The organism is Methylobacterium sp. E-005 (genome assembly GCF_022829725.1).
In the GTDB taxonomy this organism is placed as follows: domain Bacteria; phylum Pseudomonadota; class Alphaproteobacteria; order Rhizobiales; family Beijerinckiaceae; genus Methylobacterium.
The window spans coordinates 1-57671 of the sequence record NZ_JAKSYG010000231.1; the positions used below are offsets into that span (position 1 = coordinate 1).

The 57671-nt window shown below is 69.3% G+C and carries 49 protein-coding genes (1 of these 49 running past the window's edge); 31 read left to right on the forward strand and 18 right to left on the reverse strand.

The annotated features are described in order from the left end of the window. Window positions 1-357: 357 nt before the first annotated feature. Window positions 358-588, reverse strand: a complete 231-nt coding sequence (locus MKK88_RS28035) for a helix-turn-helix domain-containing protein (protein WP_244005681.1) — start codon at window positions 586-588, stop codon at window positions 358-360. A 116-nt stretch (window positions 589-704) separates the two neighbouring features. Here MKK88_RS28035 and MKK88_RS28040 point away from each other — a divergent pair, with 116 nt between their 5' ends. From MKK88_RS28040 to MKK88_RS28065, 6 genes are all read left to right on the forward strand, one after another. After that, complete coding sequence (locus MKK88_RS28040) at window positions 705-1568, forward strand: hypothetical protein (RefSeq protein ID WP_244005684.1); 864 nt, start codon at window positions 705-707, stop codon at window positions 1566-1568. Between the two features lie 115 nt (window positions 1569-1683). Next, window positions 1684-2583, forward strand: coding sequence for a 3'-5' exonuclease (locus MKK88_RS28045; protein WP_244005686.1), 900 nt, complete (start codon window positions 1684-1686; stop codon window positions 2581-2583). A 1301-nt stretch (window positions 2584-3884) separates the two neighbouring features. Beyond that, the gene (locus MKK88_RS28050) at window positions 3885-4643 is read left to right on the forward strand and encodes a hypothetical protein (protein WP_244005688.1); all 759 of its coding nucleotides are present in this window, start codon (window positions 3885-3887) and stop codon (window positions 4641-4643) included. Beyond that, window positions 4643-6907: a hypothetical protein gene (locus tag MKK88_RS28055; RefSeq protein WP_244005689.1), complete on the forward strand. Its 2265-nt coding sequence runs from the start codon at window positions 4643-4645 to the stop codon at window positions 6905-6907. Before MKK88_RS28050 ends, MKK88_RS28055 begins: the two co-directional genes overlap by 1 nt. Window positions 6908-6977: 70 nt before the next feature. Next, window positions 6978-8108, forward strand: coding sequence for an ATP-binding protein (locus MKK88_RS28060; protein ID WP_244005691.1), 1131 nt, complete (start codon window positions 6978-6980; stop codon window positions 8106-8108). Beyond that, window positions 8105-9937 (forward strand): TniQ family protein, encoded by a 1833-nt coding sequence (locus MKK88_RS28065; RefSeq protein ID WP_244005693.1) that lies wholly within the window; start codon window positions 8105-8107, stop codon window positions 9935-9937. Before MKK88_RS28060 ends, MKK88_RS28065 begins: the two co-directional genes overlap by 4 nt. Before the next feature lie 772 nt (window positions 9938-10709). Here the strand turns inward: MKK88_RS28065 and MKK88_RS28070 are convergent. From MKK88_RS28070 to MKK88_RS28080, 3 genes are all read right to left on the reverse strand, one after another. Continuing rightward, window positions 10710-12548, reverse strand: a complete 1839-nt coding sequence (locus MKK88_RS28070) for an NADPH-dependent assimilatory sulfite reductase hemoprotein subunit (RefSeq protein ID WP_244005695.1) — start codon at window positions 12546-12548, stop codon at window positions 10710-10712. A 277-nt stretch (window positions 12549-12825) separates the two neighbouring features. Next, window positions 12826-14595, reverse strand: coding sequence for a sulfite reductase flavoprotein subunit alpha (locus MKK88_RS28075; RefSeq protein ID WP_244005697.1), 1770 nt, complete (start codon window positions 14593-14595; stop codon window positions 12826-12828). 111 nt (window positions 14596-14706) lie between these two features. Next, window positions 14707-15222, reverse strand: a complete 516-nt coding sequence (locus tag MKK88_RS28080; protein WP_091716811.1) for an Lrp/AsnC family transcriptional regulator — start codon at window positions 15220-15222, stop codon at window positions 14707-14709. Between the two features lie 265 nt (window positions 15223-15487). Here MKK88_RS28080 and MKK88_RS28085 point away from each other — a divergent pair, with 265 nt between their 5' ends. The 3 genes from MKK88_RS28085 to cysN are packed head-to-tail and all read left to right on the forward strand — an operon-like array spanning window position 15488 to window position 18671. Further along, window positions 15488-16324 carry a phosphoadenylyl-sulfate reductase gene (locus MKK88_RS28085; protein ID WP_244005699.1) on the forward strand — a complete coding sequence of 279 codons (837 nt, stop codon included), beginning with the start codon at window positions 15488-15490 and terminating at the stop codon, window positions 16322-16324. Next, entirely contained in the window at window positions 16321-17265 is a 945-nt protein-coding gene (gene cysD / locus MKK88_RS28090) for a sulfate adenylyltransferase subunit CysD (RefSeq protein ID WP_244005701.1), read from the forward strand. Before MKK88_RS28085 ends, cysD begins: the two co-directional genes overlap by 4 nt. Continuing rightward, on the forward strand, window positions 17265-18671 hold the full coding sequence (gene cysN, locus MKK88_RS28095; protein ID WP_244005702.1) for a sulfate adenylyltransferase subunit CysN: 1407 nt from the start codon (window positions 17265-17267) through the stop codon (window positions 18669-18671). The genes cysD and cysN overlap by 1 nt, the downstream gene beginning before the upstream one ends. Window positions 18672-18835: 164 nt before the next feature. Here cysN and MKK88_RS28100 read toward each other — a convergent pair whose 3' ends face one another. From MKK88_RS28100 to MKK88_RS28110, 3 genes are all read right to left on the reverse strand, one after another. Further along, on the reverse strand, window positions 18836-19861 hold the full coding sequence (locus MKK88_RS28100) for an LLM class flavin-dependent oxidoreductase (RefSeq protein WP_244005704.1): 1026 nt from the start codon (window positions 19859-19861) through the stop codon (window positions 18836-18838). A 74-nt stretch (window positions 19862-19935) separates the two neighbouring features. Then, a complete protein-coding gene (locus tag MKK88_RS28105; protein ID WP_244005829.1) occupies window positions 19936-20226 on the reverse strand; it encodes a type II toxin-antitoxin system RelE/ParE family toxin in 291 nt (96 codons plus the stop codon). A 31-nt stretch (window positions 20227-20257) separates the two neighbouring features. Then, window positions 20258-20545 carry a type II toxin-antitoxin system ParD family antitoxin gene (locus tag MKK88_RS28110; RefSeq protein ID WP_244005706.1) on the reverse strand — a complete coding sequence of 96 codons (288 nt, stop codon included), beginning with the start codon at window positions 20543-20545 and terminating at the stop codon, window positions 20258-20260. A 166-nt stretch (window positions 20546-20711) separates the two neighbouring features. On the opposite strand from MKK88_RS28110, the gene MKK88_RS28115 reads away from it, so the two are divergent. Beyond that, window positions 20712-21914 (forward strand): pyridoxal phosphate-dependent aminotransferase, encoded by a 1203-nt coding sequence (locus MKK88_RS28115; protein WP_244005708.1) that lies wholly within the window; start codon window positions 20712-20714, stop codon window positions 21912-21914. Between the two features lie 79 nt (window positions 21915-21993). On the opposite strand, the gene MKK88_RS28120 is transcribed toward MKK88_RS28115, so the two are convergent. Further along, the gene (locus MKK88_RS28120; RefSeq protein ID WP_244005709.1) at window positions 21994-22320 is read right to left on the reverse strand and encodes a type II toxin-antitoxin system PemK/MazF family toxin; all 327 of its coding nucleotides are present in this window, start codon (window positions 22318-22320) and stop codon (window positions 21994-21996) included. Beyond that, window positions 22317-22538 carry an antitoxin MazE-like protein gene (locus MKK88_RS28125; protein ID WP_244005711.1) on the reverse strand — a complete coding sequence of 74 codons (222 nt, stop codon included), beginning with the start codon at window positions 22536-22538 and terminating at the stop codon, window positions 22317-22319. The genes MKK88_RS28120 and MKK88_RS28125 overlap by 4 nt, the downstream gene beginning before the upstream one ends. Before the next feature lie 88 nt (window positions 22539-22626). On the opposite strand from MKK88_RS28125, the gene MKK88_RS28130 reads away from it, so the two are divergent. The 3 genes from MKK88_RS28130 to MKK88_RS28140 all read left to right on the forward strand — a co-directional run bounded on the left by MKK88_RS28130 (window position 22627) and on the right by MKK88_RS28140 (window position 25346). Next, complete coding sequence (locus MKK88_RS28130) at window positions 22627-23469, forward strand: NAD(P)-dependent oxidoreductase (protein ID WP_244005713.1); 843 nt, start codon at window positions 22627-22629, stop codon at window positions 23467-23469. 413 nt (window positions 23470-23882) lie between these two features. Next, window positions 23883-24251 carry a hypothetical protein gene (locus MKK88_RS28135; RefSeq protein ID WP_244005715.1) on the forward strand — a complete coding sequence of 123 codons (369 nt, stop codon included), beginning with the start codon at window positions 23883-23885 and terminating at the stop codon, window positions 24249-24251. Window positions 24252-24398: 147 nt separating this feature from the next. Further along, the gene (locus tag MKK88_RS28140; RefSeq protein WP_244005717.1) at window positions 24399-25346 is read left to right on the forward strand and encodes a DMT family transporter; all 948 of its coding nucleotides are present in this window, start codon (window positions 24399-24401) and stop codon (window positions 25344-25346) included. An 18-nt stretch (window positions 25347-25364) separates the two neighbouring features. Here the strand turns inward: MKK88_RS28140 and MKK88_RS28145 are convergent, their stop codons facing one another. Next, the gene (locus MKK88_RS28145; RefSeq protein ID WP_244005719.1) at window positions 25365-25634 is read right to left on the reverse strand and encodes a hypothetical protein; all 270 of its coding nucleotides are present in this window, start codon (window positions 25632-25634) and stop codon (window positions 25365-25367) included. A 330-nt stretch (window positions 25635-25964) separates the two neighbouring features. Here MKK88_RS28145 and ileS point away from each other — a divergent pair, with 330 nt between their 5' ends. From ileS to MKK88_RS28185, 10 genes are all read left to right on the forward strand, one after another. After that, window positions 25965-28931: an isoleucine--tRNA ligase gene (gene ileS, locus MKK88_RS28150; RefSeq protein WP_244005721.1), complete on the forward strand. Its 2967-nt coding sequence runs from the start codon at window positions 25965-25967 to the stop codon at window positions 28929-28931. A 125-nt stretch (window positions 28932-29056) separates the two neighbouring features. Continuing rightward, on the forward strand, window positions 29057-29191 hold the full coding sequence (locus MKK88_RS33970) for a hypothetical protein (protein WP_279602575.1): 135 nt from the start codon (window positions 29057-29059) through the stop codon (window positions 29189-29191). Then, the gene (gene lspA, locus MKK88_RS28155) at window positions 29188-29700 is read left to right on the forward strand and encodes a signal peptidase II (protein ID WP_244005723.1); all 513 of its coding nucleotides are present in this window, start codon (window positions 29188-29190) and stop codon (window positions 29698-29700) included. Before MKK88_RS33970 ends, lspA begins: the two co-directional genes overlap by 4 nt. Before the next feature lie 160 nt (window positions 29701-29860). Further along, on the forward strand, window positions 29861-30523 hold the full coding sequence (locus tag MKK88_RS28160) for a hypothetical protein (RefSeq protein ID WP_244005724.1): 663 nt from the start codon (window positions 29861-29863) through the stop codon (window positions 30521-30523). A 158-nt stretch (window positions 30524-30681) separates the two neighbouring features. Then, window positions 30682-32091 (forward strand): M16 family metallopeptidase, encoded by a 1410-nt coding sequence (locus MKK88_RS28165; RefSeq protein ID WP_244005726.1) that lies wholly within the window; start codon window positions 30682-30684, stop codon window positions 32089-32091. Window positions 32092-32190: 99 nt separating this feature from the next. After that, complete coding sequence (locus MKK88_RS28170) at window positions 32191-33483, forward strand: M16 family metallopeptidase (protein WP_244005728.1); 1293 nt, start codon at window positions 32191-32193, stop codon at window positions 33481-33483. Between the two features lie 70 nt (window positions 33484-33553). Next, window positions 33554-33757: a hypothetical protein gene (locus tag MKK88_RS28175; RefSeq protein WP_409566721.1), complete on the forward strand. Its 204-nt coding sequence runs from the start codon at window positions 33554-33556 to the stop codon at window positions 33755-33757. Window positions 33758-33920: 163 nt separating this feature from the next. Continuing rightward, window positions 33921-34046, forward strand: coding sequence for a hypothetical protein (locus MKK88_RS33975; protein ID WP_279602576.1), 126 nt, complete (start codon window positions 33921-33923; stop codon window positions 34044-34046). 146 nt (window positions 34047-34192) lie between these two features. Further along, window positions 34193-35143, forward strand: a complete 951-nt coding sequence (locus MKK88_RS28180) for a ring-cleaving dioxygenase (RefSeq protein ID WP_244005732.1) — start codon at window positions 34193-34195, stop codon at window positions 35141-35143. A gap of 274 nt (window positions 35144-35417) precedes the next feature. Further along, window positions 35418-36191 (forward strand): ferredoxin--NADP reductase, encoded by a 774-nt coding sequence (locus tag MKK88_RS28185; RefSeq protein ID WP_244005734.1) that lies wholly within the window; start codon window positions 35418-35420, stop codon window positions 36189-36191. A gap of 96 nt (window positions 36192-36287) precedes the next feature. Here MKK88_RS28185 and MKK88_RS28190 read toward each other — a convergent pair whose 3' ends face one another. Then, entirely contained in the window at window positions 36288-39734 is a 3447-nt protein-coding gene (locus MKK88_RS28190; RefSeq protein ID WP_279602577.1) for a DUF3971 domain-containing protein, read from the reverse strand. Window positions 39735-39918: 184 nt separating this feature from the next. Here MKK88_RS28190 and MKK88_RS28195 point away from each other — a divergent pair, with 184 nt between their 5' ends. The 6 genes from MKK88_RS28195 (at window position 39919) to MKK88_RS28220 (ending at window position 45647) form a co-directional block, all read left to right on the forward strand. Beyond that, on the forward strand, window positions 39919-40386 hold the full coding sequence (locus MKK88_RS28195; protein WP_244005738.1) for a peroxiredoxin: 468 nt from the start codon (window positions 39919-39921) through the stop codon (window positions 40384-40386). An 85-nt stretch (window positions 40387-40471) separates the two neighbouring features. Next, on the forward strand, window positions 40472-41647 hold the full coding sequence (locus MKK88_RS28200; protein WP_244005740.1) for a M23 family metallopeptidase: 1176 nt from the start codon (window positions 40472-40474) through the stop codon (window positions 41645-41647). Between the two features lie 57 nt (window positions 41648-41704). After that, window positions 41705-42268 carry a Uma2 family endonuclease gene (locus MKK88_RS28205; RefSeq protein ID WP_244005742.1) on the forward strand — a complete coding sequence of 188 codons (564 nt, stop codon included), beginning with the start codon at window positions 41705-41707 and terminating at the stop codon, window positions 42266-42268. Between the two features lie 57 nt (window positions 42269-42325). After that, the gene (locus tag MKK88_RS28210; protein ID WP_244005743.1) at window positions 42326-42667 is read left to right on the forward strand and encodes a hypothetical protein; all 342 of its coding nucleotides are present in this window, start codon (window positions 42326-42328) and stop codon (window positions 42665-42667) included. Between the two features lie 92 nt (window positions 42668-42759). Next, the gene (locus tag MKK88_RS28215) at window positions 42760-43611 is read left to right on the forward strand and encodes a DUF1206 domain-containing protein (RefSeq protein ID WP_244005745.1); all 852 of its coding nucleotides are present in this window, start codon (window positions 42760-42762) and stop codon (window positions 43609-43611) included. Between the two features lie 77 nt (window positions 43612-43688). Further along, window positions 43689-45647, forward strand: a complete 1959-nt coding sequence (locus MKK88_RS28220; protein WP_244005747.1) for an SDR family NAD(P)-dependent oxidoreductase — start codon at window positions 43689-43691, stop codon at window positions 45645-45647. Between the two features lie 128 nt (window positions 45648-45775). On the opposite strand, the gene MKK88_RS28225 is transcribed toward MKK88_RS28220, so the two are convergent. The 5 genes from MKK88_RS28225 to MKK88_RS28245 all read right to left on the reverse strand — a co-directional run bounded on the left by MKK88_RS28225 (window position 45776) and on the right by MKK88_RS28245 (window position 54158). Continuing rightward, complete coding sequence (locus MKK88_RS28225) at window positions 45776-46696, reverse strand: NAD-dependent epimerase/dehydratase family protein (protein WP_244005749.1); 921 nt, start codon at window positions 46694-46696, stop codon at window positions 45776-45778. Continuing rightward, window positions 46693-47727, reverse strand: coding sequence for a glycosyl transferase (locus tag MKK88_RS28230; protein WP_244005751.1), 1035 nt, complete (start codon window positions 47725-47727; stop codon window positions 46693-46695). Before MKK88_RS28230 ends, MKK88_RS28225 begins: the two co-directional genes overlap by 4 nt. A 47-nt stretch (window positions 47728-47774) precedes the next feature. Further along, window positions 47775-49454, reverse strand: coding sequence for a methyl-accepting chemotaxis protein (locus MKK88_RS28235; RefSeq protein WP_244005753.1), 1680 nt, complete (start codon window positions 49452-49454; stop codon window positions 47775-47777). 291 nt (window positions 49455-49745) lie between these two features. Further along, complete coding sequence (locus tag MKK88_RS28240; protein ID WP_244005755.1) at window positions 49746-51806, reverse strand: methyl-accepting chemotaxis protein; 2061 nt, start codon at window positions 51804-51806, stop codon at window positions 49746-49748. Window positions 51807-52127: 321 nt separating this feature from the next. Continuing rightward, window positions 52128-54158: a protein meaA gene (locus MKK88_RS28245; protein ID WP_409566722.1), complete on the reverse strand. Its 2031-nt coding sequence runs from the start codon at window positions 54156-54158 to the stop codon at window positions 52128-52130. 463 nt (window positions 54159-54621) lie between these two features. Here MKK88_RS28245 and ccrA point away from each other — a divergent pair, with 463 nt between their 5' ends. Continuing rightward, window positions 54622-55908 (forward strand): crotonyl-CoA carboxylase/reductase, encoded by a 1287-nt coding sequence (gene ccrA, locus MKK88_RS28250; RefSeq protein ID WP_244005758.1) that lies wholly within the window; start codon window positions 54622-54624, stop codon window positions 55906-55908. Window positions 55909-56083: 175 nt separating this feature from the next. Then, the gene (locus tag MKK88_RS28255; RefSeq protein ID WP_244005831.1) at window positions 56084-56383 is read left to right on the forward strand and encodes an alkylphosphonate utilization protein; all 300 of its coding nucleotides are present in this window, start codon (window positions 56084-56086) and stop codon (window positions 56381-56383) included. 216 nt (window positions 56384-56599) lie between these two features. Here the strand turns inward: MKK88_RS28255 and MKK88_RS28260 are convergent, their stop codons facing one another. Then, window positions 56600-56800 (reverse strand): hypothetical protein, encoded by a 201-nt coding sequence (locus MKK88_RS28260; protein WP_244005760.1) that lies wholly within the window; start codon window positions 56798-56800, stop codon window positions 56600-56602. 68 nt (window positions 56801-56868) lie between these two features. Further along, a protein-coding gene (locus MKK88_RS28265) for an MFS transporter (RefSeq protein WP_244005762.1) crosses the window boundary here: on the reverse strand, window positions 56869-57671 show its 3' portion. It continues 517 nt past the right edge of the window; the window shows 803 of its 1320 coding nt (coding positions 518-1320); its start codon lies beyond the right edge, outside the window — the gene reads right to left on this strand; it ends in the stop codon at window positions 56869-56871.

Below are 57671 nucleotides of genomic sequence, written 5' to 3' on the forward strand. Positions count from 1 at the left end.
CCAGCCACCCGCGCCGGAGGTCGTCCTCTGGCCAACCGAACCGAGCGGATCAGTGCCGTCCGCGCGCCCTGCCATCGTCAGCCGACCGACGATGCACTAACTTCGAACTCGGGCCACCGAATGGGGGCAGGCCAGACCGCGCAGTCTGAAAGCTCGATACCTCTGAATATATTCTTATTACATGCATTATAACATTTGAGAAATACAACCATCAGTTATGTGTGCGATATTGAACAAATCTTCGGATGTGCCCGACGCGCATAAAACTCGGACATGAAAGCGATAGATGTGGATAAATCGATCGCTTTTGCGGCCTTCAAAGAGTAGCCAACTGATTGCGAATGCCCTTCGGATTGTCTAACGAGCCGTCTCTATTTTCACGCCCATCCAGTCCGGGTCGGATATAAAGACGATTCCTCTGTTCGAGAAGATTCCCTCGATCGCAGTCATAGCCGCACTCCGCAATGCGTGCTCGCCCCTTTCGAATCCCTGCACCGAGCGTAAGCTGATACGGGCCGCCTCAGCCAGCTGTCGCTGCGAGAGATTTAGCAGTGCTCGGGCGGCGCGGCACTGCGCCGGGCTAATCATTGATTCCTCAGATGGGACGACTTGCCGAGTTGCGCAAAATGCGCAAATACGCGCATTTTGCGCAAGTTCCAGGGCCTGTCCGAGTGTTGGACGCCCGCAGATCTTGAGGTGACCGGATGCTGTTCCATCCGTCGGATCATTCCGTCCATGATGTGTTACTGAAAGCGGCCCGCGATGCAGTCGCTGCGGCGGTCAGCACAAAATTCCCGCTCGATGAACTCCTCGGCGCAGAACTCAGTCGCCTCATCAGCGTCTCGTCCTCTGTGGTCAAGCGCCATGGCATCCTCCTCGAGAAGGCGTTCGTCGAGGCTCTGCAATCCAGCGGCCGCTTCGAGGTCCTGCACAATCCGGTCATCCCGATCACCGCAGCCGCCGACGGCCTCTTGGGTTCCAACACGGCCGAGAACTTGGCGCGGCTCAACCTGCGCTATGATCAGCCCGCCGTGCGCTCCGTCAATCAGGATATCGTCGTTATTGACGTCGCCTGCGGTTGGGCCGGCGCGTACAGCATCAAGCGCGGAGGTGGGGATATGGGCCCGCGCCTGCGCAAGCCCCTGGAACGCGACGTGGCGTCGGTGCGGCTGTTGCTACGGTCCTACCTGCGCGATCAAGGCTACTCGACCATCGATGTGACAACGAGCGCGTGTATCGATTGGTTCGGCGCGGCCGGCCTGCCCCCTCACCTCACCGTGCAGGGATCGGACGTCGACGCGCATTTCGGCGTCCCGGTGATCCCGACGGTCGAGCGGATGACACGCCACCTCCGCGACGAGTTGCATCGCGCGATTCCAGAGTTGCTCCTGCCGCTCATTCAACGGTTCGAGACCCTGCCGCCCGTCCGGCCCGTGCCAGCCCAGGATAGCCCCGAAACTGTTTTCCAGCCGCAGGACGACGCTTCGGTCAAGCGGCTGGTCGAGACGATCTTCCCGATCGGGCCCGACGCGATCCGCCTGCCGGTGCGCACGCGCAACGCGCGCTGAGCGCCGGCACAAACCCTTCCCCCTCGCAGACGTCGATCCCCCTGCCCTCCCGCGGGATCGATGTCGCGTGCCCTGGCCGTTGCCGATCGGCACAAACCCCATCTGGAGCTTGGACATGGATCTCTTCGAGGCTGAACTCCACGCCATCGCCCTACGCTGCTCGACTGAGTTTCGCGTTCTGCGCAGGCTCGCCCGTCGCGACTACTGCGAGAAGCCGCTCGGACCCCGCACGAAGATCGGCCTGATCGTCGATGTCGAGACCACGGGTCTTGATACCGGGCCCGACGGCGATGAGATCATCGAACTGGGCATGATCAAATTCGCCTACACGGCCGGTGGCGTCGTTCTCGGCGTTCTCAGTCAACACACGAGCTTTCATGAGCCGAGCCAGCCGATCCCGGCGCTCGTCAAGCGCCTGACCGGAATTACCGACGACATGGTCCGCGGCAAGCGCCTCGACGTCGCCGCGATCGAGGCATTCGCCGCCGACGCCGACCTCGTCATCGCGCATAATGCGGGCTTCGATCGGCGCTTCCTGGAGCGGGCCTGCCCGGTGTTCGAGACGCTGCCGTGGGCCTGCTCGCAAACCCAGGTGAAGTGGTTCGAGGAGGGCATCGAGGGGACCAAGCTCTACTATATCGCGTACCACAACCGGTTTTACTACGACGGCCACCGCGCCATCGACGATTGCTTCGCGCTCCTGGAGATCCTGGAGCACCCGCTGCCGGAGTCCGGGCAGACGCCCCTGGCACAGCTGCTGGACGCCGTCCGGAGAACGAACCTGCGGGTGTACGCCTTGGGACTCCCCTTCGATCTCAAAGACCGGGTCCGCGCCCGCGGCTACCGGTGGTCGAACGGCGCGGACGGGCGGCCACGGGCTTGGCACCGCGACGTCACCGGTCAGGAGGTCGAGGCCGAACTCAGGTTCCTCGACGATCTCGATCGCGCGGACGTGCTCGAGCCGTTGGTGATCGAACTCGATGCCTACCTGCGCTTTTCGGACCGGCAGGCGTGACGGCGATGAACGTTTCCGCATCCGTCACGACAGCAGGCGTGGCCGCGCGCCTTGCCCGACTACGAGACGCTGGGTTCGCCGACCGACAGGCGGCGGCCGTCGGTGACGTGGTCGATGCTGCAACCGCGGAGGCTCGCGACGCCATGCGCGAGGAGTTCGCGCGCTGGCACGTCTATCTCGCCTTGTACCTGCTCGCGCAAATCGGTGTTGCGCTGCTGGTGGCCCTCCTGATGCAGAACGCGGGCACGCCCATACGCCGATCGATGGCATTCCCTGACACAGATCCAAGACACGCCGCCTCCCGCCACCGGAACGACTTTCAGGTCATGGTTCGGCCGTCGACATCAGATGCCGTCGACGTCGAAGATGCTGTGACGGCCTGCGGGCAGGATCGTTTCTCGTTTATCGCTCAAGGCGAGAACGAGGGACGCGCGAGTCTACAATCTTGGCGAACCAGTGTTTACCAAGATTCAACCGATCGTGGGGCGGCGCGGGATTGCGACTCGACTCTGATGAGCCGAGCTCATACGTCTAAAAGGGCAGCCACGAGCGAGCGCCACTTTGCGCCGAAGTTGGACTGCGACCGGCGACGGTTCGAGAGTGAGTGTGCTTATCCGCCCTCTCTGCCGCCGTCGGTCTTCCGCCATCAGCGCATAATTGCGCGCGGCGAGATCTTACCCCTTCCCGAACTGCCAAGTTGGCGGCAACCGCAAGGTTTCCCCAGACGAGAGCCTATGGACGCGAGAGGTGCGCACGACAGTATGGCGGTACGACACGTGCGAGCGGATTACATGGATAGAGGGGATATTTGCAGACTATCGACAGCGCGATGGTGTGGCTGATCGGTGCCGAGAAACGCTAGTTCGGATAATCTCTAGAGAGGACTATGATAATGCCACGATCTGACACTGCGACGAACCACCATTACTGGAAAGGAGAAAAACTATGAGGGCACTGGGTACATCCGACTGCCATCGGATGTACCCGTAGCGACACCTTGATTGCCGGCACCCAAGACCCAGGGAACGTGCCGGCGATCCGCCTTGGCGGATGATGTGACGAGCGAGCGCGTCGTAACGCGCCGGCAGGCACGGGTTGAGGAATCGCATGTCTTCATGCGTTCCGCAAGGGCGTGCGCCTGTATTGCCGGGGATAATCCCCCCGTCGCGGCTCGACATCCTCTCCGTCACCCGAAGCGAATGCCGTCGAACCGCGCTGCTCCGCGCAGATCGACGACGGCCGTCCGCTTCGATTGCCGCATCACCGCCCGGTGATGCGATCGCAGATCGATGAGGATACTCATGTTCAACGACGCAAACCCCACCGCCGTACACGACGTTGTGCCGTCCAGAGGCGACGACCGCGATTCGATCGCTCGGGATCGACAGCCCTATACGCCGCCGCTGCCGTCGATGGCGTCGCGCAAGATCAGCTTGCGGTCCAAAGGTTCTCTACGGGGCAGCTTCGTCTCCGTCCGTGAAATCCGCCAGATCGACGTCGAGAGCCATATCGAGAAAAGCGTCCTGCTCTGGCTGTCTACGCACTCGGACATCGATCGGATCCAAGAGCAGCCGCCCGCGGTCCCGTATATCGACCGCGACGGCGTGCTGCGCCAGCACACCTTCGACATCCTCGTCCACTTCGCGGACGGTCGACGGATCTTCTATGCCGTCAAGGATGAGCGCCATGCGCGCAAGCACGACGTCTCGGGCTTCCTGCGCCACATCGCGCCGCAGATCCCACGGACGATCGCCGACGGCGTCGCGCTGTTTACCGAGCGGACGCTCTCGCCCGCGATGATCTCCAACGCGCGGCTCATCCACGCCGTGCGCCGGGATCCGCCCCACCCCGCCGATCGGGCGGTGCTCGACCTCCTAGCGGAGATTAAGGGCACGGTGCTGATCGCGGACCTCGTGACGGCCAGCACCCACGGGGCTGCCGCGTTCCGGGCGATCGTCCGGCTCATCGCCATGCGCGTCCTCCTGCTCACGGCCGACGAGCTCATCGACTACGGATCCCGCGTCACCGTCGTGGCCTCGCGCATCGGGGAGGTCGCGTAATGGTCCCCGCCATCCACTCCGTTGGTGCGCCCCTGCGCATCGGCCCCTACGACGCCGTCACCATCGACGGCCTCCCCTACCGCAAGGTCGGCGACAGTCTCGACGGCCACGTCTTTCAGAATGCCGTCACCGGCCTGCACGAGGGCTTCGAACACGCACGTCTCACCGAGCTGTCGCGCCTCGGGCGCTTGGAGTTTCGGGCCAACGCCTACGGCGCAGTCACAGCGCGCACGCAGATGATGGCCGGGGCGACCTCGTTTGCGGACCTTCCGCTGGATCATCAGAAGAAGATCGGGTGGTACCTCGAATGGATCACCGAGTTCCTCAAGTTGGAGGCCGCTTGGTATGCCGAGAACGCCGACAAGCCGCGCCGCAAGCGCTCGGGGCCGGAGCCTCGATCGAACGCCGGCATCACGAAAGCTCTGGGGGAGATCGGCCAAACGATCCAGGCCCGGGCCGACGCACGAGTCCGACCGCCGAGCGCTGACGGCACGCCGGCGCGGCCGCGCAAGCCCCGGGCCGGAAGCCCGGCGGCGGGCTACAACGGCCCCAGCGTCGAGACGTTCAAGAACCACCTGGAAGACTACGAGGCGGCCGGCCGTAACGCCCTAGCGCTGCGGCCCAAGACCCATCGCTGTGGCAACCGCACACCCCGCTTCCATCCGGAAGTCGAGCGGATCCTGCAGGACTACGCGGCCCGTTACGCGTCTGAGCACAACCGATCGAAGGCAGCTTGCCACCGGAACATGCGGGCGGCGCTCAACGCCCTGAATGAGGCCCGGGTCGCGGACGGTCTCGAACCCTACCCCGTGCCCTCGGACCGCACCCTCTCCCGGCGGATCGACGCGCTCGACATGTTCTTGGTCGAGGCCAAGAGGATCGGCGTCGATCGCGCCACGCGCAAGCACCGCTTCATCGTCGGTCAGGCCGAGGCCATCCGCCCCGGCCAGCGGGTGGAGATGGATGAATGGAAGATCGACCTGTTCTTCCTGTTGTCTCAGACCGACTTGCTCGCGGGTCTGTCGGACAAACAACTCGCAGACCTGAAAAAACGGAGGTGGTTCCTGTGCGTGGCGATCGACGTCGCCACACGCTGCATCCTCGGACTGCGCGTCGATCAGACCGCTTCGGTCCGCAACACACTGTCGACCTTGGAGATGGCCGTCTCCGACAAGGGCCACCTCGCCGCGGCCGCCGGAGCGTTTTCGTCCTGGCAGCACATGGCGTGCCGCTTGGAGGACGTGTTCACGGACAGCGGCGGAAGTTTCATCGACGAGACGTTCCACCTCGCGATCATCGGCCTCGGGAGCGGACACGACGTCCCGCCCGCCGGTATGCCGCACCTGCGCGGCACCATCGAGCGCTTGTTCAAAACGCTGAGCTTACAACTCATCCGCGAGTTCACCGGCCAGACGTTTTCCAACAAGGTCGAGCGCGGTGATTATCCCGCGATGGCGCGCGCCAGCATCACGGTCGAGGAGTTCGTCCTCCTCGTCGTCCGATACGCGCTCGACGTCTACCACAACACCCGACACGCTGGGCTCGGCGGCGAAACACCAGCCAATGCTTGGACCCGGCTCACGGGCTATTACGGCATTCTGCCTGTGCCCGGCCGCAACGAGCGGCGCTCGATCTTCGGCCTGCGCCTGAACCGGATCCTGGGCCGTCACGGACTTCGGATCATGGGTTTGGACTACCGGGCCGACGTCCTGCAGGAACTCTACCTGAAGCGCGGCAAGATCCCGCTCGACATCCGGCTCGACCCCTTGGATATCGGGGCGATCTCGGTCGCGATCGACGGAACCTGGTACGAGGCCCGCGCGGCGACCACGGGCTTCGACGGGGTCCGCCTCGCCGATCACCAGGCCCTGTGCGCGGTGCTCGCCAAGCGCTTCGCCGACCAAGCCACGCTCACGCAACCCATCGTGGACGAGGCGCTGCGCACGATCCAGGCGCGTTCGACAGCCGCGGAAAAAGCCGCGACGTTCCTCACGCGGTTCAACGAACCCGAAGACATCGCCCTGGCCGAGCGCAGCCTGCGCGACTTCGCGATTCCGACCGACGCGGATTTTGCCGACCGGGCCGCGGCCAGCCCCCTCGACGGCGTAATCCCGACCGGTGGCGCGCCGTTCGTGGCCTCGATGGACACCACGCGTCCCGTCGTACCCGAGCGCGAACCGCGCGTGTCACGTCCCCGATCGGCCCGGCCCGATGCCCAGGTCGCGCCGCCGAGGAAACCGCCAGTGATCGATATCGAAGACTGACGCCCCACCGGCGGCCCGCACGACGCCGTGCAGGCCGCCGCCCGCATGTTCCAAACCATCGAGACGCCTCATGACCGAGCCAACCGACCACGACGCCACCGACCCATCCCTCAACATCCGCAGCTTCCTCAGCGTCCCGGGGCATCAGACCCTGCAGACCATCGAGACGATCCGGGGGAAGTACATCACCTCGCCGGGCGATGCCGTGTGTATGACAGCGCTGACCCGCCTCATCCTGAATGCCGGTCTGCGCGCCAACACCCGCAAGCCCCACTCCCGGACCAATCGGCGCGAGGGACGGATCCTCGTCATCACCGGAGAGAGTGGTGCCGGCAAGTCGCACCGCCTGATGCGCACCCTGCGTCGCCACCCGGCGCTCCAGGCACAAGACCCCGAAGGCCCGCACAGCCCCGTCGTCATCGTTAACGTCCCCTCACCCTGCACGCTAAAGCTGCTCGGGCGGGAGACGCTGGCCGCGACTGGTTACCCCCTCGAGCGCGACCTCCGCGAGAACCTGACCTGGGACCAGGTTCGCCGTCGGCTCGACAAGGGCGACAAACTCATTGTCGTCTACGATGAGATGCAACACATCACCCAAACGCCGAACCCCACCGAGCGTGAAAAGGTCGCCAACACGATCAAGGATCTGATGATTAACCGCCGCTGGCGCGTGTCGGTGATCGTCTGCGGCTTGCCGTCGGTCGCGGACTTCATCCGCAACGACATCCAGCTCAAGCGCCGCGCGCGCTTCATCCATCTCGCCTCGCTGAAGATGCCCGATGACAACGACACCATCGCGGCCATGGTCACGGCGCTCGCCCGGGCCGCGGATCTGAACGTGGAGGCGGACATCCAAACCGACCTCGCACCGCGCCTGATCCACGCTGCCGGATATCAATGGGGGATCGCCATCGAACTCACCCATGAGGCGATCGAGACGGCGCTCCGGCCCGATTATCTCAAGCTCTGTCCGCACGAGGACGAGATCGATATCGGCGGTCCACAACAGGTCGAGCCCGATGGCACGCTCACGCGCCGGCACTTCGCTCAAGCGTTCACCGACTTGATCGGCTGCGCGGACGACGACAACCCGTTCGTCAGCACCGATTGGACAACGGTCCGGATTGCCGAACCCACGCTCATTCTGGAGAAATCCAGAGCCCGCGCCGCCGGGAAGCAGACGGAGGCGGTGGCCGCATGACGCCGACCCTCGCACTGCGCTGCGACATCCAGCGCGACGAAACCGTTCCCAGCTGGGTGTCCCGGTTGGCTGTGCTCAACAGCGCCGAGACAGCCCGGGCGTTCTGTCTCGACATGGGTCTGACGTTCCGTGCCTGCGTCGCCGGCAGGCCTTCTGCCCTGGTCAAGCTCAGCGCGTTGACCGGGGTCGCGCTACCCGTGCTCGAACGGGCGTGCTTCCGAAGCGAGAGCCCGTACTTCATCCTGCGCGGTGAGCGCTTCGCACAGAACACGTTGCGTCGCACGCAAGTCTGCATCTGTCCGCAGTGCATTCACGATGACTGGCAGGCTTCCGGTGCGAATCCGTCCGAGCCCTATGGTCGCATAGCCTGGCAGATATCCGGCATTCGCACGTGCCCGCATCATCGCTGCGCGTTGTCGGTGATCGCCGCAAACACGGGCCGCAGCACGGACGATTTCGCGTTTCAACTCGACGGCCGACGCCGCCAAATCGAGCAGCTCGCGAAAAGCGCCGCCCCGCGACAACCTTCGGCACTGGAAATCTACGTGGCCGATCGGTTGGACCAAAGGCCCACCGGTGCCGCTTGGCTCGACGGCCTCGAAATGCAGGTCGCGATCACGTCGTGCGAGTTGCTCGGCACGCTCATCACCCGCGGTGCGGATGCGCGACCGATGACCCTATCTGACGATGACCTGCATTGCGCCGGCGACGCGGGCTTCCGGATCGCGTCCGGAGGCGAGCCCGCGATCCGACAGGCGCTCGATCGCGTCGCCCGCCTGCATCCGTACACCCGCTCGGGGCGGCAAGGTCCAGGGGCGGTGTATGGTCAGTTTTACAGGTCCCTCGTCGTCAACAAGAGGAGCGTCGCGTACGAACCGGTTCGCGACGTTCTGCGTCGACACATCATCGAAACCACGCCCGTCGGACCAGGCGACGTCGTGATCCACCAGACGATCGATAAACGGGTCGTGCACTCCATTACGACAGCCGCGCATGAAACAGGACGTAATCCCGTGCGCCTGCGCAAGATGCTCGCAGCAGCAGGCTTGATCCCTGCAGACCACAAAAAATTCTCGAACCATCACGTAACGTTCAAGGTCGAAGGCGCGGAACGCTTTCTCGCCTCCTATAAGGACGGACTCACGCTAAAGGACGTCGCCGCTTATCTCGACATCAGCCGCGACCAAGTCCGGTCACTCGCGGCGAACGGATACATCCGGCCCCGTGCTGAGCACCGCGGTCAGCGGAACGACCGATTGCCCACCTACGCACGCGACGATCTCGATGATTTCTTGGCGCGCCTGCTCGACAAGGCGAAGCCGATCCAGAACCCGCAGGATCCCTGCTACACAATCGCCGCAGCTGCCAGACACCTCCGTTGTTCAACTGCGGAAATCATCCGTTTTATCGTAGGCGGCCAGCTCGCATGGGTCGGGAAGGACGTTGCGTGCCAAAGCTACAACTCCGTCATCGTCGATACATCGGAAGTTCGCAATCTTTTGAGGGGGCCGAAAACACGTGACGTCGTTGTCGGTCGCGCCAAGACACTCCTCAGCACAACAAAATATGTCGTCGACGCGCTCATTCGCGAAGCCTACCTAACGCGGAGAACCGCCATGGATCCAGTTAGAAACCAGTGGGTGGAGCTGATCAAAGCCGAGGATATCGATCGTTTTAATAAGACTTATATATCGGTATATCAATTATCTAAACTGAAGGGCGTTCATAGCTTTCACGTCATCCGCGCATTGGCAAATGTTGAGCCGGCGATCGATAAGGGCCGCGTCGGAGCAACATTCTATAGGAGGGATTCGCTCCCTGAATTTTAGGTAAGATCGTTGTAGTGACGATATTTTCTAAGCTCCGGCGCTGGCCGGGGCTTTTTTTATTTGTAGTTCGAACTGCCCGGCGTTGCGTGTCGGATGATACGTTTCGACGTCCGTTTGGTTCGGTTTCCAGCTTGATATGTGGCGGAATTGGCTGACGTATGCGGCGGACGTGAGGATCGGGCGATGGAATATCAATGACTTAGCCGGAAGAGTACAGAATACTATGGTTCCCGCTACACCGGTAGCCGATCACCGGGCCGCCCGCCCGCTCGACCGCGGGGCCGTTTCCGGTGACGCTCAGTTCCGAGAGGGTGACGTCCTCGGCCGCGCTGCTGTCTTCCGCATTGACCAGGGTCGTCGAGACCACAAGCAATGATGTCGTCAGTGCAGTATAGAGGATTAGACTGTGGCTGCGCGCGTTCGAAATGCTGGAAAGGCTGCGGCCCCCGTGCCCCGACATCGTTTATAATCGCTCTCAAGAAGATCCGCACCGCCAGGGCACACGGATCCTTGAGGGGAAGGGCTCTGCTTTTTCAATGCGCGCGCACAAAGCACCGCCCAGATTCGGTTGGAACTTCCCGAACGTGGCGGTGTGGTCACATGATCACATTGGAATAATTTAATGTTTCCGGGGGCCGGCGGCCGGAAAGTGCAGCAATGCTGGAGATCTACACCTACAACGTGCCGACCCGTGCTCAACCGTCAGGATCGTCCGACGACGGCGACGCGTTACCTGCACGGGCGGCGCGATGTGCCGCCCGTGCAGACCGAATTAACTTTGCGCGGCGGGCTTGAGGGCGCCGGTGCGCGCGTGGAAATCCGGGCCGTTGGTGGTCCGCGCCACGTGCCCGGCCCGGATCAGGTAGTCGCCGAAATGCTCGCCCGGCTGCCGGCCCTTCGCGTAGTCGGCGAAGAGCGGGTCGAGGGTGTTGCGGATCTCGGAGGCCGCCACGTCTTCCTTGTAGAGCTTGCTGAGCCGCGAGCCGTCATGGGCGGCGCCGAGATAGAGGTGGTAGCGCTCGGGGCCGCGGCCCACGAGGCCGATCTCGGAGATGAACGGCCGGGCGCAGCCGTTCGGGCAGCCGGTGGAGCGGATCGTGATCGGCTCCTCGGCCAGCCCGTGGGACGCGAGGCTCTCCTCCAGCTCGGTCATCAGGTCCGGCAGGTAGCGCTCGCTCTCGGCGAGCGCGAGGCCGCAGGTCGGCAGCGCCACGCAGGCCAGCGAATTGCGCCGCAGCGCGCTCGCGCCCCGGGTCAGGCCGTATTCGTCGACCAGCGCGTCGATCTCGGCGCGCTTCTCGGCCGGGACGTTGGCGATGATGACGTTCTGGTTGCCGGTGAGGCGGAAATCGCCCTGGTGCACCTCGGCGATGCGGCGCAGGCCCGTGAGGAATTGCGGGCCGTCCGCGATGTCCTTGATCCGGCCGGACGGCACGTAGAGGGTGAGGTGATAACGCCCGTCATCGCCCGCGACCCAGCCGTAGCGGTCGCCGTTGTCGGTGAACGCGAAGGGTTTCGGCGCGCCGAGCGGCTTGCCGATCCGCTTCTCCACCTCGGCCCGGAAGGCATCGAGGCCGTAGCGCTCGATCGTGTACTTGAGCCGGGCGTTCTTGCGGTTCTTGCGGTTGCCCCAGTCGCGCTGGACGGTCATCACCGCCTCCGCGACCCTGATGGCGTCCTCGGGGGCCACGAAGCCCATCACGTCGGCGGTGCGCGGGAAGGTGTCGGGTTCGCCATGGGTCATGCCCATGCCGCCGCCCACCGTGACGTTCCAGCCGGTGACCTGGTTCTGCTTGTCGAGGATCGCGATGAAGCCGAGATCGTGGGCGAAGATGTCGACCTCGTTGGAGGGCGGCACCGCGATGACGGTCTTGAACTTCCGCGGCAGGTAGGTCCGGCCGTAGACCGGCTCGACCTCGGCCTCCTCCTCGCCGCCGACCACGCGCTCGCCGTCGAGCCAGATCTCGCGCCACGCGCTGGTCTTGGGCAGCAGGGAATCGGAGATGTTTTTGGCGAGCTGGTAGGCGGCCTTGTGGGCGCCGGCCTGAGCCGGATTCGTCGCCGCCATGACGTTGCGGTTGACGTCGCCGCAGGCCGCGATCGTGTCGAGGAGGGTAGCGTCGATCGCCGCCATCGTGCGCTTGAGGTTCGCCTTGATCACGCCGTGGTACTGGAAGGTCTGGCGCGTGGTCGCCCGCAGGGCGCTGCCCGCATAGGTCACCGCGATATGATCCAGGGCCAGCCACTGCTTCGGGGTGATGACGCCGCCGGCGATGCGCAGGCGGATCATGAAGCTGTAGGCCTTGTCGAGCTTCTTCTTGGTCCGCTCGGGGCGCAGGTCGCGGTCGTCCTGCATGTACATCCCGTGGAATTTCACGAGCTGCCCGTCATCCTCCGAGATCGCCCCGGTGGCGTGCTTCAGGAGCCCGTCCGCCAGCGTGCCGCGGAGATAGCCGCTGGCGATCTTGATGTGCTCGTTGGCGGCGAGCTGGGCCGCGCGGGCGGCCTCCGCGTCGGTGATCGGCCGCTCGGTGGGCGGGGTCTCGTAGACGCGCTTGGCCGGAGCGGTGGCCTGGGTCTCGGCGGTGTCGCGGGGGCTGTGGTCGTCCATGGGGTGAATCCGTCTGTCTGAACGCGTCTCCCACCCCTCGCGTCAGGGATGGGTGCCGAGCGGATCGCGTGTCGGTCCACGAAAATGGGCAGGATCCGCGGCGGTCCCCCTCTCCCGTGCGGGAGAGGTCTGCTTTCGCAGAAAGCCGGGTGAGGGATGCGCCCTCACCGGAAAGACCTGATCCCTCACCCTGTCCCCCCTCCCGCACGGGAGAGGGACCCGCGCCCGATCCGGCTCCGTAAAAGTCTGGCGTCCCCCGCACCCGCGGGGGGCTGCCCTAGTAAACGTCCTGCTGGTAGCGGTGGCTGCGCTCCAAGGCCGCGACCTGCGCCTCGGCCTCGGCCGGACTCAAGGCTTTGACGGTCTCGTAGGCCTTCACCACCGCGGCCCGCACGTCCTTGGCCATGTTCTTGGCATCGCCGCACACGTAGAAATGGGCGCCGCCGTCCAGCCAGGAGACCAGCTCCTTGGCGTTCTGGACGATCCGATCCTGCACGTAGATCTTCTCCGGCTGATCCCGCGAGAAGGCCACGTCAATCTTGGTGAGCGACCGGTCCTCCAGGGCGTCCTGCCATTCGAGCTGGTACAGGAAGTCGTGGAGGAAGTGCCGGTCGCCGAAGAACAGCCACGACCGGCCGGGCGCCTCGATCGCCCGGCGCTCCTGCACGAAGGCGCGGAACGGCGCCACGCCGGTGCCGGGCCCGACCATGATGATGTCGGTGGCCGGATCCTGCGGCAGGCGGAAATGCCGGTTCGGCTTCAGCCGCACCCGCAGCTTGGCGCCGTCGCGGATCCGGTCGGCCACGTGGACCGAGGCGACCCCCGCGCGGGCGCGACCGTGGGCCTCGTAGCGCACCGCCACGATGGCGAGGTGGACCTCGTCGCCCACCTCCTTGCGCGAGGAGGCGATCGAATAGGCCCGCGGCGGCAGCGGCCGGGTGATCGTGGTCACGTGCTCGGGCGTGAGCTCGGCCGGGTAGGCCGCCAGCAGGTCGATCAGGTGCCGGCCCTCGATCCAGGCCTTGGCCTCGCCGCTGTCGATCAGCTTCTGCGCCTCCGTGTGGCCGGTGGCCTTCACGAAGCGCTCGATCGTGGCGGCCGAGAGCGTGGTGATGTCCCGCTCGGCGAGCAGGGCCTTGCGCAGGGCCTCGTCGCCCGTGAGACCGGCGGCGTTCAGGATCTCGTCCACGAGCTGCGGATCGTTCTCGGGGAAGATCTCGAGCGAATCGCCCGGCTCGTAGGCCGGCGCGCCGTCCTCGAAGGCGAGCGCGAGGTGAATCGTCTCCTTGTCCGAGCGCGAGGAGTTGAGGTTCACGTGCTCGACGACCTCGACCACCAGGGGTTCGCGGCTCGGCTCGACGTCGTCGTCCTCGCCCGGGGCGGCGCGGGCGAAATCCACCGCCACGACGTTGTCGGACGCGTCCGCCGGGGCCAGCGCCTTGAGCGTGCCCTTGATCCAGTCGGCGGCGGGCTTCTCGAAATCGAGGTCGAGGTCGGCGCGCTCGGCGGCGCGCTTGCCGCCCAGCGCCTCGAAGCGCGCGTCGAGCGCCTTCCCGATGGCGCAGAACTCCGCGTAGGAGGTGTCGCCGAGCGACAGGACCGCGAACTCGACGCCGTCGAGGCGCGGGGCACCCTCCCCCATCAGCTCGCCATAGGCCCGCACGGCCCGGGCCGGCGGCTCGCCCTCGCCCCAGGTCGCCGCGATGGCGATCAGCTTGCCGGCCTTGGGCAGGGTCGCGAGGTCGAGGTCGGCGAAATCCACAACCTTCGGCTTGAAGCCCTGCTTGCGCGCGAGCTTCGCGACGTTGCCGGCCAGCGCCTCGGAATTCCCCGATTCGCTGGCGTAGATCACGGTGAGCGGCGCGGCGGCCTTGGGCGGGGCGGCTGGGACGGCGGCCGGCTGGCCGCCCGCGGCGTCGAGGCCGGCCAGGAAGCCGGCGAGCCACGCGCGCTGCGTGGGGCTGGCAGTGCCGAGCACCGCGTCGAGGCTGGCGCGCTCGCCATCCCCGAACGGGGCGGTGCGCGGGAGGAGATTCTGGCGGGACATTACGGGACCATGTCGGGGCCTGAAGGGCCTGTGTCAATCGAAAGACGTTCGTTTTGTAGAACGGACGAATTTTGGAACATCACGTTCGCTGCGTCGCGAAGAAAGAGAAGATCATTCTCCGACCACGGCGAGGACCGGTCCTGTCCCGGGCAGGTGGCGCCCGTTCTTGGGCGGCGCCGGCAGGGGCAGGGCGGTGGTGGATTTCACCTTCTCCATGGCGAAGCGCGACGTGACGTTCTTCAAGGGCAGCACCGCGATCAGATGCTTGTAGAAGCTGTCATAGGCCTGCATGTCGGCGACCACGACGCGCAGCATGTAATCCACGTCGCCGGCCATCCGGTAGAATTCCAGCACCTCCGGCATGGCCGAGACGGTTGCGGCGAAGCGCTGCAGCCACTCCTGGGAGTGGTCGGCCGTCTCGATGGAGACGAAGACCGTCAGCCCAAGGCCGAGCTTCACCGGATCGAGCACGGCCACGCGCCGGTCGATGACCCCGTCGGCCTCCAGTTTCTGGATGCGCTTCCAGCACGGCGTCTGGGACAGGCCCACGCGCTCGCCGATCGCCGCGATGGACAGCGTCGCGTCGGTTTGCAGGAGGGCGAGAATCTTGAGATCGATCGCGTCCAAGACTGTCTCCGTAGGGTCCGTCCGCGCGGTATCGCCCGCGTCCGGTATAGGGTCTCTCGGGGAGCGTTAAGAAGATTCTTTCATCCGGACGCCGTCGGATCAGGCGGGGCGCTGTGTGCAACCGCACGCCGAACCCCCCAGGCAGAGCCGACAGGCGCACCGCAGCGCCTTGACTTCGTTCGGTATAGCGAACATCTCGACCGTTCCACAACAGGGTCCGGCACGCGCCGGCCCAGGATCCACGTTCAAACCCGGGACCGTCGCGATGACCCGTCCGGACCGACAGACGGCCGAAGCCCTCGCGGAGCAGCTGTCCGGGCTCGACCTGACCAGCCGCCTCCACCTGATCGCCGCCGAGATCCCCGGCCGGCTCGTGTTCACCACGAGCCTGGGTGTCGAGGATCAGGCGCTGACCCACGCCCTGGCGATGGCCAAGCTTGCTCAAGGGCAGGCCAAGGGGCAGGCCAAGGGCCGCGTCGAGATCGTCACCCTCGATACCGGCCGCCTGTTCGCCGAAACCTACGACACCTGGGCCGAAACCGAATCGGCTTACGGGATCCGCATCGCCGCCTACGCGCCGGAGCGCGCGGCCGCGGAGAAATTCGTGCGCAACGAGGGCATCAACGGCTTCCGGCGCTCGGTCGCCGCCCGTCAGGCCTGCTGCGGCTTCCGCAAGGTCGAGCCGCTGGGCCGCGCCCTGGCGGGGGCGAGCGGCTGGCTCACCGGGCTGCGGGCCGGCCAATCGGCCAACCGCGCCGAGACGCCCCTCGCCGAGTTCGACGCCGCGCGTGGCCTGATCAAGCTGAACCCCCTGGCCGACTGGACCCGGGCGCAGGTCGACAGCTTCGTGCGCGACAACTTCGTGCCCTACAACGTCCTGCACGATCGCGGCTTCCCGTCGATCGGCTGCGCCCCCTGCACCCGCGCGGTGAAGCTCGGCGAGCCCGAGCGCGCCGGCCGCTGGTGGTGGGAGCAGGAAGACAAGAAGGAATGCGGCCTGCATGTCGGACGTCCCGGGGCGTCGGTGCAGCCGGGTCAGGAGCCCGCCGCGTTCGAGACCATCCAGACCGACACCCATCGCCAGCCGGAGTTCGCCCGATGAGCGCCGCCCTCGCCGCCGCCGTGCAGCCGAGCGCCCCCGCCGACCGCCTCAGCCACCTCAAGCGGCTGGAGGCCGAGGCCATCCACATCTTCCGGGAGACGGTCGCCGAGACCGAAAATCCGGTGATGCTCTACTCGATCGGCAAGGATTCCTCGGTCCTGCTGCATCTGGCGCTGAAGGCCTTCGCCCCCGGGCGGCTGCCGTTCCCGCTGCTCCACGTCGACACCACGTGGAAATTCCGCGAGATGATCGCCTTCCGCGACGCCCGCGCCAAGGAACTCGGCCTCGATCTCCTGATCCACACCAACCCGGACGGGCTCGCCCGCGGCGTCGGCCCGGTGAGCCACGGCTCCGAGGTCCACACCGACGTGATGAAGACGCAAGCCCTGCGGCAGGCGCTCGACAAGCACAAGTTCGACGCGGCCTTCGGCGGCGCCCGCCGCGACGAGGAGGCGAGCCGCGCCAAGGAGCGGATCATCTCGTTGCGCACCGCGCAGCACCGCTGGGACCCGAAGCGCCAGCGTGCCGAGCCCTGGCATCTCTACAATCTCAAGAAGAAGCGCGGCGAGTCCCTGCGGGTCTTCCCGCTGTCGAACTGGACCGAGCTGGATATCTGGCTCTACATCGAGCAGGAAAACATTCCGATCGTCCCGCTCTACTTCGCCCAGGAGCGGCCGGTGGTGGAGCGGGACGGCCAGCTCATCATGGTCGATGACGAGCGGCTGCCGCTCGCCCCCGGCGAGACGCCGCAGCAGCGCCTCGTCCGCTTCCGGACGCTCGGCTGCTACCCGCTGACCGGCGCGGTGGAGAGCGATGCCGCCACCTTGCCCGAGATCATCGGCGAGACGCTGGCGGCGCGCACCTCGGAGCGCCAGGGCCGGGTGATCGACAAGGACGGCGCGGGCGCCATGGAGCGCAAGAAGCAGGAAGGTTACTTCTGATGACGGTGCATCAGGCCCCCAACGCCTTCGGTGAGCGCGCGGCCGGCTATGCGGCCTTCCTCACCGCCCACCGCAACAAGGCGGTGCTGCGCTTCATCGCCTGCGGCTCCGTGGATGACGGCAAGTCGACCCTGATCGGGCGGCTCCTGCACGACACCAAGCAGATCTTCGACGACCAGATCTCGGCGCTCCAGCGGGATTCCCGCAAGCACGGGACGCAGGGCGCGGAGGTGGATCTCGCGCTGCTGGTGGACGGCCTCCAGGCCGAGCGCGAGCAGGGCATCACCATCGACGTCGCCTACCGGTTCTTCTCCACCGACAAGCGCTCCTTCATCGTGGCCGACACGCCCGGCCACGAGCAGTACACCCGCAACATGGCCACCGGTGCCTCCACGGCCGACGTGGCGGTGATCCTCGTGGACGCCCGCCAGGGCCTGACCCGCCAGACACGGCGCCACGCGCTGCTCGTCTCGAATCTCGGAATCCGCCGCGTCGTGCTGGCGGTGAACAAGATGGATCTCGCCGGCTGGGCGCAGGGCACCTTCGACGGCATCGTGGCGGGCTTCTCGGACTTCGCCCGGGGGCTGAATTTCTCCGAGGTCAAGGCGATCCCGCTCTCGGCCAAGAACGGCGACAACGTCGTCGAGCCGGGTATCGCGGCGCCCTGGTATACGGGCGGCCCGCTGCTCACCTACCTGGAGACCGTGCCGGTCCGCGCCGAGGCGTTGAACGCGCCGTTCCGGATGGCGGTGCAGTGGGTCAACCGGCCGAATTCCGAGTTCCGCGGCTATAGCGGCCGGATCGCCAGCGGCCGGGTGCGCCCGGGCGATTCGGTGACGGTCCAGCCCTCCGGCCGGACCTCCATGGTGGCGCGGATCTACACCGCCGACGGCGACCTACCCGAGGCCGGCGAGGACGAGTCGGTCACCCTGGTGCTGGCCGACCAGATCGACGCCTCCCGCGGGCAGGTGATCATGGCCACCGACGCGCCGATGCGGGTCACCGAGACCCTCGACGCCCGCCTGTTCTGGGCGGCCGAGACCGATCTGAGCCCGGGCGCGAGCCTGTTCGCCAAGATCGGCACCGCCACGGTCACCGCGACGGTGGAGCGGATCGTCTCGCGCATCGACCCGGAGACCGGCAAGCCCGGCCCGGCCGAGCGCCTGTCGGCCAACGACATCGCGGACGTGGCGCTCCGCCTCGACCGGGCGGTGGCGGTGGACGCCTATGCCGAGAACCGCGAGACCGGCAGCCTGATCCTGATCGACCGCGAGACCACCGACACGGCGGCGCTCGGGCTTGTCCTGGCGCCGAAGGCGGAAGCGGCCAAGCCGGCGACGCCCGACGAGAAGCCGGCGGACGGGGGCGGCTTCCTCGCCCGGCTCGGTCGGCTGTTCGGGCGCTGAAGTCCGGGTTTCAAAAGGTCCGGGACCTTTTGCGGGTGCAGGGCAGAGCCCTGCTGTACGGATCCTGCTCCCCCGTGAGGGGGACCAGGATCCGTAGGCCGGGGTTTCACCCCGACACCCCACCAAAGGGCTCAGCCCTTTGGGAACCTTGACGTTTGTCGGTGTCAGGCCGCCTGCGACGTGGCGCTGAGGCCCCAGGTCTGCGCCAGCAACGTATAGGATGCCTGCCGCGCCGCCTGATCGGGGATCGCCGAGACGATCATCAACTCGTCGGCCTGCGTTCGCTGGACCATGTCGGCCAAGTGCGTCCGCAGGGTTTCTGGACTGCCGACATGCAGCCGGTCGCGACTGCGCGCGATCTGCATCCGCTCCGCCTCGGAATACGGATAGGCCAGCGCCTCGGCGAGGCTCGGCAGCGGCCGGTACTCGCCCCGCTCCCGCCGCAGGGTCGCCAAGCGGGCGCTGGCCGCCAAGCGCTCGGCCTCCGCATCCGTGGCGGCGCAGATCGCCGCCACCGCCAGGATCGCGTGGGGTCGCGTGCCGAGCCGCGTCGGCTGGAACCGGTTCCGGTAGTCGAGCATCGGCGCCTCGGCGGGCATGCCGGAGAAGTGCTGCGCGAAGCCGAAGCCGCAGCCGATCTCGGCGGCGAGCCGCGCACTGTAATCGGAGGAGCCGAGCAGGAAGATCGGCGGCAGCGGCACCCCCGCGGGACTCGCCTCGATCCGCGCGAACGGGTGCCCCTCCGGGAAGCCACCGTCCCAGAACAGCAGCTCCTGCAGGCGGTCGAGGAAGTCGTCCCCGCCGCCCTCCCCCGGGGCCTCACGGCGGCGCAGCGCCCGTGCGGTGAGGCCGTCCGTGCCGGGTGCCCGGCCGAGGCCGAGATCGATCCGGCCCGGAAACAGGGCCTCCAGCACCCGGAAGCGCTCCGCCACCATCAGTGGCGCGTGGTTCGGCAGCATGATCCCGCCCGAGCCGACCCGCAGGTTGCGGGTCGCGGCAGCGATCTGGCCGATCATGATCTCGGGGGCGGGGCTCGCGACGTTGGGGAGCGCGTGATGCTCGGCCAGCCAGTAGCGCCGGTAGCCGAGGCCGTCGACGTGCCGGGCGAGCGCCAGGGTGTCGTGCAGCGCCTGCGCCGGGGTCGAGTCGGCGCTGACGAAGGAGAGGTCGAGGACGGAGAGCGGTGTCATGCCGGGAGAGATGGGGGTGTGAGCCGGCCGGCGCGAGGGCATGATGGTTCGCGATCCGTAACGGGCCAAGCGGATCACGGTGTCGGTTCGCCGTCAGGCGATGCAGTCCGATACAGCGCCTCGAAATCCTGCCCGCCGTAGAAGACGTTGGTGATCGTCACCAACTCGGCTTCGACGCGATAGGCGATGACGGCAGATCGCTCGAACGGCACGGTTCTCAGACCGGGCTCAAGATCACCGCGCGGACGCCCGCCAAGGGGCGCATCGCCGATGCGCTCACAACGGCTGAGGAGCCTGTCCAGAAACCGGTCGGCTACGTTCGGATCCCGGCTCGCGTCGTAAACCCACCGGTAGATCTGCAGCAGATTGGTTTCGGGTTCCGCTCCGAAAACGACCTCAAAGCGTCTCCTCCCGGTGAACCTTCACGGTCTCGGCATGCAGAGCATCGATACGCGCTCTGACCTCCTCAAGACTCCGTGGTGGCCGCGGATCGTCCAACGATCGCCGGATGCGCGCGCGGATGTCATCGAGCCGCTCGGCATTCTCCCGGCGCTGGCGCTGCAGGGCGTGCACGGCCTCGTCGAGCAGGGCGTCCACCGAGGCGTACGCGCCGGCCTCGACGCTTTCGCGCACGGCGCGGAGCGTGTCCGGCGCCAGGGTGATGCTGATCGTCGTCTCGCCCATCGGCAGGGCCTCGCGTTCCGTCCCGACTCGCGTGAGCATAGCAGAAAACGGGGTCCCGCGCGCCGCCGCGGCGTCTCACGCTTGCCGGCTCACCGTCCCGGGCCTAGGGTCCGCCGCGCCGCGAAGAGGCGGCGCCCGACCTCGACAATCCGGAGCACCGAACGCCATGGCCTTCCTCGCCGATGTCCTCTCGCGGGTGAAGCCGTCCGCGACCATCGTGATGACCCAGAAGGCCCGGGACCTGAAGGCCTCCGGCGTCGACGTCATCAGCCTGTCGGTGGGCGAGCCGGATTTCGACACGCCCGAGCACATCAAGCAGGCGGCGATCGAGGCGATCCACCGCAACGAGACCCGCTACCCGCCGGTCTCCGGCATCGTGCCCCTGCGCGAGGCGATCGTGCGCAAGTTCAAGCGCGAGAACGGGCTCGACTACAAGGTCTCGCAGACCATCGTGGGCACCGGCGGCAAGCAGGTGCTGTACAACGCGTTCCTGGCCACCCTGAACCCGGGCGACGAGGTGGTGATCCCCCGCCCCTACTGGGTGTCCTACCCGGAGATGGTCGGCCTGTGCGGCGGCACGCCTGTCTTCGCCGACACCGACATGGACCACGGCTTCAAGCTCCAGCCGGAGGAGCTGGACCGGGTGCTGACCCCGAAGACCAAGTGGATCGTCCTCAACTCGCCGTCGAACCCGTCGGGGGCCGCCTATTCCCGCGCCGAGATGAAGGCGCTCACCGACGTGCTGCTGCGCTATCCGGACGTGCACATCCTCACCGACGACATCTACGAGCACCTGACCTACGGCGACTTCGAATTCGTCACGCCGGCCCAGGTCGAGCCGCAGCTCCTTGAGCGGACGCTGACCATGAACGGCGTCTCGAAGGGCTACGCCATGACCGGCTGGCGGATCGGCTACGCGGCGGGGCCGGAGAAGCTCATCAAGGCGATGGACTTCGTGCAGGGCCAGCAGACCTCCGGCGCCAGCACGATCGCGCAATGGGCCGCGGTGGCCGCCCTCGACGGGCCGCAGGATCACCTCGCCAAGTTCCGCGCGGCCTTCCAGGGCCGGCGCGACCTCGTCGTGTCGATGCTCAACCAGACCAACGGCCTGACCTGCCCGACGCCGGAGGGCGCGTTCTACGTCTACCCGTCCTGCGCGGCGCTGATCGGCAAGACGACGGAAGCCGGCAAGACGATCGAGACCGACGAGGATTTCGTCACGGAACTGCTCCAGGCCGAGGGCGTGGCCGCGGTCCACGGCTCGGCCTTCGGGCTCGGGCCGAACCTGCGCATCTCCTACGCGACGTCGAACGCGGTGCTGGAGGAGGCCTGCCGGCGCATCCAGCGGTTCTGCGGCTCGCTGCGGTAGGGGCAGGAGCCCTGCTGTCGGTCATCCCGCGGAGCGTTCCACGCCCGCGGGATCGAGCGTGCGGAACCAGATCGCTGTATCAGTCGGCGAGGCCGAGCACGATGGCGAGCATCCGGCTCAGGGCTGCGAGGGTGTCGCGTTCAAGTCGGCCGATGAAAGCACCGCATTTCGCCCGTGGCAGCGCGATAATTTTGTCGACCATGATCTGCGAAGTGCTTCGCAAGCCGTTGGCGGGGCTCGGCTCGACGGGCAGCCGGAAGAGCGGTGCGTCTCGGAGCGTGCTCGTGATGAGGCAGACAAGGATGCTATCGGTCCCTGTGAGCCAGTCGGATTGCGCGACGACGGCAGGACGCGGCTTGCCGTAAGCCCCTGACGGGGAGACGGTGACGATGTCACCCCGCGTCACGGTTCGGGCCAGTCGAACGCTGATTCGATAAAGTCGAGAGCTTCAGCTTCCTCGGGGGCTCCCCTCAGAATTGCGGCTTGCCGGGCGGCCTCCTCGATGAAGTCCGGCCTCGCCGGATCAGGCACCCAGAGGCGTATGAGCTTCATGCCGTCGCGTTGCGGCACGCGGCGATAGCGCACGTTCTTCGGCGAGCCTTCCCTCGGCTTGGTCTGAGGCATGGGCGGGAAATCCGATCGTTTGGGATCCTAGGCTCTGCCGGCCCTGCTGACTACTATGGTGGGATCACGTGCCCTGGAGAGTCTCGCCATGCCCACCATCGCGGTGATCGCCCCCGGCGCCATGGGCAGCGCCGTCGGGGCCCGGCTCTCCGAGCACGGCGCCCAGGTGCTGACCTCCCTCGACGGGCGCGGGGCGGCGAGCCGCGCCCGGGCCGAGGCCGCCGGCATGGTCCACGCCGCGGATGCCGACCTCGCCGCCGCCGACATCCTGCTCTCGATCGTGCCGCCCGCCGACGCGGAGGCGCTGGCCCGCCGGCTCGCGCCCGCCCTAACGGCGGCTCCGAAAAAGCCGGTCTATATCGACGCCAACGCGGTCAGCCCGGAAACGGTCGGGCGCATCGCGGAGATCGTCGCCGCCACCGGCGCGCCGTTCCTCGACGGGGCGATCCTCGGCCTGCCACCGAAGCCCGGCACGAAGGGGCCGCGCGTCTACGTCGCCGGGGCCGAGACGGCGCCGGCGCTGATCCTGCGCGACCTTGGCCTCGACCTGCGTGTCTGTCCCGGCGGGGTCGGCGCGGCCTCCAGCCTCAAGATGAGCTATGCCGGCCTCAACAAGGGTCTCACGGCGCTGGCCGCGATCATGATCCTGGCCGCCGAGCGCGCCGGGGCCGGCGCGGCGCTGCTCGCCGAACTCGCCGAGAACGAGCCGTCGCTCCTCGCCCGCTTCGCCAAGGGCCTGCCCGACATGGCGCCCAAGGCCTACCGCTGGGCCCCCGAGATGGGGGAGATCGCTGATTTCCTCGGGCCGGACACGGCCGGCCGTCAGGTCTTCACCGGCTATGCCGCGCTCTACCGGCACCTCGCCGCGGAGACGGGCGAGGCCGACAGCGCGGCGCTGATACGCTTCGCCGCGGCGGCCGCGGCGCGCTGATCGCCGCGGGGGCCTTCGAAACGGCCCGGCCTCTGTTGCCGGCTCGGCTGTCACCCTCTACACGGGCTGTCCCCGGCCGCCGATGCGCCTGAAGGTTTCGCGAGCCCGCTCGGGCCTGCATGGCAGCGGGGTCGGCAGTGACGGGATGGTCCGGACCAGTTCTCTGGGCCGCTCCTGTGAGGCTCAGTGGGCCGAGTCGCTGCAGGAGTGTCGGGCACGCGGGGAACAGGAACCGCGGATCCGGCGCAAGGCCCACATATCGCCCGCTCCCGATCCCCGCCGAAGGATGGACCTGACCCGTTCCGGGACGGTGCTGCCCCACCCGATTGCGGGTTCGTTCACGCTCCCGCGCGATGATGCAGCGGGGCCGGGGATCCGGTCCGGCGTAACCGCGTTCATTCGGGCCTGAGACCATGCGAGCCCTGCTCACCAGCGGAATCAAGGCGATCCTGGCGGTCGCCGCGCTCTCCACCGCCGCCCACTGGACCCTGCGCGTGCAGCGGGACTCTGCCATCTCGGTCGCCGCGGCCGCGGTGCCCGAGCCGGTCACGACGGGTTCGATCGCGCCGCGCCGGGTCGAGCCTCCGCTCGCGGCCGCGAGCCTGGCGCCCGCCCCGACTGTGCCGCCCCCTGCCGCCGGCCTCGGCCCGGCTTCGGGGCTCGACCAGAGCCATCTCGCCGCCCTGATGGCGGGGGCGCCGCCGCCCAGGAAGGCCGCCAAGCCTGCGGCCAAGGCCGCCACCAAGACCGCCTCGGTCGAGAAGGCTGCGGCCAAGCACTGAGCGGCGGACTGAGCCGCCCCGGCGCGGGGGACCGTGCCGGCCCGGCGCGGGAGACCGTGCCGGCTGCATGGTTCCCCTGCGCGCCGGCCGATACCCGGACGGGCCCGAGCGTGGCAGGAGTATCGGCCTCCACGAGGTTTGGCAGGCATGGGCACGCGGCTCGCGACATCCCTCACCGATGACAGCGCGCGCGCCGCCCCGGAGGCTGATTTGGCGGGACGGCGGCGGCTCGTCGGCATCGCGCTGATGTGCGGGGCGGTGGCGTTCTTCGCCGGTCTCGATGCCTGCGCGAAAACGCTGGCGCGGGGCGGCGTCGATCCGCTGGTCACCACCTTCATGCGCTACGCGGCGAGCGTCGCCATGATCTCGCTGTTCATCAATCCGGTGCGCACCCCGGGCGTGGTGAAGAGCCGGCGCCTGCCACTGCAGATCATCCGCTCGCTCCTGCTCTTCGCCTCCACCGCCCTGAACTTTCTGGCCCTGCGCTACCTGCAGATGGCCGAGACGATCTCCATCCAGTTCGCCGCGCCGCTCACCGTGGCTTTGCTCGCGGGGCCGCTGCTCGGCGAGTGGTCGTCGCGGGCGCGGCTCATGGCGATCGGCGTCGGCTTCCTCGGCGTGCTGGTGATCGTGCGCCCGGGCGTCGGCGGGATGCATCCGGCCGCTTTGCTCTGCGTGGCCAACGTGCTGGTCTACGCCTTCTACGCGATCATCACGCGCAAGCTCGCGGCCTACGATTCGACCGCCACGACCATGTTCTACACGGGGCTCGCGGGCCTCGGGCTGATGGCCCCGCTCCTGCCCTGGATCTGGACGAACCCGGCGAACCTGACCCACTGGGCGCTGCTCATCGGTGTCGCGCTGTTCGGGACGCTCGGCCACTGGCTGCTGGTGCTGGCCCATGCCCGCGCGCCGGCCAACGTGCTGTCGCCGTTCATCTACACGCAGCTGCTCTGGTCGGTGACCTTCGGCTTCCTGCTGTTCGGCGATCTGCCGAGCCGCTGGACCGTGGCGGGCGCCATGATCGTGGTCGGCTCGGGGCTCTACCTCCTGGCGCAGGAGACGATCCGCCGGGAGACGCGGCCGGCCGCCTGAGGCGACCGGCCCTGAATTTTAGCGGCCGAGCCGCTCCTGGCGGTCCATCCGCTCCTCACGGCGGTTCTCGCGGGCGCGGCGGGCGGGATCGGGATCGGTGCCGAGCACGCCGCCGACCGTGCCGGTGGCCGCGCCCACGGCACCGCCGACCACGCCGCCCACCGGACCGGCTGCCGCCGCCCCGTCCTCGGCGCCGCGCTGGGCGCCCCGCGCCGTCCCTTGCGCCTGCGCGGCGCCCGCGAAGGCGATGGGCGCGAGGGCGAGGGTCGTGATCAAAAGCTTCTTCATGGATGGACTCCCGGATCTGGGTCGGCTCCGCGCCGCCTCGACGGGCGGAGGGTGTGTTGGTCAACGATCCAGGCGCCGATTGGTCCCATCCCAAGTCACGGGCGCGTGATCCGTGCTGCCGCTGGCCTCGGGCCGGGGCGGCTGATAGAGAACGCCTCATGCCCGCTTCGCGCGCCCTGCGCGGCGTCCGCCGCCCGATTCGAATTACCGGCCCGGCCTCCGCCTGAGGGCCCGCTCTAGCGTGGCCGCGCGGAGGTCCGGGATCCTCCTGCCGCCCGCCCCGATTCCGCCGGCCCGACGCTGCCGGCCCGACCGCCGATGCGAGATCCGATGACCACCCCCGAGACCGCGCCCGCCCGCGACTATTCCAAGACCCTGTTTCTGCCGCAGACCGAGTTCCCGATGCGCGCCGGCCTGCCGGTCCGCGAGCCGCTCTTCCTCGAGCGCTGGAAGCAGATCGACCTCTACGGGAAGCTGCTCGCCCGCGGGGAGGGCCGGCCGAAATTCGTGCTCCACGACGGCCCGCCCTACGCCAACGGCAACATCCACATCGGCACGGCGCTCAACAAGATCCTCAAGGACGTGGTTGTGCGCAGCCAGGGCGCCCTCGGCTTCGACGCCAACTACGTCCCGGGCTGGGACTGCCACGGCCTGCCGATCGAGTGGAAGATCGAGGAGCAGTACCGCGCCAAGGGCCGCAATAAGGACGACGTGCCGGTGATCGAGTTCCGGCAGGAATGCCGGACCTTCGCGGCCCAGTGGCTCGACGTGCAGCGGGAGGAATTCAAGCGGCTCGGCGTTACCGGAGACTGGGACCATCCCTACGCCACCATGGCGTACCCGGCCGAGGCCGTGATCGCCGACGAGCTGATGAAGTTCTCGATGAGCGGCCAGCTCTATCGGGGCTCGAAGCCGGTGATGTGGTCCGTGGTCGAGAAGACCGCGCTGGCCGAGGCCGAGGTCGAGTACGAGGAGCACGTCAGCGACACGGTGTTCGTGGCGTTTCCGATCCGCTCCGGCGCCGAGGGCGACCTCGCCCAGGCCCGGGTGGTAATCTGGACCACGACGCCCTGGACGATCCCGGGCAACCGCGCCGTCGCCTACTCCAAAAAAATCGCCTACGGCCTGTACCGGGTCACGGAGGCGCCCGCCGACAATTGGGCGACCCCCGGCCAGACCTATGTGCTCGCCGACAGCCTCGCCGCCACGGTGTTCAAGGCTGCCCGGGTCGAGGCGTTCGAGCGCGTCGGCGACGTGGGCCCGGCGCAACTCGCCGGCCTCGCCCTGGCCCATCCCCTGGCGGCGCTCGGCTACGGCTTCGCGGTGCCGATGCTCGATGGCGACCACGTCACCGACGAATCCGGCACGGGCTTCGTCCACACGGCCCCCGGCCACGGCCGCGAGGATTTCGAGCTTTGGATGGCGAGCGGTCGCCTGCTCGCCGAGCGCGGCATCGACCCGATCATCCCCTACACGGTGGATGCCGACGGCGCGCTGACCAAGGCCGCGCCGGGCTTCGAGGGCAAGCGCGTCCTCACCGACAAGGGCGAGAAGGGCGACGCCAACAAGGCGGTCATCGCCGCGCTGACCGAGGCCGGGGCCCTCGTCGCCCGCGGGGTCCTGCGCCACCAGTACCCGCATTCCTGGCGCTCCAAGAAGCCGGTGATCTTCCGCAACACGCCGCAATGGTTCATCGCCATGGACCGGCCGGTGGAGTCCCTCGGCAACCGGACGCTCCGCGAGGTGGCGCTCCAGGGGATCGACGACACCCAGTGGGTGCCGACTCAAGGAAAGAACCGCATCACCGGCATGGTCGCCAACCGGCCGGACTGGGTGGTGTCGCGCCAGCGCGCCTGGGGCGTGCCGATCACCGTGTTCGTCCACCGGGAGACGGGCGAGATCCTGAAGGATGCGGCCGTCAACGCCCGCATCCGCGACGCTTTCGCGGCCGAGGGCGCCGACGCGTGGTTCCGGGACGAGGCCGCCGCGCGCTTCCTCGCGCCCGAGCACGACCCGGCGTCTTACGAGAAGGTCACCGACGTCCTCGACGTCTGGTTCGATTCGGGCTCGACCCACGCCTTCGTGCTGGACGATCCGGAGGCTTTTCCGGGCCTCGCCGGGGTCACGCGCGTCCGCGACGGCGGGACGGACCGGGTGATGTACCTGGAGGGCTCGGACCAGCACCGCGGCTGGTTCCAGTCCTCGCTGCTCGAATCGTCCGGCACCCGCGGCCGGGCGCCTTACGACATCGTCCTGACCCACGGCTTCGTGCTCGACGGCAAGGGCCTGAAGATGTCGAAGTCGAAGGGCAACGTCGTCGCGCCGCAGAGCGTCATCAAGGATTCGGGCGCCGACATCCTGCGCCTCTGGGTGGCGGCCTCCGACTACACCGACGACCTGCGCATCGGCCCGGAGATCATCAAGACGTTTGCCGAGACCTACCGGAAGCTGCGCAACTCCTTGCGCTGGATGCTGGGCTCCCTCGCCCACCGGGTCCCGGGCGACGACGTGGCGTACGAAGAGATGCCGGAGCTGGAGCGGCTGATCCTGCACCGGCTGGCCGAGCTCGACGGCGAGATCCGCGAGGCCTACGCGAGCTTCGACACCAAGCGCGTGGTGGCCCTGCTCAACGGCTTCATGACCGGCGACCTGTCGTCCTTCTACTTCGACGTGCGCAAGGACGCCCTGTACTGCGATCCCGTCTCCTCGGTCCGCCGCCGGGCGGCCCTGCAGGTGATCGACAAGGCCTTCCGGCGGGCGGCGATCTGGCTGGCCCCGGTGCTGGCCTTCACGGCCGAGGAGGCGTGGCTCGAGCGCTACCCGTCCGAGGACGGCTCGGTGCATCTCCAGACCCTGCCGGAGACCCCGGCCGCCTGGCTCGACCCCGCCCTCGCGGAGCGCTGGCAAAAGATCCGGCGGGTGCGGCGGGTGGTCACCGGCGCCCTGGAGATCGAGCGCGCAGCCAAGCGCATCGGCGCGAGCCTGGAGGCGGCCCCGCAGGTCTACGTGGCGGATCCGGAGCTTCTGGCGGCGCTGGAAGGCTGCGACTTCGCCGATACCTGCATCACGTCCGCCATCACCGTGGCGGCGGGCGAGGGGCCGGCGGACGCCTTCCGGCTCGACGAGGTGCGCGGCGTCGCCGTGGTGCCGAGCCCGGCTGACGGCCGCAAATGCGCCCGCTCCTGGCGGGTCAGCCCGGAGGTCGGCGGCGATCCGGACTATCCGGACGTGACCCCCCGCGACGCCCAGGCCCTGCGCGAGTGGGATGCGGCGCATCCGGAGGCGAGCGCGGCGTGAGGGCTGTGCTCACCGCCGCCGCCGCGCGCCCCTCTCCCCGCTTGCGGGGAGAGGCCCGCACGGACCGCGTCGTCCGTGCGGGAAGCGGAGGCGCAGCCGGAGCGGCGGTGAGGGGGCGGCTCCGGATGAGTCACCGCCTGAACCGCCTCCTCACCTTCGGCTACCGCCTCGCCGCGCTCCCCAGCGAGGGGGAGATGCGGCCCTCTCCCCGCGCATGGGGAGAGGGTTTTTCCACCCTCGTCCGCGCGGTCGCCGCATGACCCCCTTCCGCGCCGGCCTCACGGCCCTCCTGCTCACCCTCCTCCTCGACCAAGCCTCCAAGCTCGGCCTCTATTTCGGCACCGACCTCGTCCTGACCCAGCCCTGGCGGCTCGCCCCCTTCGCGGACTTCGTGGTGGTCTGGAATCGGGGCGTCTCCTACGGCCTGTTCCAGCAGGAGGGCGGGTTCGGGCGCTGGGCCCTCGTCGCCCTGTCGCTCGCCGCCGCTCTGGGCCTCGGGCTCTGGATGCGCCGGGCGGGCTCGCGGCTCCTCGGAACCGCCCTCGGGCTGATCGTCGGCGGGGCGCTCGGCAACGCCATCGACCGGGCGGTCTACGGGGCGGTGTTCGACTTCGTCCATCTGCACGTGGGCCGATGGTCCTGGTACGTGTTCAATATCGCCGACGCGGCGATCGTGGCCGGTGTGATCGGCCTGATCCTCGATAGCTTGGTCCCGGCCGGCCGGCGCCAGGGGGAAACCACGCCCGGCGATCCCGCGGCGCGCCTGTGATGCGCGCACCACAGCGGCCGGGCGAAAGCCCCACGCGCGCTTGCCGTGGTCAAGGCGCCATACGATCGCCGGAAACCGGTCTCAGGCCGGGACCCGTCGGATCAGGCCGCACCGCGGCCATCCCCGAGCCGGACCCCCCGGCCGGAACCCGTGAGGCAGCATGACCGGGCATCGCAGGCTTCGACTCCTCCTCCCCGCCGCTTTCGCCCTGACGCCGCTGCTGTCGGTCGGCGCCCAGGCACAGGAGCGCGGCGAGTTCATGCGCGACGCCCTGTCGGGTATCGGCCTCCTGGAGAAGCGCCAGGATCCGATCGACTATCACGAGCGCCCGCCCCTGGTGATGCCGCCCAAGCTCGACGGCAAGGCCCTGCCCCGTCCCCGGGCCCGCTCCACCAGCACCGCCTGGCCGAAGGATCCCGAGATCGTCGAGCGCGAGCGTGCCGCCGAGGAGCGCCGCAAGCCGACGGGCAACCAGGCCCGGGGCCGCTACGACGACAACAACGCCACCCTGTCGGTGGACGAGATCCGCGGCGGCCGCCGCGCCGGGGCAAGCCTGACCACCGAAGCGGAGCGCAAGCCCGGCGACGGCAATCGCGACGACAGCCTGCTCAGCCCCTTCGAGTTGCTCAAGGGCAAGAGCGCCAATGCGGAGCCCTCCGACGTGGAGCCGAGCCGCAACGTGCTGACGGATCCGCCCACCGGCTACCGGCAGTCGCCCAAGAAGCTGGCGCGCCCGCCCTCGAGCGATCCGATCAACAATGCCAGCCGCGAAAAGGAGGAGTCCGATCCCGGGACCTACCTCCGCCAGCGCGCGCAGCAGTAACCGGAACGCCATGTCGCTGTTGCAACGGCGCCACGGCATGGCAACATGACATGATCGTCCCGGTGCGGTTCTTGCGCGCCGGCGACCAGGACGGCCCCATCCGCACAGGCGTTCCGAAGCGCGGCGTCGGGTGACGGGGCCGGCAGAAGGAAAGCGGAATGCACCTGTTCAGGAAGGCGACGCCCCCCCTCTTCCCGCTGCGTCCGGGCTCGGCCTTCGGCGCCAGCGCCGGCCGGGGCGATGCCGCGCCGTTCGGGCGGTCCGAGGCGGGCGGCCCGGAAGTGACGGCCTTCACCCTCGACAACGGCCTCGACGTGGTGGTGGTCCCCGATCACCGGGCCCCCGTGGCGACCCACATGATCTGGTATCGCAACGGCTCGGCCGATGATCCGCTCGGCCAGTCGGGCATCGCCCACTTCCTCGAGCACCTGATGTTCAAGGGCACCGAGACGCACCCGGTCGGTGCCTTCTCGAAGGCGGTGTCGGGCCTCGGCGGCCAGGAGAACGCCTTCACCAGCTACGACTACACCGCCTATTTCCAGCGGGTCGCCCGGGATCACCTCGGCACCATGATGGAATTCGAGGCCGACCGGATGGGCGGCCTCGTCCTCGACGACGCCGTCGTGGCGCCCGAGCGCGACGTGGTGCTGGAGGAGCGGCGCATGCGGGTCGAGACCGACCCCTCCGCCCAGTTGTCCGAGGCGATGGCGGCCGGCCTGTTCGTGCATCACCCCTACGGCATTCCGATCATCGGCTGGATGCACGAGATCGAGGGGCTGAACCGCGAACACGCGCTGGCCTATTACAAGCGCTTCTACACCCCCGAGAACGCCATCCTGGTGGTGGCCGGCGACGTGACCCCCGACGAGGTCCGCCGTCTCGCCGAGACCACCTATGGCCGCGTCGCGCCCCAGGGCGCCCGGCCGGAGCGCGTGCGGGCGCGGGAGCCGGAGCCGAAGGCGCTCCGCCGGGTCGCTGTGGCTGACCCGAAGGTCGAGCAGCCGACCCTGCAGCGGCTCTACCTGACCCCCTCCTGCATCACCGCCCGGGACGGTGGCTGCCACGACCTCGAGCTGCTGGCCGAGGTTCTGGGCGGCGGCTCGACCTCCTATCTCTACCGCAAGCTGGTCATGGAGACCGGCCTCGCGGTGAATGCCGGCGCCTGGTACATGGGCTCGGCGATCGACGACACGCGCTTCTCCGTCTACGCGGTGCCCGCCGAGGGCGTGCCCCTCGAGAAGCTGGAGGAGGCCGTCGACAAGGTGCTGCGCCGCGCCCCCGCGGAGGCGCTCGACGCCGAGGCGATCGAGCGGGCCAAGACCCGCCTCGTGGCCGAGACGGTCTATTCCTCCGACAGCCAGTCGTCGCTCGCCCGGATCTACGGCTCCGCGCTGGCGATCGGCGAGACCATCGAGGAGGTCCGCCGCTGGCCGACCGACATCGAGGCTGTGTCGCAGGAGCGTCTGAAGGGCGCCGCCGAGCGCTGGCTGACGCCGGCCCGCTCGATCACCGGCTACCTGACCAAGGCGCAGGATCCCGACGCCCCGGTCGCGATGGCCGCCGAATAGCCCCGGTCGCGTCCCGGCGGCCCTGGGCCGCGACGGGACGTGCCGCATGGGAGCCCTGGCCTGCTCCGCCGTCGCCCGAGATAGAGACAAGAGGTTCCCATGAGCTTGACCGAGACTCTGGTCGAGACCGCAACCCCCGCCAACTCGCCGACGACGGCGCTGCCGGTCGTGACCGCCCCCGGTATCGAGGCGTGGCACGTCGAATCCCCCGTCGTGCCGCTGATCGCGCTCGCCTTCACCTTCGAGGGCGGCGCCGCCCAGGACCCGGCCGGCAAGTCGGGTTGCGCGCAGATGCTGGCGCGGCTCCTCGACGAGGGGGCGGGCGACCTGACCTCCGACCAGTTCCAGGAGCGGCTGGCCGCCCGGGCGATCGAGCTGTCCTTCCATGCCGGGCCGGACGCGATCGGCGGCTCGCTGAAGATGCTGGTCAAGCATGCCGACGAGGCGATCGAGCTCCTGGCCCTGGCGTTGGCCAAGCCCCGCCTCGACCCGGACGCGATCGAGCGCGTGCGCGGCCAAGTCATTGCCGGCCTGCGCTACCAGCAGAACGATCCGGGGGTGCTCGCCTCCCGCCGCTTCTTCACGGAGGCGTTTGCAGGCCATCCCTATGCCCGCCCCTCCTCCGGCACGGTCGAGAGTGTCGCGGCGATCACCCGGGACGACCTCCTGGCGATGCATGCCCGCATCATCGGGCGCGGCCGGGTGAAGGTCGCGGCGGTCGGTGCGATCGGCGCCGAGCAGCTCGCCGCGGGCCTGAACCGCGCCTTCGGAGCGCTGCCGGAGGCCGGTGAGCTCAAGGTCGTGCCGCGCACCGAGGTGCAGGAACTCGGCAAGCGCGTCATCGTCGACCTCGACGTGCCCCAGTCGGTGATCCGCTTCGGCATGGCGGGCGTGCCCTGGCGCGATCCGGACTTCATCCCGGCCTACGTGCTGAACCACATCCTGGGCGGCGGTGCCTTCACGTCCCGCCTGTTCCAGGAGGTGCGCGAGAAGCGTGGGCTGGCCTACTCGGTGGGCACCTCGCTGGTCAGCCACCGCTCGGCCGCGATGACCTGGGGCTACACCGCCACCAAGAACGAGCGCGTCGGCGAGGCGCTGTCGGTGATCGGCGACGAGATCGGCCGGCTGATCACGGACGGGCCGGACGACGACGAGCTCCAGAAGGCCAAGGATTACCTGACCGGCTCCTATGCGCTCGGCTTCGACACATCGACCAAGATCGCCCACCAGCTGGTGCAGATCGCCTTCGAGGAGCTGGGCATGGATTACATCGCCCGGCGCAATGCCATGGTGGCGGCCGTGACGCAGGCCGATATCCGCCGCGCCGCCGCGCGGACCTTCGCGGATGGCAGGATGCTGGTGGTGGCCGCGGGGCGGCCGGTCGGGCTCTGAGAGCGGGGTCGCTTTTGTCGGACGGCGATCGGTGCATACTGCAGTCATGACCGACCTCTTGGATCGGGCGATGAAAACCGCCCGCGCGCTGCCGCCCGAGATGCAGGATGAGATCGCCCGCCTCGTGCTGGCCTATGCAGGCCGGGACGAGGCGGTGATCGAACTCACGGCTGATGAAATCGCCGATCTCGTCGAGGCGCAGGCCGAGAGGATGCGCGGGGACTTCGCGACGGAGGCCGAAGTCGAGGCCGTCCTGTCCAAGTATCGCCTTTGACGTTGCATTTTCAGCGGCGCGCGTTGCAGCCGATCGACCGCGCCCTGAGCCACATCGCGACCCAGTCCCCGCAAGGCGCGGCTAACGTTGAAGGCCGGCTGACAGCGCTCATCGCGGTCGTGGGGATCATCCTTACGCCGGGGCTCGGACGTCGATGCCCGGCGTGCGGCGCCTCTTCCTCACGCCCTATCCCTACCACATCGATTATTTCATCGGCGACGACGAGATCGTGGTGCAGCGGTTTCGCCACGCGGCCCGCAAACCGTTGTCGGGCGCCGATAAGTCATGACGACGAGCACACAGTTCCATCACGCCCTGAGACGCGCCCAGTGAACGCAGCCTGAGATCTGCCGAAGCGCTCCCTGTATGGCCAGCCCTCGCAACCTGGCCCCCGAACCCCACCTCAGGCCGATCGCCGCCAACCCCTGAGACCCCATGCAGCTCACCGGCATCCACCACCTCACCGCGGTGACCGCCCGCGCCGCGGAGAACGTCGCGTTCTACACCGGCACGCTGGGCCTGCGCCTCGTCAAGAAGACCGTGAACCAGGACGACGTCTCGGCCTACCACCTGTTCTACGCGGACGGTCTGGCGAGCCCGGGGACCGACCTCACCTTCTTCGACTGGCCGGCGCCCCGGGAGCGGCGGGGCTCGAACAGCATCACCCGGACGCATCTGCGCGTGCCCGGCGCGGCCGCGGTGGCGTGGTGGCACGCGCGCCTGCGCGAGGCCGGGATCGTGGAGGCCGAACCCGTCCTGCGGGACGGGCGCCTCACCCTGGATTTCGAGGATCCCGAGGGGCAGCGCCTCGCCCTCGTAAACGATGGCGGGACCGGGCCGGAGCATCCCTGGGCCGGCTCGCCGGTGCCGGCCGCCTACCAGATCCGCGGCCTCGGGCCGATCCGGCTCTCCGTGCCGGATCTCGGCCGCACCGCCGCCGTGCTCACCGCGGTGCTGGGCATGCGCCGGGACCGGGCCTTCCAGACGGAGGACGGACCGGTCGAGGTCTACGCCATGGGCCCCGGCGGCCCGGCCGCGGAGATCCAGCTCCTGGCCGATTCGTCCGGGCCGGCGCGGCAGGGTGCGGGGGCGGTGCATCACGTCGCCTTCCGCATCCCGGATGCCGATTACGACGCCTGGGCCGACCGGCTCCGGGTCGCCCGGGTGCCGACCAGCGGGCCTGTCGACCGCTACTACTTCCGCAGCCTCTACTTCCGGGAGCCGAACGGCATCCTGTTCGAGATCGCCACGGACGGCCCCGGCTTCACCGCCGACGAGCCGCTGGAGACCCTGGGCGAGCGCCTGGCCCTGCCGTCGTTCCTGGAGCCGCGCCGGGCCGAGATCGAGGCGGGCCTGACGCCCCTGCGCCCCGGCCCGGTCGCCTGAGCGCCGCAGCCGGCGGCAACCCTCCCATGTCCGCGGCGCGGCTGTGGCGGGTCCGCGAAGACGCTAATATTCGAACGATTCCAGGCCGTTCAGTTCTTTCGCGGGTGTGATCTCGGCGCGCCTTGACGGGCGTGCTGCAACTGCGAAAGAAGCAACACGCGTATGTTTGACATCCGGATCCCGGCGGGCCGTCTCGCAAGGATCCGCCCCCGTCCGATGGGACGGCGGGGATCTGCCGCACCGGGCATCAGAGGATTCGAGGACTGATCCGTCGATGAGCAAGTTCTACGAGGAGCGCGTCCTGTCGGTCCATCACTGGACCGACAACCTGTTCTCGTTCCGCACCACCCGTGATCCGGCGTTCCGCTTCCGCAACGGCGAGTTCACCATGATCGGCCTGGAGGTCGAGGGGCGGCCGCTCCTGCGCGCCTACTCGGTGGTCTCGGCCAATTACGAGGAGGAGCTGGAGTTCTTCTCGATCAAGGTCCAGGACGGGCCGCTGACCTCCAAGCTCCAGCACCTCAAGGTCGGCGACCCGATCATCATCGGCAAGAAGCCCACCGGCACCCTGGTGCTCGACAATCTGCTGCCCGGCCGGCACCTCTACCTGCTCGGCACCGGCACGGGGCTGGCGCCGTTCCTGTCGATCATCAAGGATCCGGAGACCTACGAAAGGTTCGAGAAGGTCGTGCTGGTCCATGGCTGCCGGCAGGTGCAGGAACTGGCCTACGGCGAGACGATCACCGAGACGCTGCCCAAGCACGAGTTCCTGGGCGAGATGATCGCGAACCAGCTGATCTACTACCCGACGGTCACCCGCGAGCCGTTCCGCAACCGCGGCCGGATCACCGACCTGATGGTCTCGGGCAAATTGTTCGCGGATATCGGCCTGCCGGAGATGGCGATCGAGAACGACCGCTTCATGCTCTGCGGCAGCCCCGACATGATCCGCGACACCCGGGAGCTCCTGACCTCCCGCGGTTACGAGGAGGGCAACCACGGCGAGGCGGCCCACTACGTGATCGAGAAGGCCTTCGTCGAGAAGTAGTCTTTTGGGACTTGGCTTCGGCCCGGTGCGGTCCGCCGCGCCGGGCTTTTTTGTGGGCCGCAGCGAACCCGGCGGCGCGCTCGAGCCCGCATCGCCCTATTGCGGCACCGCCTGCATCCCATCCGCGAAGGGCCCGCCCCCGGCGCTGAACAGCTTGCGCAGGAAGCCCGGGGCGATGGCCGAGAGCGGGTTCACGCTCACGTCCGGGGAGGCGAGCTTGCCGGCCACGCGGAAATTGACGGCGAACAGACCCTCGTTGTGGCCGCCGCCCAGCAGCGGCCCGAGCAGCGGCAATTGCGAGGCCACGTTGTTCAGCCCGTAGAGCGGCACGAAGGTCCCGGTCATGTCGGTGCGCTCGCGACCCGTGTCGAGCCAGCCCGACAGGGTGAAGCCCATGGCGGCGTTCGAGATCGCCGCGTCGCTGAAATCCACCCGCGTACCCGTGCGCACGAAGTTGGCCCGCATCCGGTCGAAGGTGACGTCGCCGGCCGCCCGGCCCGGGGCGATCCGGCGGCCGCGGGCCGCGTCGGTGTCGGCCGGCTCCGGCCCCTGCGCCATGATGCTCGACAAAGCCGGCTCGTTGCGCAGGGTGAAGTCGCGGATCTGCACGACGCCCGCCTGGGGGCCGTCGTTGAGGCCGATCCCGGCATTGAGCCGCCCGCCATGCATCCGCCGGTAGATGTCGACGAAGCGGAGCGTCGCGCCGGCATCGGCCGAATCCACCGCCAGGGTCGGCACGCCGCGCTCACCCCGGGTGACGGAGGCCGCGAAGGGGGCCGCGCGGAAGCGGCCGCTGATCGTGGCGGCCCGCAGGGTCTTTCCGTGCAGCGACAGCCGTAGGTTGGCGCCGGTCAGCGCCTCGTCGTTGAAGCCCGTGACGATCGGCACCTGGATGTCGGCGTCGATATCCTTGGGGTTCGCATCCTTCGTGTCCTTGCCGCCCTTTCCGTCCGGTCCGCCGAGGGACTTCAGGAACGGCCGCGCATCCACCACCGCGCCCCGGACGACGACCTTGTAGCCGCTGCCAGTCCGGTCGAGGCTGACCCGCAGGTCGTCGCCGGGCGAGAGCTTGACGTTCGTCAGGTCCGCCCGCTCCAGAGTCCCCTCGGGCGTGATCGTGACGGTGCCGCGGGCCTGCGCCGGCGCCGCGTCGAGGGCCAGGTCGCGCAGCTCGAGGCCCTGGCTGCCATCCACGAGGGTGAAGGTCAGCCGTCCCGGCTTGCCGGCTTGCTTCGTCAGCCCCGGCAGCAACCCATCGATCCCGACCTTGGCGAGATCCGCCTCGACCCGGATCGGTGGCTTGCCGGTTCCGGGCCGGCCGATCGGCACCACGGCGCGGACCGGGATCGTGCCGGTGAGCTGCGGCGCGGTCGGAAGGCCCTTCCGGCCCCGGACCGCATCGTCCAGCGCGACGTTGACGATCGCCTCGCCCGGCTGGCCGACCTTCGGCTGGCGCAGGTCCACGGAGACCGGGGCGCCCGCAACCCGGCCGTCGCCCTTCAGGGTGAAGGCGCCACGATCATACGCCAAGGAGAACTTGCCCGCCTCCAGCCGGTCCTTGCCCATCACCTTGTCGACCGCGAGGTCGTTGAGGGTGCCGGTCAGGGTCACCGGCAGGTCGGGCAGGTCGGGGATGTGCTTGAGGTCGAGGGGGAAATCGACCCGCAGGTCGGCGCTGCCCTTGATCGTGGCAGGGTCGAGATCGACGCTCATCACGCTCTTGAACAGCTTGGCCTGAAGCACTGAGGCCATGCCGTCGGCGCCCCCGGAGAGGCGCATGCCGATCTGGGCCACCACCCGGTCGGGGGTGATCTGCGGGATCACGAAGCTGCCATCCGTGATCGCGAGGCCGCGCCCGTCCGGCCCGTGAACTTCGGCGGTCACGTTGCGCACATTGGTCGAACGGCCCGTGATGGTCCCGACGACGTTGCCCTTGGTGACCGGCGGCGCGTCGGCTGTGACGTCGATCGCCGCATCCGAGACGTGGAAATCGATATGGACGGCGTCGTCCGGAGCCGGCTCGCCCCGCGTGGCGGCGGCCAGGACGGTTCCCGACATCTTCACCCGGATATCGACCGAATCGACGCGCCCGCGTCGGAGCTGGTCCACCAGATAGGTCCTGGCCGGCGGCGCGATGTGCTCCGGCCAGAGGCGCAGGCCCGTCCGGACCTCGCCGTCATGGCCGACGATGTGAAGGTTGAGGCCGCCATCGTCGGCCGTAGTGCCGATCGTCCCGGTGATCGTCCCGGTCACCCCCGGGGCGGCCAGGTTCAGCGCATCGATGGCGATGCCGCCGTCCCGGCCGGAGAGCTGCGCGTCCAGCGCGTCGATCTTCACCGGGGCGTCCTTCGGCGTCGCGCCGCGCAGGGTGGCGTCCCGGCTCGCCAGCGTCGCGGTCCAGGTCGTGGCGGCATCCGCCGCGCTGCCCTTCCAGGCCCCGGTCAGGTGCACGGCGTTGCCGGCCCCACGGTAATCCAGGCCGGTCAGCGCCATCACGCGGCCGGCCTCGTCCCAGTTCAGATTCGCGTCGAGGCTTTCAACCGTGACGGGGTTGAAGTCCTTCTCCTCGATCAGGAAGGTGCCGTCGCCGGTATGAACCTTGGCGGTCATTGTCTTGATGCGCCCGGCCGCGAGGCTCACGTCGGCGCGGGCCGAGACCTTGAGGTCGGTGGTCAGCGGCAGGCCCGACTGGCCGGAGAGCAGCAGCAGGTCGGTGACCGGCAGGTCGTCGAGGGTGATGACGCCCGAGCGTTCCTGGCCCTCGCCCCCGTCGCGCAGGGCGCCGCCGAACCGCCACTCGCCGTGCGGCCCGTCGAGCCGCAGCTCGAAGGTACGTGTGCCGTTGGCTGGATCGCGTCCGAACAGGCCGTTGACCCGGGCGAAGACCGCCCGCTCACGGCCGTCATCGTCGATCAGGCGCAGGCGCGCATCGGTGATCCGGGCCCGGTCGAGGGCGCCGACCACGCCGCTCGGATCGAGCACGATGCCGAAGATCGACGCGATGCCCGCCGAGAGCGGCGACACGCTGCCCCGGACCCCGTCCACGCTCGGGGGCGTATGCGGCTGGATGTCGACCGGGTGGTTGGCCTCCGAGGCCGCGAAGGCGATGGACCCGTCCCGGTGCAGCAGCGCGGTGGTCTGCGTCTCGCGGAACTCGATGGAGCGCGGCTGCAGGTTGAGCCGCAGGAGGCCCCAGAGGTCGAGGCTGACCAGCGCCAGGGGGGCGCGCACTACGAGGTCGCCCTGCGGATTGCGGATGTCGAGGCCGGTGAAGCGCAGGCTCAGGGCATTCTCGCGGTCGAGCTCGAGGCTGCTGCCGCGGATGCCGATACTCCAGCCGGGACCGATGCGCTCGGCCACCGCGGCGGCGACGCGGCGCGACAGGCCGTCGATCTGCAGCGGCCCGTTCGACAGGCGCAGGGCCACGAGGCCGATCCCGGCGCCGAGGACCAGCACCAGGGCGAGCGCGCTCACAAGGCAGAAACCGCCTACGCGCCGTGCCCTCCCCCGGGGCTTGCATGCCGCCGTCGTCTCGTCCGCCATCGGGACCCTTGTTCCGGGGAGTCTGGCCCGCAGAGCCCGCTGGCTCCGCGGCCGGTGGATCGAAGCGCGCCCGCGCTTTACAGCGGCCGCGACTCCGGTTTTGGCTCGGGCGTGCGCGGCGTGAATGCGTGGTGCCGGGCACGGGATCGGTTGCACATCATCATTCGGCCGAAAGGAAGGCACGATGCCGCTGTCAGAGGGCGATCCGGCCCCGGATTTCGACCTGCCCGCCTCTGCGGGAGGCCGCATCGCGCTATCCGCGCTCCAGGGTCACAAAGTCGTGCTCTACTTCTACCCGAAGGACGACACGAGCGGCTGCACCCTGGAGGCGCAGGACTTCAACCGCCTGCTGCCGGATTTCGCGGCGGCCGACGCGAAGATCGTCGGCCTCTCGCCTGATCCGGTGAAGAGCCACGACAAATTCTGCGGCAAGTACGGCCTCGCCTTCCCCCTCGCCTCCGACGCGGACAAGGGCGTGCTCGAAGCCTACGGCGTCTGGGTCGAGAAGAGCATGTACGGGCGCAAATACATGGGCGTCGAGCGCACCACCGTGCTGGTCGACCGCGCGGGGCGGATCGCGAAGATCTGGCCGAAGGTCAAGGTGCCGGGCCATGCCGAGGCGGTGCTGGAGGCCGCCCGGGCGCTTTCTTGAGGCAAGACGAGCCGCGCCGATACAACTCTCGACGGATCTTTAACCTTACCCAGTCTTGAATGACGGCTCTCGCGGGGCCGTCCCGATGCACAGTTCGACACTCTCATCGCGCCGTCCGCCCCGGGCTACGCCGTGGCTCGCCGTGGGCCTCGCGCTCGCGCTGCTCTGGGCGCTGGGCGCGAGCTACCTGATCGTCTTTCACGACGAGGTGCTGGCCGGTTTCGTGGCCCGGCAGGCGGCGCTGCGCGACGCCTATGAGGAGCAGCTCGCGGAGCTGCGTGATCGCCTCGACCGCGACCACCGCGACCGGGCCGGCACCGAGACCGGGCTGGCGGAGCGCGTCACGGCGGCGCTGGCACGACAGGCCGAACTGGAGCGGCGCGCCGCTTCCCTGGCCGAGGTTGCGCGGCAAACGCGCCCCGATCCCGTCGCCACCGGTGCGCTGGCTCCGCGCCGCGGCGTCGGCCCCACGCCGGTCGACGATGCGCTGGATCTGCGCTCCGACGATGGCGACGAGCCCACCCGGATCCTGCCGCGCCGGAGCGCCCTCGAGGCCGAGACCGGGCTGATCCGGCTGGAGGCGCGCCTCGACGGCCTGCAGGCGGCGCAAGGCGAGCGCCTTGCCGGCCTGGCCGCGCGGGCCGGCGACGAGGTCCAGCGCCTGCGCGGCCTGATCCGCCGGACCGGCCTCGATCCCGCACGCTTCGACGCGCCGTCAGCGGGCGTCGGCGGTCCGCTGGTCCCCCTCGACAGCCGCGTCCTGGATGGTGCCGGCTTCGAGGCGAGCCTCGCCCTGACCCGCCGGACTCTTGCGGATGGCGAGCGCCTGCGCCGGACCACCGCCGGGCTGCCCCTGGGCCGGCCGATCCGGGGCGAGGCGATCGTGTCGAGCCCGTTCGGCACCCGGCTCGACCCGTTCACCCGCGGCCTCGCCCTCCATACGGGGCTCGACCTGAAGGCAGAATACGGTGAACCCGCCCGCGCCACGGCCCCCGGCCGGGTGATCGCCGCCGAGGCCGCGGGGGGCTACGGCAACATGGTGGAGATCGATCACGGCCACGGCCTGACCACCCGGTTCGGCCATCTCGCCCGCATCGCGGTTTATCCGGGGCAGCGCGTCGCCGCGGGCGACACGATCGGTTCCGTCGGTTCGACCGGACGCTCCACCGGGGCGCACCTGCACTACGAGACCCGCATCGACGGCGTGCCGGTCGATCCGCAGCGCTTCCTGATGGCCGGTGCGGAGCGCGGCGGCGACTGACGCCGTCGCCCCTGGGGCCGCCCCGTGCTAAGCTCCGAGTCGCGATCGGAGGCCGCCATGGCGTTGGCTGTGAAGCGCGACGCGCGCATGAACGTCGCCGCGTACAGGCGCTGGGTGGAGCCCCGCCCGGACGAGGAGCGCTGGGAACTGCTCGACGGCAAGCCGGTGCTGATGGCGCCGCCCCGGGAGCGACATCAGGCGATAGTCGCCAACCTCATCCGCCGGATCGGGGATCTCGCGGACGGCAAGGGCTGCCGCGCCATGCCGGGTCTGGCGATCCTCAGCGACGCGATGGACGATTTCGCGCCGATCCCCGACGTGGTGGTGCGCTGCGGACCGCCCCTGCCGGACGGCTATGCCGCGGATCCACTCCTCGTCGCCGAGGTGCTCTCGCCCTCGACCGTGAGCCTGGATCGTGGCCGCAAGTTCGACTTCTACCGGACGGTGCCGAGCCTCAAGGTCCTGCTGATCGTCTATTCCGACGAGGCCCGGGTCGAGGTCTGGCGGCGGGAGGCCGAGGATTGGGGCGGCACGGCGGTCGGGCTCGACGGCATCGTGGCGTTGCCGGAGCTTGATGGCGCCGTGCCGGTGCGCGACATCTATCGCGGGCTCACCTCCTGAGCCGCACCCGACTCAAGGGTCGGCTTCCCCGGCCCGGCAGAGCACCAAGGCACCGACTTGCCCCATTTCGAAGATTTCTACGCGGCCAAGCTGCGCGGCTCCCTCGGTGTGACGGACGCGGACTCGGTTCTCGACCTGCGCGGCGCGAACCGGGCGCGGGCCGAGGCCTCCCTGAAGGACATGCTGGAGCGCAGCCGCTTCGCCAAGGGCAAGACCGTGGCGATCCGCCTCGATCCGCCCCCGGAGGGCGGCGGCGAGACCCTGTTCCAGCCGGCGGGGCGCCTGCTCCTCGACGCGAAGCGCCGCGGCCTGATCGAGCGCCTGCAGACCCTGCCGGCCCAGGACGGGCTCGGCTTCTACGTAGCGCTGTCCGGACGGGCCGAGCGCACGCCGATGTAGGACGGCGCAGGTTCCTACGCCGGCAACGGATCGGGCACCTGCCGCGGGGCGTTGATCGGGTCCGCATCCGACGAGCACCCCCATATCCCGGCATGAGCACCCTCCCCGGCGGCCGCAACACGATCGAGCGCGTCGCCCGCTTCGGCTACGGCGCCCGCGGCGTGGTCTACCTCGTGGTCGGCGGCCTCGCCCTGCTGGCGGCGCTCGGCCATGGCGGGCGGGCCGGCGACAGCAAGGACGCCCTGCGCGCCGTGCTGGCCGGACCCTTCGGCGCGGCGCTCGTCGGCCTGATTGCCCTGGGGCTCGCCGGCTTTGCGCTCTGGCGCCTCATCGAGGCCGTCACGGATGCCGACCGGCGGGGCACCGGGATCAAGGGCTTGGCGGTGCGCGGCGCGCATCTGGTCAGTGCCGCCCTCTATTTTGGCCTCGCCGCCAGCGCCGCGTCGCTGAGCCTTGGGCTCGGCCTGAGCGGCGGCGACGGCATGCACGATGGCACCGCATGGCTGCTCGCCAAACCCTTCGGCCGCTGGCTCGTGGCGCTCGCCGGCCTCGCGGTGGTCGGCGGCGGCTTCGGCTTCCTGGGGAAGGCGTGGCGGGGCGACGTCACCGATCGGCTCGCCCTCGATGCCCAGGCCCGGGCGCGCTGGGCCGGACCGATCGGCCGCTTCGGCTATGCGGCACGGGGCTTGGCCTTCCTGATCATCGGCGGGTTCCTCGTCGCGGCGGCGTGGCACCAGCGCTCGTCCGACGCCAAGGGGCTGGGCGAGGCCTTCGCGCTGCTGCGCGCCCAGCCCTACGGCTCGGTCCTGCTTGGACTCGTGGCCGCGGGCCACGCCGCCTTCGGGGCGTTCGGGCTGATCCAGGCCCGCTACCGGCACATCGAGGCCCCGGACATCGACCGGGTCGACGATGCGGCCGGGGAAGCGGCCCGGGCGTTGACCTGACGCGGGTTCGGACGGCCCGTCGCGTTGACAGGACAGGTCCCGCGGCGGATACCCCGCGGCACCCCATTCGGCCCCCGATGCAGCAGCGCCACTACAAGACCGCGGTGATGGTGGCCCACGACCTCGCGGCGACCGCCGCCGCCGTGGTGCTCACCTTCCTGTTCCGATTCCAGGGCGGGATGCTGGACGAGCGTCTGCACGCCCTGCCCCTGCTGCTGCCGCCGTTCCTGGCCTTCGCCGGACTCGTCTACGCGCGCTTCCGGCTCTACCGGACCAAGTGGCGCTTCGCTTCGCTGCAGGATCTCGCCGGCATCGTCCGGGCGGCGAGCGTGCTGGCGCTCGCCCTGCTGGTGACCGACTGGGTCCTGGTCTCGGCCGACCTCTACGGCTTCTACTTCTTCGGCAAGATCGCGATCCTGCTCTACTGGGTCCTGCAGATCTTCTTCCTCGGCGGGGCGCGCCTCGCCTTCCGTTACCTTAAGGACACGCGGTCCCGGCAGTCGAGCGCCCGGGCCGCCACCGTGCCGACCCTGCTCCTCGGGCGCGGGGCCGATATCGACGTGCTGATCCGGGCGATCGAGGCGGGCTCGGTGAAGAAGCTCGCGCCCCGGGGCATCCTCTCACCGCGGGCGGACGAGCGCGGCCAGTTCATGCGCGGCGTCGCCGTGCTCGGCGGCTTCCCGGATCTGGAGCGGGTGGTGGCCGACCTCGCCGCCCGCGGCGAGCCGGTGCGGCGCCTCGTAGCGACGCCGAGCGCCCTCGTCCCGGAGGCGTCGCCCGACGACCTGATCGCCCGCGCCCGGCGGCTCGGCCTACCCCTCGCCCGGGTGGCCGGCCTCGGCGAGGGCGCCCAGGGCCCGGAACTGGCGCCGCTGGAGATCGAGGACCTGCTCCTGCGCCCGACCGTGCCGATCGACCGGGTGCGCCTGGAGGCGTTCCTCACCGGCCGCCGGGTGGTGGTGACGGGGGGCGGCGGCTCGATCGGCTCCGAGATCTGCCTGCGCGCCGTGGCGTTCGGGGCCGCGGCGGTGCTGGTGCTCGACGCCTCGGAGCCGGCTTTGCACGGCATCCTCACGCACCCGGCGATCCTGGCCGCCGAAGCCACGGTGACGGGGGTTCTCGCCGACATCCGCGACCGGGAGCGGACGCATGCGGTCATCGTGGCGTTCCGGCCGGATTACGTGCTCCACGCCGCCGCCCTGAAGCAGGTGCCCTACCTGGAGCGGGACTGGCAGGAGGGCATCAAGACCAACGTGTTCGGCTCGATCAACGTCGCCGAAGCCGCGGTGGCGGCCGGCGCCCGGGCGCTCGTGATGATCTCCACCGACAAGGCGATCGAGCCGGTCTCGCAGCTCGGCGTCACCAAGCGCTTCGCCGAGATGGTCGCCCAGGCGCTGGACGCCGAGCAGTCGGTCCGGCCGGGTCACCCCACCCGGCTGATCGCCGTGCGGTTCGGCAACGTCCTGGGCTCGGCCGGCTCGGTGGTGCCGGTGTTCAAGGCACAGATCGCCCGGGGCGGTCCGGTGACGGTGACCGATCCCGAGATGGTCCGCTACTTCATGACCGTCCGCGAGGCCTGCGACCTCGTCCTGACCGCCGCCTCCCACGCGGACGGCGAGGCCCGCACCGCGCCGGATTCGGAGCGCGCCGCGGTCTACGTCCTCAAGATGGGCCAGCCGGTGCGGATCGCCGACCTCGCCGAGCGGATGATCCGGCTCGCCGGCTTCGAGCCCGGCGCGGAGATCGAGATTGCGTTCACCGGCGCGCGGCCCGGCGAGCGGCTGAACGAGATCCTGTTCGCCCGGGACGAGCCGCGCGTGGCGCTTGCGGGGATCGACGGGGTGATGGCGGCGCGGCCGAACTTCGCCGACCGGGCGCGCCTCGACGCCTGGGTGGCGGAACTGCGCGCCGCCGTGTCGGCCGGCGACCGGGTCGCCGCGGAGGCGGTGTTCGAGGCGGCGGTGCCGCATTTCCGCGAGCGCGCTGCGCAGCGGGTGGCGCGAAGCGCGCCGGCTGCCGCGATGAGCGCGGCGTAACCGGGTTTCGAAAGGGATCGTCCCTTGTCTGGGGTCTAGGGCAAAGCCCTGGAAGGTTCGTCGGGCTCCGCCCGACACCCGCCAAAGGGATGATCCCTTTGGAATCCCGGAGTTGGGGTTCCGGATCCTCAGCCGCCCGCCTGCGCCAGCCGCGCCAGCCCGTCCCGGGTCGATCCGGCCGGCTGCCAACCCAGGGCCGCCAGACCGTCGGCCCGGGCCACCAGCCCCTCGGCGATGCGGGCGAACTGCGCGTCGCGGCCGGTCATCCGGCAGGCCAGCTTGAGGAGGCCGGCCGGCACCGGGACGAGCCCCGGGCTGCGGCCGAGACCCGCGCGGAGCGCCGCAATCATCTCGGGCAGGCTGAGCGGATCGGGATCGGCCGCGATCAGCGCTGCCCGCACGGGATCCGGCGCCCGCAGCACCGTGTCGACGGCCCCCGACAGGCTCTCCAGGGAGATGAGCGAGCGCCGGGCCGCGAGGCCGCCGAGCGGCAGCCAGTAGGGGCTGCGGGCGAGGCGCAGGAGCGCGGCCATGTTGCCCTTCACCCCCGCGCCGTAGACCAGGACCGGGCGCAGGGCGACCCAGTCGAGCCCGATCTCGGCGAGCGCCTGCTCGGCCTCCAGCTTGGAACGGCCGTAGGCGTCGGTGGGCGCGGCGGGATCGCCCTCCCCGACCACGCCCGACGCGCTCGGGCCCACCTGGGCACGGATCGAGGACAGGAACACGAACCGCCGCACCTTGGCGCGGGCAGCCGCCTCCGCGAGCTTGCGCGTCGCCTCGGTGTTGAGGGTGCGGTAATCGTCCTCCGGGGCGCCCGACATGGCATGCGCGAGGCCGGCCGAATGCACCACCGCGTCGACGCCGGCCAGCGCGGCGGCCATGTTGATCGGGCGCGTCAGGTCGCCCACCACCGCGCTCGCGGCACCTTCTGGAAGGGCTGTCGGGCGGCGCAGCAGCACCCGCACCCGGTAGCCGCGGGCGGTGAGGTCGGCGAGCAGGTGGCGGCCGATGAAGCCGGTCGCCCCGGTGAGCGCGATCAGTCCGGTCACGGGTGGGCGGCACCTTCGGTGGCCGGCGCCGGAGCGCGGGCGAAGCGGCGGAGCAGGGCCGCGACCAGGGCGAGCCCGGCCGCCAGCGCCGCGAGGGTGACCGGCCAGGACGGCCAAAACAAGGTCGCCGCAGCCAGCGCCGCGAGCCCGAGGTTGACCGCGAAGATGCGCCCCACCACGCCCGGGACGCCGAGGCCGTTCACGGTGGCCCGCTGGTAGAAGTGGCCCCGGTGCGCCTCCCAGATCCGCTCCCTCCGGCGGGCCCGGGCGGCGAGGGTGAGGCTGGCATCGGCGAGGTAGGTGAGCGGCAGCAGCAGGGCGGCCGCGAGGCCTCCCGTTAGGGCGAGGTGCCAGAGTAGCCACGCGGTGACGAGCCCGATCGGCAGCGCGCCGACATCCCCGAGGAAAAGCCTTGCGACCGGCCGGTTGAACGGCGCGAAGCCCAGCACCGCGCCGAGCAGGCAGGCCGCCACCAGGGCCGGCAGCGGCGGCAGGAGCCCGGCGAGGCCGAACAGCAGCAGGGCGCCGGAGACCGGGACGATCTCGGCCACGATCATCCAGTCGAGCCCGTCCATGAAGTTCGTCAGGTTCACGAACCACAGGCCGGCCACGAGGGCGAGACCGCGTTCGAGCCAGACGGGGAGGCCGGGCAGCAGCCGTCCGTCCAGGTGCCCGACCAGCAGGCCGACCGCCACGGCCTGCGCGACGAGCCGAAGGCCGGCCGGCAGCGGGCGCACGTCGTCCACGGCCCCGAGGAGTGCCAGGGCGAGGGTGCAGCCCGCGAGCCAGATCCAGTCCGGCCGGCCGCCGATCTCGGGGGCTGCGATCAGCAGGCCCGAGATCGTCACCAGCGCCGTCACCACGGCGATCCCGCCGCCCTGCGGGGTCGGCACGCTGTGGCTGGAGCGGGCGTTCGGCCGCGCCAGGGCATAGCGCTGCAGCAGCGGGAACAGACGCAGGATCAGCCCCGCCGTGAGGGCGGCGGCGAGCGGGACGGCGAGGAGGAGAAGCGTGGGCAGGGCGGACGGCATGGCGCCGTCCTACGCGATCCCGGGCGCGATCGTGAGAGGGCGGCGCCTTACGCCGCCCGCACCGTCGCCAGGAATCGGCCGACCTCGACCGTGAGATGCTTCGATTGGCGCGACATCGCGGCAGCGGCCTCCAATGCCTGGGCGGCTGCCGTGCCGGTCTCCTCGGCGGCCTGAGCGAGGTCCGCGATCGTACCCGTGACGGCGCCGGTGCCGGCTGCCGCCTGCGCGACGTTGCGGACGATCTCCTGGGTCGCGGCCCCCTGCTGCTCCACCGCCGCCGCGATGCTCGTCGCCACGCCGTCGATCTCGCGGATGCGCCGGCCGATCCCGTCGATCGCCTCCGTGGCGCGTCCCGTCGAGCTTTGAATCCGGCCGATCTGGCCCGTGATCTCCTCGGTCGCCTTGGCGGTCTGCTCGGCGAGCGCCTTGACCTCCGAGGCCACCACCGCGAAGCCGCGGCCGGCAGCGCCCGCGCGGGCGGCCTCGATCGTGGCGTTGAGGGCCAGCAGGTTGGTCTGCGCCGCGATTCCGGAGATCAGCGCCACGACGTCGCTCACCGTCGCGGCCGCTGCGCTGAGATCCTGCACCAGCGCCACCGTCTCGGTGGCCTCGGTCACGGCCGTCCGGGCGAGCTGCGCCGAGCCGCTGACCTGCCGGCCGATCTCCTCGACGGAGGAGCCCAGTTCCTCGGCCGCCGCCGCCACGGTGCTCACGTTGGCAGCCGCCTCATGCGCCGCGGAGGCGGCCGAACTCCACTGCCCGGAGGATTTCGCCGCGCTCGCCGTCAGGGACCGGGCCGTCGCCTCCAGTCCGGCGGCGGAGGTGGAGACGCCGCCGACGATCGTGCCGACCGTCTGCTCGAAGGCGTCGGCCATCGCCGCCGTCGTCGCGCGGCGCTCGCTGTCGATCTGGGCCTGGGCCGAGGCCGCCTCGAGGGTGCGGGTCCGGATCAGGCTATCGCGAAAAATTACGACGGCGCCGGCCAGCTGGCCGATCTCGTCGCCGCGTTGCTGCTCGGGAATCGCGCCCTCGGTATCGCCGCCGGCCAGACGCTGCGTCGCCCGCGTGATGGCCTTGAGGGGCCGGCTGACGCCGCGCATGACGAGCACGGTGGCGCCGGACGCGACCACGAGGGCGATGGCGGCCAGCGACAGCATCGACAGGTTGGCCCGCTCATAGCTCTCCTCGAGTTCGACGCCGCTCGCCTTGCTACCGGCGGCGTTCAGCTCCACCAGGCGGTCCCAATCCGTCAGGACGTCGTTGATCCGGTCCGACATCGTCGCGTTGAAGTGGTGCAGCCCCCCGGGACCGTCTCCCGCTGTAACCATCGCCATGGCGCGGGCCTGCTCCCCATCGTAGGTCGCCATGTGCCGGCGCAGGCTGGCGAAGCTGTCGCGCTCGGGCTGGGTGAGCGGCAGGGCTTCGAGGCGGGCATAGTTCTCGGCGAGTTGCTGCCCACGCTTGGCGATCTTGGCCTTCACGGCGGTCCGGAGTTCATCCGTGTCGGCCGTGATCAGACGGCCGCCATTGACCCGCAATTGCATCACGAGGATGCCGATCCGCCCCAGCGTATCCGTCGCCGGCAGGCGGACGTCCCGCATCCCCGCCGCGGTGGTGTTGACGCTGCGCAATTCCGCCAGCGCCAGGACGTAGGTGGCAACGATGAGGAGGACCAGGGCGGCCAAGCTGAGGCCGAGCTTGGTCGCGATCGTGATGCTGGAGCGCATGGCGTCGGTGTCTCTATTCAGGGTAGAAATTCGAATTTTATTGCATAGATCTATCGTCGCATAACACAGCTTTAACGGGGCGTGGACTCTGTGTTTCCCCACGTCTTCCAAGATCATGTTTCATTGGATGCGATGATAAAAATCAACGATCGCAGATAGGGCAAGTCGCAGATTTTGGCGACGACGTCCGACGAGCCTCCGTCATTGTCGGGAAGTAAAAATTTCTCTGTTCATCGATGTCCGGCGCAGCCCGGGTCCGGCAGGCCGCGATTGCGGGGCGGGCCCGCCGCGTCACGCGGCCCGGATGTCGCGCAGGAACGCGTCGACCTCCCGATTGACAATCTGCGACTGTGCGGCGAGGTTCTTCGCCGCCGCGAGCACCTGATCCGCCGCCGCATTAGCCTCGGTCGAGACGGTGAGCACGTCGGCGGCGTGATCCGTCACCGTCAGCGTACCCTGGGCCGCCTCGCCCGCGTTGCGGGAGATGTCGCCGGTCGCGCCGGTCTGGGCCCGCACCGCCTCGACGATGGTGCCGCTGATCGTCGACATGAAGGTCACGATGCGGTTTATCGCCTGCAGCGCCGCCGTGGTTTCCTCCGTCGCCGACCGGATGCCGGCGATCTGCTGGTCGACCTCCTCCGTGGCGCGGCGTGTCTGATCGGCCAGGGCTTTGATCTCGGTGGCGACCACGGCGAAGCCCCGGCCCGCCGCGCCGGCGCGGGAGGCTTCGATCGTGGCGTTCAGCGCCAGGAGGTTGGTCTGGGAAGCGATCGACGCGATCGTGGTCGCGGCGGCGCCGATCTGATCGGTGGCGGAGCGCAGATTCTCCATGATGCGGCTGCTGGCTTCGGCTTCGCGCGCGGCATCGGCCGCCACCGAGCTGGATTGGTCGACCTGGCGCTCGACCTCCGCGAGGGAGCCGACCATCTCTTCCGCGGCCGCGGCCACGGACTGCACGTTGACCGCCGTCTCTCCGGCGGCACTCTGTGCCGAGGCGGCTCGGCTGCGGGTCATGTCGGCGAGGCGGCCCATCGTGCGCGCCGTGCCGTCGAGGGTGGACGCCGCCGCCGTGACCACATCCAGCGACCCGGTGACGGCGCGCTGGAAGGCCGCCACCAGGGCGTCGATCCGCTCGACGCGCTCCCGCCGCGCCTCGTGTTCGGCGCGCTGGGCCGCCTCGAGCTCGGACCGGACGATCGCGTTCTGGCGGAAGACATCGACGGCCTGGGCCATGGCGCCGATCTCGTCCCGACGCGTGAGGTAGGGAACTGTCGCTCCGACCGCACCCTCGGCGAGATCGCGCATGTACCGGGTCATCACGATGGTCGGATGCACGAAGGCGCGCGAGCCGAGCCAGACCAAGCCGAGGAGTCCCAGGAGGATGGCAGCACCGACGAGGGTCATCGCGTTCCGCGCCTCCGTTGCGCCCCTCAGCGCGACAGCGCGCGGCACCGTCATGATCATGGACCAGCGCTCGGTCACGCCCGGGAACGCGATCGGTGCCGCGGCCACGAACTCGGCGTCCCCCTCAGGCCCGGGGCCGATCCGGACCTCGGCCCCGTCCCCGCCCCCGCGCTCGACCCTCCCCAGGAGATCCACGAAGGCGGGCTCGGTCACGGGCTTGCCGAGGCGCGCAGGGTCCGGATGGGACACCCAGACGCCCTTGGCGGCGATCATGACCCGCCCCACGCCGAAGGGCGACAGGCTGGCACAGAACGCCTTGGCGGCGGCGAGCGACATGTCGATCCCGGCCATGCCGATCGCCGTGCCCGCACGGTTCCTGATCACCCCGACCGCGGTGGTCATCAGCACCGTCTTGCCGTCGACGACGTAATCGTAGGGATCGACGAGGACCCGCCTGTTCTCGCGGAGCGGCGTGTCGTACCAGCGTTCGGCACCCGCTTCCTTCGTCAGGGGAAGCGGCTCGAACCCGGGCTCCTGCTCGCCCCGCGAGAATGCGTAGACGGCAAAGCGCCCGGCTTCGGCATCCCGGCCGTCGAGCGCGTCGGGCTCCATGCCCACCGACAGGCCGACGAAGTCCGGGTTGGCGCGAATCACGCTGCCCATGACTCCGCGAATCCCGTCGCGGTCGATCGGCTTGCCGGCCGCGATCAGCCCCGACAGGCCCTGCGCCACGGTCGCCGAGACGTCGACCGCCTGGCCGATCTCGCGCGACACGGTCTGGGTGTATTCGGCCAAGAGCGCGCGGACCTGACCGTCGGCGGATCGCTCGCCGGCGGCCGTCATGAACGCCGAGCCGGACAGCGTCACGGCGGCGAGCGCGCCGACACCCAGCGCGCCGGCGCCCAGCAACAGACGCCACCGCAGGCTGACGAACTTGAGCAGCGCCATCGCGAATCCCCGGTCCCTGGAAGCCGTCCGGCGACGCTACGAGTTTTCTCGCTCCTCAAATGTGACACTCGCGGTCGTCGGTGCGGCGGACGATTGTCGGGAGCTTCGGTGCCGCAGTATTATCTACCTGGGGTCGGATCGCGGCATTGATCGACATCTTGCAACAGGGGCGACAGCCGTCCCCGTCCGGATTTCCGCCTCATCCCGAGGGGCCGCGCCTGGGCAATCGCCCCGGTTCCGGGTCCCGGGACGATGCTTCGGATCCCTGTCCGGCTACAGGCTCCTCGCCGCGGAACCGGCGGCCGCTCCTGTGGACCCCGCTCAGTACACGGCGTCGCGCTTCGGCGGCGCCTCGGCCGACGCAAGATTCCGCTCCACCACCTTGGCCAGCCCGATCATGATCTGGTCGATGGCGTAGTCCTTCGGCGTGTAGACGGCGCGCACGCCCATGTTCTTGAGGACGAGCTCGTCCTCGGGCGAGATGATGCCGCCGACCACCACCGGGATGTGGTCGAGCCCCGCCTCCCGCATCTTGGCCCGGACCTCGCGCACCAGCGGCACGTGGCTCCCCGACAGGATCGACAGGCCGACCACGTGGGCGCCGGTCTCCTTGGCCTTGGCGACGATCTCGGCTGGCGTCTGGCGGATGCCGTCATAGGTCACGTCGAAGCCGACGTCCCGGGCGCGCAAGGCGATCTGCTCGGCGCCGTTGGAATGGCCGTCGAGGCCCGGCTTGCCGACCACGAGCTTGGGCGTCTCGCCGAGCCGCTCGCCGAGATCGGCGATCAGGAGCTTGGCCTCCTCGGCGGCCCCGGACGAGACCGTCTCGAGGGTGACGCCCGTGGGCGCCCGGTACTCGCCGAACACAGCCCGCAGGCGCGCGCCCCACTCGCCGGTGGTGACCCCGGCCTTGGCCGCCTCGATCGAGGGCGGCATGATGTTGGCGCCCGAGCGTGCGGCCTGCTCCAGGGCGTCGAGGGCCTGCTCCACGGCCCGTGCGTCGCGGCGGCCGCGCCACTCGCGGATGCGGCCCTGCGCTTCCATCTCCACCGTCTCGGAGACGGAGAAGATCGCCCCCTCCCCGGCGGTGAGCGGCGAGGGCTCGCCCTGCTGCCACTTGTTGACGCCGACCACGATCTGCTCGCCGGCCTCGATGGCCGAGATGCGCCGGGCGTTCGACTCCACCAGCGCGCGCTTGAGTGCCCCGGTCTCGACCGCCGCGACCGCGCCGCCGATGCCGCCGATCCGCTCCAGCTCGGCCCGGGTCTGCGCCTTCAGCGCCTCGACCTTGGCCTCGATCACGTGGCTGCCGTCGAAGATGTCGTCGTATTCGAGAAGGTCGGTCTCGAAGGCCAGGATCTGCTGCATCCGCATCGACCATTGCTGGTCCCAGGGCCGTGGCAGGCCCAGCGCCTCGTTCCAGGCCGGCAGCTGCACGGCGCGGGCGCGGGCGCGCTTCGAGAGCGTCACCGCCAGCATCTCGATCAGGATGCGGTGGACGTTGTTCTCGGGCTGCTGCTCGGTGAGCCCCAGGGAGTTCACCTGCACGCCGTAGCGAAAAATCCGCTTCTTCGGATCGTCGATGCCGTAGCGCTCCTGGGCGATCTCGTCCCAGAGCTCCGAGAACGCCCGCATCTTGCAGATCTCGGTGACGAACCGCAGGCCGGCGTTCACGAAGAACGAGATCCGGCCGAACACGTCGGAGAAGCTCTCCGCGTCGAATTCGGGATCGTCGCGCACCGTGTCGAGCACCGCGATCGCGATGGCCAGCGCGTAGGACAGCTCCTGGACCGGCGTCGCCCCCGCCTCCTGCAGGTGGTAGGAGCAGACATTCATCGGGTTCCACTTCGGCACGTTCTTGGTCGTGAACAGGATCACGTCCTTGGTGAGCCGTAAGCTGGGCGCGGGCGGGAACACGTAGGTGCCGCGCGACAGGTATTCCTTGATGATGTCGTTCTGGGTCGTGCCCTGGAGGGCGGCGATCGGCGCGCCCTGCTCCTCGGCCACCGCCAGATAGAGCGCCAGCAGCCACGGGGCCGTGGCGTTGATCGTCATCGAGGTGTTCATCTGGGCGAGCGGGATGTCCTGGAACAGGGTCCGCATGTCGCCGAGATGCGCGATCGAGACGCCGACCTTGCCGACCTCGCCGCGCGACAGCTCGTGGTCCGGGTCGTAGCCGGTCTGGGTCGGCAGGTCGAAGGCCACCGACAGGCCGGTCTGGCCCTTGGCGAGGTTGCCGCGATAGAGCTTGTTCGACTCCGCCGCGGTGGAATGCCCCGCATAGGTGCGGATGATCCAGGGTTTGTCGCGGCTAGACTTGTCGCTCCGGGTCTCCGCGGCGCTCGCGCCCATCCTGGCCTCCATGTGATCTTTGTATCCGCGCGCGCGGCGCAGCCTTGCCGGCACCGTAGCGAAGGCTTGGCCACGCGTCATCCGCGACCGAAGTGCAAGAGGCCCCTGCACGGGGACGCAGGGCTTTAAAAAACTTGTGCGCTGGAACAGCGGGATTTGAAGGCGCCTGCCAACAAGACCGACGGGGTTCGGCGCGATCTCTGGTATAAAGTCCACCTGAATCGCAGCCTGAACGCCGCGCAAGGTCTCGGGGCCGGTGCCAGTTCCCGGCGCCCGGAATAATACTTGGTCTCCCCGAAAGCCGAATTTGAATACGTGAGCGCTGCCCCTGTGCCGGCGGCTTCTTTACGTCGAAAACCTCTGGGTTTGGACTTTCGACCCACTTGGACGCCTTTCGCATCGCCGCTATAGCGCGAGGGAGAACCGCGGCCGTGAGCAACACGCGGGACGAGAGGAGAGCGAGATGGCGGCGAGCGCTGCGGTCAGTCCGACGACCGGTGAGGTCAAGGATCTCTACGAGATGGGTGAGATCCCGCCGCTCGGTCACGTGCCGGCCAAGATGTATGCCTGGGCGATCCGGCGCGAGCGCCACGGGCCCCCGGAGCAGTCCCACCAGCTCGAGGTGCTGCCGGTCTGGGAGATCGGCGACGACGAGGTGCTGGTCTACGTCATGGCCGCCGGCGTCAACTACAACGGCGTCTGGGCCGGCCTCGGCGAGCCGATCTCACCCTTCGACGTCCACAAGGGCGAGTACCACATCGCGGGCTCCGACGCCTCCGGCATCGTCTGGAAGGTTGGCGCCAAGGTGAAGCGCTGGAAGGTCGGCGACGAGGTCATCGTCCACTGCAACCAGGACGACGGCGACGACGAGGAGTGCAACGGTGGCGACCCGATGTTCTCGCCGACGCAGCGGATCTGGGGCTACGAGACCGGGGACGGCTCCTTCGCGCAGTTCTGCCGGGTGCAGTCGCGCCAGCTGATGCACCGGCCGAAGCACCTCACCTGGGAGGAGGCGGCCTGCTACACGCTGACGCTGGCCACCGCCTATCGCATGCTGTTCGGCCACGCCCCGCACACGGTCCGGCCGGGCCAGAACGTGCTGATCTGGGGTGCCTCGGGCGGTCTCGGCGTGTTCGGCGTCCAGCTCTGTGCGGCCTCGGGCGCCAACGCGATCGCGGTGATCTCGGACGAGTCGAAGCGCGACTACGTGATGAGCCTCGGCGCCAAGGGCGTCATCAACCGCAAGGACTTCGACTGCTGGGGCCAGCTCCCCAAGGTGAACTCGCCGGAGTTCCACGCCTGGACCAAGGAAGCCCGAAAATTCGGCAAGGCGATCTGGGACATCACCGGCAAGCAGGATGTCGACATCGTGTTCGAGCATCCCGGCGAGGCGACCTTCCCGGTCTCGGCCCTGGTGGTGAAGCGTGGCGGCATGGTGGTGTTCTGCGCCGGCACGACCGGCTTCAACATCACCTTCGACGCCCGCTACGTCTGGATGCGGCAGAAGCGGATCCAGGGCTCGCACTTCGCCCACCTCAAGCAGGCATCCTCGGCCAACCAGTTCGTGCTCGACCGGCGGATCGACCCGTGCATGAGCGAGGTCTTCCCCTGGGACAAGATCCCCCAGGCCCACACCAAGATGTGGAAGAACCAGCACCCGCCGGGCAACATGGCCTGCCTGGTCAATTCCCCCCGCGCCGGGCTGCGGACCGTCGAGGACGTGATCGAGGCCGGGCCGCTCAAGCGGTAAGGCCCGGTCCGCAATACTCTCCCCGGCCCCGCCGCCCTCGCGCGGGGCTGGCCCGATCGGTTAAGCTCGGCCGTCCCTCGCCGAATCGGTTGCCGGTTCGGTGTGGCGGGATGCGCGGATGCGGGCCCGAGAGATCCTGACGGACCCGGCCCGATCCGAACCGGGGGTTTGGGATTTGACCGGCGACGACGAGACTTACGTGTACGATGAGGCGACCGGCGAGTGGCTCCCGCCCGGTCAGGCCTCCGCGCCGCCGGCCCGGGCCGAGGTCCGCGACGCGTCGGGCAACCTGCTCGCCGACGGCGATTCGGTGACGCTGATCAAGGACCTCAAGGTCAAGGGTGCGAACCAGACCCTGAAGCAGGGCACGGTGATCCGGTCGATCCGCCTGACGGACGATCCCGAGGAGATCGATTGCCGCCATGACACCATCAAGGGCTTGGTCCTGCGCACGGAGTTCGTGCGCAAGCGCTGATCCCGTCTGACCCGCCAGATCCGGGGTTTCCAAAGGGCTTTGCCCTTTGGCGGGTCGTCAGGGCGAAGCCCTGACCGTCTCAGGAGCAGCCCGACGCGGGACAACGTCCGGCACCAGGGCTCCGCCCTGGACCCGCGAAAGGGCTCGCCCTTTCGAAACCAGGACTATGCCGGTCCGCACTGCGGAAAACACTGTGCTCGCCCGTCAGACAGGCGCTCAAACCCGCAGGTCGACGCTCAGGCCCTGGCCGGGGGGCGCCGGCGGTCCGGCACTCGCCGCGTTCTGGGCGCCCTCCGCCACCAGACCGGCCACGGCCTTGTCGGCCGCGAGCTGCTGCCGGGCGATGGCGACGCCGATCTGCTGGTTCTGGGCCGCGCCCAGCATCTGGACGGCGGCTGCGACGGAGACGGGATCCATGCCCCGAGGTTAGGTCACCCACCTGAATCCGGCGTTACGGCGATCCGCGGCTTTCGAGCGATCCGCCCTCACCCGTCCAGAAAACCGCGCTGGCGTGCCCGGTAGCCGCCGATCAGCGTCACGCAGACGAGGGACACGCCCGCCAGCACCGTGCCGAACACGGCGATCGGCCACCAATGGCCCTGGAACCGCTCGGCCAGCACCGTTCCGACGATCGGCGTCAGGCCGCCGGCGAGGGCGCCGCAGAACTGGTAGGCGATCGAGATCGCCGAGTAGCGCACCCGGGCCGGGAAGGCGCCCGCGAGGTAGCCGGCGATCACCGCGTAGAAGGTTGCGCTGCCGATCACGTTGAGGGCGAGGCCCAGCACGATCAGCGGCACCGACTTGGTCTCGACCAGCCAGAACAGCGGATAGGGCGCCAGCATCGCCCAGACCAGCGTGCCCTGCAGGAACAGCCGCTCGTTGCGGATCAGCTCCGCGATCCGGGCGCCCACGGGGGTCATCACCAGCTGCACGACGGCGCCGATCAGCAGGGCGTCGAGGATCGTGGCCCGCGCGATGCCGAGATACTGCGTGGTGAACGCGATCATGAACGTGTTGAACAGGTAGACCGAGGCGATCGCGAAGGTATTGGCCCCGGCCGCCAGCAGGACCGGCTTGAGGTACGTCGTCAGCACCTCGCGCACGGGGGCCGCCGGCGGACCGCCCGCGGCCCGGGTCTTCTCGAAGGCCGGCGATTCCGCGACGCCGAGGCGGATCGCGAGGCCCACGGCGAGCAGCAGGATGCTCACCAGGAACGGCACCCGCCAGCCCCAGCTCAGAAAACTCTCCTTGTCGAGGAGGCCGGCCAGCCGGAAGGCCAGGAGCGACA

Bases quoted from the DNA above. Each gene is read 5' to 3' on its own strand.
- MKK88_RS28035 (WP_244005681.1), bottom strand. From the start codon at position 588: ATGATTAGCCCGGCGCAGTGCCGCGCCGCCCGAGCACTGCTAAATCTC.
- MKK88_RS28040 (WP_244005684.1), top strand. From the start codon at position 705: ATGCTGTTCCATCCGTCGGATCATTCCGTCCATGATGTGTTACTGAAA.
- MKK88_RS28045 (WP_244005686.1), top strand. From the start codon at position 1,684: ATGGATCTCTTCGAGGCTGAACTCCACGCCATCGCCCTACGCTGCTCG.
- MKK88_RS28050 (WP_244005688.1), top strand. From the start codon at position 3,885: ATGTTCAACGACGCAAACCCCACCGCCGTACACGACGTTGTGCCGTCC.
- MKK88_RS28055 (WP_244005689.1), top strand. From the start codon at position 4,643: ATGGTCCCCGCCATCCACTCCGTTGGTGCGCCCCTGCGCATCGGCCCC.
- MKK88_RS28060 (WP_244005691.1), top strand. From the start codon at position 6,978: ATGACCGAGCCAACCGACCACGACGCCACCGACCCATCCCTCAACATC.
- MKK88_RS28065 (WP_244005693.1), top strand. From the start codon at position 8,105: ATGACGCCGACCCTCGCACTGCGCTGCGACATCCAGCGCGACGAAACC.
- MKK88_RS28070 (WP_244005695.1), bottom strand. From the start codon at position 12,548: ATGGACGACCACAGCCCCCGCGACACCGCCGAGACCCAGGCCACCGCT.
- MKK88_RS28075 (WP_244005697.1), bottom strand. From the start codon at position 14,595: ATGTCCCGCCAGAATCTCCTCCCGCGCACCGCCCCGTTCGGGGATGGC.
- MKK88_RS28085 (WP_244005699.1), top strand. From the start codon at position 15,488: ATGACCCGTCCGGACCGACAGACGGCCGAAGCCCTCGCGGAGCAGCTG.
- cysD (WP_244005701.1), top strand. From the start codon at position 16,321: ATGAGCGCCGCCCTCGCCGCCGCCGTGCAGCCGAGCGCCCCCGCCGAC.
- cysN (WP_244005702.1), top strand. From the start codon at position 17,265: ATGACGGTGCATCAGGCCCCCAACGCCTTCGGTGAGCGCGCGGCCGGC.
- MKK88_RS28100 (WP_244005704.1), bottom strand. From the start codon at position 19,861: ATGACACCGCTCTCCGTCCTCGACCTCTCCTTCGTCAGCGCCGACTCG.
- MKK88_RS28110 (WP_244005706.1), bottom strand. From the start codon at position 20,545: ATGGGCGAGACGACGATCAGCATCACCCTGGCGCCGGACACGCTCCGC.
- MKK88_RS28115 (WP_244005708.1), top strand. From the start codon at position 20,712: ATGGCCTTCCTCGCCGATGTCCTCTCGCGGGTGAAGCCGTCCGCGACC.
- MKK88_RS28125 (WP_244005711.1), bottom strand. From the start codon at position 22,538: ATGCCTCAGACCAAGCCGAGGGAAGGCTCGCCGAAGAACGTGCGCTAT.
- MKK88_RS28130 (WP_244005713.1), top strand. From the start codon at position 22,627: ATGCCCACCATCGCGGTGATCGCCCCCGGCGCCATGGGCAGCGCCGTC.
- MKK88_RS28135 (WP_244005715.1), top strand. From the start codon at position 23,883: ATGCGAGCCCTGCTCACCAGCGGAATCAAGGCGATCCTGGCGGTCGCC.
- MKK88_RS28140 (WP_244005717.1), top strand. From the start codon at position 24,399: ATGGGCACGCGGCTCGCGACATCCCTCACCGATGACAGCGCGCGCGCC.
- MKK88_RS28145 (WP_244005719.1), bottom strand. From the start codon at position 25,634: ATGAAGAAGCTTTTGATCACGACCCTCGCCCTCGCGCCCATCGCCTTC.
- ileS (WP_244005721.1), top strand. From the start codon at position 25,965: ATGACCACCCCCGAGACCGCGCCCGCCCGCGACTATTCCAAGACCCTG.
- MKK88_RS33970 (WP_279602575.1), top strand. From the start codon at position 29,057: ATGAGTCACCGCCTGAACCGCCTCCTCACCTTCGGCTACCGCCTCGCC.
- lspA (WP_244005723.1), top strand. From the start codon at position 29,188: ATGACCCCCTTCCGCGCCGGCCTCACGGCCCTCCTGCTCACCCTCCTC.
- MKK88_RS28160 (WP_244005724.1), top strand. From the start codon at position 29,861: ATGACCGGGCATCGCAGGCTTCGACTCCTCCTCCCCGCCGCTTTCGCC.
- MKK88_RS28165 (WP_244005726.1), top strand. From the start codon at position 30,682: ATGCACCTGTTCAGGAAGGCGACGCCCCCCCTCTTCCCGCTGCGTCCG.
- MKK88_RS28170 (WP_244005728.1), top strand. From the start codon at position 32,191: ATGAGCTTGACCGAGACTCTGGTCGAGACCGCAACCCCCGCCAACTCG.
- MKK88_RS28175 (WP_409566721.1), top strand. From the start codon at position 33,554: ATGAAAACCGCCCGCGCGCTGCCGCCCGAGATGCAGGATGAGATCGCC.
- MKK88_RS28180 (WP_244005732.1), top strand. From the start codon at position 34,193: ATGCAGCTCACCGGCATCCACCACCTCACCGCGGTGACCGCCCGCGCC.
- MKK88_RS28185 (WP_244005734.1), top strand. From the start codon at position 35,418: ATGAGCAAGTTCTACGAGGAGCGCGTCCTGTCGGTCCATCACTGGACC.
- MKK88_RS28190 (WP_279602577.1), bottom strand. From the start codon at position 39,734: ATGGCGGACGAGACGACGGCGGCATGCAAGCCCCGGGGGAGGGCACGG.
- MKK88_RS28195 (WP_244005738.1), top strand. From the start codon at position 39,919: ATGCCGCTGTCAGAGGGCGATCCGGCCCCGGATTTCGACCTGCCCGCC.
- MKK88_RS28200 (WP_244005740.1), top strand. From the start codon at position 40,472: ATGCACAGTTCGACACTCTCATCGCGCCGTCCGCCCCGGGCTACGCCG.
- MKK88_RS28205 (WP_244005742.1), top strand. From the start codon at position 41,705: ATGGCGTTGGCTGTGAAGCGCGACGCGCGCATGAACGTCGCCGCGTAC.
- MKK88_RS28215 (WP_244005745.1), top strand. From the start codon at position 42,760: ATGAGCACCCTCCCCGGCGGCCGCAACACGATCGAGCGCGTCGCCCGC.
- MKK88_RS28220 (WP_244005747.1), top strand. From the start codon at position 43,689: ATGCAGCAGCGCCACTACAAGACCGCGGTGATGGTGGCCCACGACCTC.
- MKK88_RS28230 (WP_244005751.1), bottom strand. From the start codon at position 47,727: ATGCCGTCCGCCCTGCCCACGCTTCTCCTCCTCGCCGTCCCGCTCGCC.
- MKK88_RS28235 (WP_244005753.1), bottom strand. From the start codon at position 49,454: ATGCGCTCCAGCATCACGATCGCGACCAAGCTCGGCCTCAGCTTGGCC.
- MKK88_RS28240 (WP_244005755.1), bottom strand. From the start codon at position 51,806: ATGGCGCTGCTCAAGTTCGTCAGCCTGCGGTGGCGTCTGTTGCTGGGC.
- MKK88_RS28245 (WP_409566722.1), bottom strand. From the start codon at position 54,158: ATGGGCGCGAGCGCCGCGGAGACCCGGAGCGACAAGTCTAGCCGCGAC.
- ccrA (WP_244005758.1), top strand. From the start codon at position 54,622: ATGGCGGCGAGCGCTGCGGTCAGTCCGACGACCGGTGAGGTCAAGGAT.
- MKK88_RS28260 (WP_244005760.1), bottom strand. From the start codon at position 56,800: ATGGATCCCGTCTCCGTCGCAGCCGCCGTCCAGATGCTGGGCGCGGCC.